The sequence below is a fragment of the Cupriavidus sp. 96C5-1 genome, assembly GCF_057798855.1.
This window is the reverse complement of the sequence record NZ_JBYOJU010000003.1, coordinates 1-55,514: the sequence shown is the minus strand read 5'-3', so window position 1 is coordinate 55,514 and position 55,514 is coordinate 1. Positions and strand designations below refer to the sequence as shown.

General features: G+C 67.0%; 56 protein-coding genes. 17 read left to right on the top strand and 39 right to left on the bottom strand.

Annotated features, from left to right (window positions below; genetic code table 11):
• Positions 1-52 precede the first annotated feature (52 nt).
• From AC3FOF_RS04905 to AC3FOF_RS04880, 6 genes are all read right to left on the bottom strand, one after another.
• A complete protein-coding gene (locus tag AC3FOF_RS04905) occupies positions 53-877 on the bottom strand; it encodes an IclR family transcriptional regulator (protein ID WP_488725946.1) in 825 nt (274 codons plus the stop codon).
• Positions 878-1,124: 247 nt separating this feature from the next.
• Positions 1,125-1,931: an SRPBCC family protein gene (locus tag AC3FOF_RS04900; RefSeq protein ID WP_488725945.1), complete on the bottom strand. Its 807-nt coding sequence runs from the start codon at positions 1,929-1,931 to the stop codon at positions 1,125-1,127.
• On the bottom strand, positions 1,921-2,397 hold the full coding sequence (locus AC3FOF_RS04895; protein WP_017229244.1) for a (2Fe-2S)-binding protein: 477 nt from the start codon (positions 2,395-2,397) through the stop codon (positions 1,921-1,923). The genes AC3FOF_RS04900 and AC3FOF_RS04895 overlap by 11 nt, the downstream gene beginning before the upstream one ends.
• A 10-nt stretch (positions 2,398-2,407) precedes the next feature.
• Complete coding sequence (locus tag AC3FOF_RS04890; protein ID WP_276269009.1) at positions 2,408-3,274, bottom strand: FAD binding domain-containing protein; 867 nt, start codon at positions 3,272-3,274, stop codon at positions 2,408-2,410.
• The gene (locus tag AC3FOF_RS04885) at positions 3,267-5,561 is read right to left on the bottom strand and encodes a xanthine dehydrogenase family protein molybdopterin-binding subunit (protein WP_488725944.1); all 2,295 of its coding nucleotides are present in this window, start codon (positions 5,559-5,561) and stop codon (positions 3,267-3,269) included. Before AC3FOF_RS04885 ends, AC3FOF_RS04890 begins: the two co-directional genes overlap by 8 nt.
• Before the next feature lie 61 nt (positions 5,562-5,622).
• Complete coding sequence (locus tag AC3FOF_RS04880) at positions 5,623-6,603, bottom strand: Bug family tripartite tricarboxylate transporter substrate binding protein (protein ID WP_276269007.1); 981 nt, start codon at positions 6,601-6,603, stop codon at positions 5,623-5,625.
• 321 nt (positions 6,604-6,924) lie between these two features.
• Here AC3FOF_RS04880 and AC3FOF_RS04875 point away from each other — a divergent pair, with 321 nt between their 5' ends.
• On the top strand, positions 6,925-7,473 hold the full coding sequence (locus AC3FOF_RS04875) for a MarR family winged helix-turn-helix transcriptional regulator (protein ID WP_488726115.1): 549 nt from the start codon (positions 6,925-6,927) through the stop codon (positions 7,471-7,473).
• Positions 7,474-7,722: 249 nt separating this feature from the next.
• Here the strand turns inward: AC3FOF_RS04875 and AC3FOF_RS04870 are convergent, their stop codons facing one another.
• From AC3FOF_RS04870 to AC3FOF_RS04810, 13 genes are all read right to left on the bottom strand, one after another.
• On the bottom strand, positions 7,723-9,018 hold the full coding sequence (locus tag AC3FOF_RS04870; protein ID WP_276269011.1) for an MFS transporter: 1,296 nt from the start codon (positions 9,016-9,018) through the stop codon (positions 7,723-7,725).
• Positions 9,019-9,322: 304 nt separating this feature from the next.
• On the bottom strand, positions 9,323-10,279 hold the full coding sequence (locus tag AC3FOF_RS04865) for a PDR/VanB family oxidoreductase (RefSeq protein ID WP_488725943.1): 957 nt from the start codon (positions 10,277-10,279) through the stop codon (positions 9,323-9,325).
• Between the two features lie 63 nt (positions 10,280-10,342).
• Complete coding sequence (locus AC3FOF_RS04860) at positions 10,343-11,332, bottom strand: VOC family protein (RefSeq protein WP_488725942.1); 990 nt, start codon at positions 11,330-11,332, stop codon at positions 10,343-10,345.
• 45 nt (positions 11,333-11,377) lie between these two features.
• The gene (locus AC3FOF_RS04855) at positions 11,378-12,850 is read right to left on the bottom strand and encodes an aldehyde dehydrogenase (protein WP_488725941.1); all 1,473 of its coding nucleotides are present in this window, start codon (positions 12,848-12,850) and stop codon (positions 11,378-11,380) included.
• Between the two features lie 24 nt (positions 12,851-12,874).
• Positions 12,875-13,681 carry an aspartate dehydrogenase gene (locus AC3FOF_RS04850; RefSeq protein WP_276266814.1) on the bottom strand — a complete coding sequence of 269 codons (807 nt, stop codon included), beginning with the start codon at positions 13,679-13,681 and terminating at the stop codon, positions 12,875-12,877.
• 12 nt (positions 13,682-13,693) lie between these two features.
• Positions 13,694-15,409 (bottom strand): thiamine pyrophosphate-binding protein, encoded by a 1,716-nt coding sequence (locus AC3FOF_RS04845; protein WP_488725940.1) that lies wholly within the window; start codon positions 15,407-15,409, stop codon positions 13,694-13,696.
• Positions 15,402-16,205, bottom strand: coding sequence for an SDR family oxidoreductase (locus AC3FOF_RS04840; protein ID WP_017229224.1), 804 nt, complete (start codon positions 16,203-16,205; stop codon positions 15,402-15,404). Before AC3FOF_RS04840 ends, AC3FOF_RS04845 begins: the two co-directional genes overlap by 8 nt.
• A 5-nt stretch (positions 16,206-16,210) precedes the next feature.
• Positions 16,211-17,041 carry an IclR family transcriptional regulator gene (locus AC3FOF_RS04835; protein WP_276266817.1) on the bottom strand — a complete coding sequence of 277 codons (831 nt, stop codon included), beginning with the start codon at positions 17,039-17,041 and terminating at the stop codon, positions 16,211-16,213.
• 60 nt (positions 17,042-17,101) lie between these two features.
• Positions 17,102-17,638, bottom strand: coding sequence for a cupin domain-containing protein (locus tag AC3FOF_RS04830; RefSeq protein ID WP_017229226.1), 537 nt, complete (start codon positions 17,636-17,638; stop codon positions 17,102-17,104).
• A 17-nt stretch (positions 17,639-17,655) separates the two neighbouring features.
• The gene (locus AC3FOF_RS04825; RefSeq protein WP_276266818.1) at positions 17,656-18,426 is read right to left on the bottom strand and encodes an SDR family oxidoreductase; all 771 of its coding nucleotides are present in this window, start codon (positions 18,424-18,426) and stop codon (positions 17,656-17,658) included.
• Entirely contained in the window at positions 18,419-19,486 is a 1,068-nt protein-coding gene (locus AC3FOF_RS04820) for an aromatic ring-hydroxylating oxygenase subunit alpha (protein ID WP_276266819.1), read from the bottom strand. Before AC3FOF_RS04820 ends, AC3FOF_RS04825 begins: the two co-directional genes overlap by 8 nt.
• A gap of 104 nt (positions 19,487-19,590) precedes the next feature.
• Positions 19,591-19,896, bottom strand: a complete 306-nt coding sequence (locus tag AC3FOF_RS04815; protein WP_276266820.1) for a recombinase-like helix-turn-helix domain-containing protein — start codon at positions 19,894-19,896, stop codon at positions 19,591-19,593.
• Between the two features lie 297 nt (positions 19,897-20,193).
• The gene (locus tag AC3FOF_RS04810) at positions 20,194-21,087 is read right to left on the bottom strand and encodes an alpha/beta fold hydrolase (RefSeq protein WP_276266821.1); all 894 of its coding nucleotides are present in this window, start codon (positions 21,085-21,087) and stop codon (positions 20,194-20,196) included.
• A gap of 480 nt (positions 21,088-21,567) precedes the next feature.
• Between AC3FOF_RS04810 and AC3FOF_RS04805 the strand changes: the two genes are divergently transcribed.
• Positions 21,568-22,659, top strand: coding sequence for a porin (locus tag AC3FOF_RS04805; protein ID WP_488725939.1), 1,092 nt, complete (start codon positions 21,568-21,570; stop codon positions 22,657-22,659).
• Positions 22,660-22,758: 99 nt separating this feature from the next.
• On the top strand, positions 22,759-23,742 hold the full coding sequence (locus AC3FOF_RS04800; RefSeq protein WP_488725938.1) for a Bug family tripartite tricarboxylate transporter substrate binding protein: 984 nt from the start codon (positions 22,759-22,761) through the stop codon (positions 23,740-23,742).
• A gap of 115 nt (positions 23,743-23,857) precedes the next feature.
• On the opposite strand, the gene AC3FOF_RS04795 is transcribed toward AC3FOF_RS04800, so the two are convergent.
• Positions 23,858-24,979, bottom strand: a complete 1,122-nt coding sequence (locus tag AC3FOF_RS04795) for an NADH:flavin oxidoreductase/NADH oxidase (protein ID WP_035807567.1) — start codon at positions 24,977-24,979, stop codon at positions 23,858-23,860.
• Positions 24,980-25,203: 224 nt separating this feature from the next.
• The gene (locus tag AC3FOF_RS04790; protein ID WP_051078412.1) at positions 25,204-26,064 is read right to left on the bottom strand and encodes a LysR family transcriptional regulator; all 861 of its coding nucleotides are present in this window, start codon (positions 26,062-26,064) and stop codon (positions 25,204-25,206) included.
• 108 nt (positions 26,065-26,172) lie between these two features.
• On the opposite strand from AC3FOF_RS04790, the gene AC3FOF_RS04785 reads away from it, so the two are divergent.
• A complete protein-coding gene (locus AC3FOF_RS04785; RefSeq protein ID WP_488725937.1) occupies positions 26,173-26,769 on the top strand; it encodes a LysE family translocator in 597 nt (198 codons plus the stop codon).
• Positions 26,770-26,835: 66 nt separating this feature from the next.
• On the opposite strand, the gene waaC is transcribed toward AC3FOF_RS04785, so the two are convergent.
• Together waaC and AC3FOF_RS04775 are read right to left on the bottom strand one after the other, a co-directional pair.
• Positions 26,836-27,834 (bottom strand): lipopolysaccharide heptosyltransferase I, encoded by a 999-nt coding sequence (gene waaC, locus AC3FOF_RS04780; protein ID WP_276266826.1) that lies wholly within the window; start codon positions 27,832-27,834, stop codon positions 26,836-26,838.
• Between the two features lie 116 nt (positions 27,835-27,950).
• Positions 27,951-28,550, bottom strand: coding sequence for a cysteine hydrolase family protein (locus tag AC3FOF_RS04775; RefSeq protein WP_488725936.1), 600 nt, complete (start codon positions 28,548-28,550; stop codon positions 27,951-27,953).
• A gap of 169 nt (positions 28,551-28,719) precedes the next feature.
• On the opposite strand from AC3FOF_RS04775, the gene AC3FOF_RS04770 reads away from it, so the two are divergent.
• From AC3FOF_RS04770 to AC3FOF_RS04740, 7 genes are all read left to right on the top strand, one after another.
• Entirely contained in the window at positions 28,720-29,592 is an 873-nt protein-coding gene (locus AC3FOF_RS04770) for a LysR family transcriptional regulator (RefSeq protein ID WP_276266828.1), read from the top strand.
• A gap of 218 nt (positions 29,593-29,810) precedes the next feature.
• Entirely contained in the window at positions 29,811-30,581 is a 771-nt protein-coding gene (locus tag AC3FOF_RS04765) for a Phenylacetic acid catabolic protein (protein WP_488725935.1), read from the top strand.
• A gap of 10 nt (positions 30,582-30,591) precedes the next feature.
• Positions 30,592-31,749 (top strand): radical SAM protein, encoded by a 1,158-nt coding sequence (locus AC3FOF_RS04760; RefSeq protein ID WP_488725934.1) that lies wholly within the window; start codon positions 30,592-30,594, stop codon positions 31,747-31,749.
• Positions 31,746-32,297 (top strand): PaaI family thioesterase, encoded by a 552-nt coding sequence (locus tag AC3FOF_RS04755; RefSeq protein ID WP_488725933.1) that lies wholly within the window; start codon positions 31,746-31,748, stop codon positions 32,295-32,297. The genes AC3FOF_RS04760 and AC3FOF_RS04755 overlap by 4 nt, the downstream gene beginning before the upstream one ends.
• Positions 32,298-32,403: 106 nt before the next feature.
• Positions 32,404-33,651, top strand: coding sequence for an aminotransferase-like domain-containing protein (locus AC3FOF_RS04750; RefSeq protein WP_488725932.1), 1,248 nt, complete (start codon positions 32,404-32,406; stop codon positions 33,649-33,651).
• Positions 33,652-33,835: 184 nt separating this feature from the next.
• The gene (locus AC3FOF_RS04745; protein WP_017226817.1) at positions 33,836-34,759 is read left to right on the top strand and encodes a helix-turn-helix domain-containing protein; all 924 of its coding nucleotides are present in this window, start codon (positions 33,836-33,838) and stop codon (positions 34,757-34,759) included.
• A gap of 157 nt (positions 34,760-34,916) precedes the next feature.
• Complete coding sequence (locus AC3FOF_RS04740; RefSeq protein WP_276266833.1) at positions 34,917-36,308, top strand: APC family permease; 1,392 nt, start codon at positions 34,917-34,919, stop codon at positions 36,306-36,308.
• A gap of 2 nt (positions 36,309-36,310) precedes the next feature.
• Here the strand turns inward: AC3FOF_RS04740 and AC3FOF_RS04735 are convergent, their stop codons facing one another.
• The 8 genes from AC3FOF_RS04735 to AC3FOF_RS04700 all read right to left on the bottom strand — a co-directional run bounded on the left by AC3FOF_RS04735 (position 36,311) and on the right by AC3FOF_RS04700 (position 44,078).
• Complete coding sequence (locus AC3FOF_RS04735; RefSeq protein WP_276266834.1) at positions 36,311-36,907, bottom strand: TetR/AcrR family transcriptional regulator; 597 nt, start codon at positions 36,905-36,907, stop codon at positions 36,311-36,313.
• A gap of 160 nt (positions 36,908-37,067) precedes the next feature.
• Positions 37,068-37,544, bottom strand: a complete 477-nt coding sequence (locus AC3FOF_RS04730; protein ID WP_488725931.1) for a copper resistance protein CopQ — start codon at positions 37,542-37,544, stop codon at positions 37,068-37,070.
• Positions 37,545-37,960: 416 nt separating this feature from the next.
• Positions 37,961-39,691: an ABC transporter substrate-binding protein gene (locus tag AC3FOF_RS04725; protein ID WP_035818778.1), complete on the bottom strand. Its 1,731-nt coding sequence runs from the start codon at positions 39,689-39,691 to the stop codon at positions 37,961-37,963.
• A 140-nt stretch (positions 39,692-39,831) separates the two neighbouring features.
• Entirely contained in the window at positions 39,832-40,140 is a 309-nt protein-coding gene (locus tag AC3FOF_RS04720; RefSeq protein WP_017231117.1) for a DUF2160 domain-containing protein, read from the bottom strand.
• 13 nt (positions 40,141-40,153) lie between these two features.
• A complete protein-coding gene (locus AC3FOF_RS04715; RefSeq protein WP_017231118.1) occupies positions 40,154-40,975 on the bottom strand; it encodes a carbohydrate ABC transporter permease in 822 nt (273 codons plus the stop codon).
• Positions 40,968-41,852 carry a carbohydrate ABC transporter permease gene (locus AC3FOF_RS04710; protein WP_276266843.1) on the bottom strand — a complete coding sequence of 295 codons (885 nt, stop codon included), beginning with the start codon at positions 41,850-41,852 and terminating at the stop codon, positions 40,968-40,970. The genes AC3FOF_RS04715 and AC3FOF_RS04710 overlap by 8 nt, the downstream gene beginning before the upstream one ends.
• 5 nt (positions 41,853-41,857) lie before the next feature.
• Positions 41,858-42,976 (bottom strand): ABC transporter ATP-binding protein, encoded by a 1,119-nt coding sequence (locus AC3FOF_RS04705; RefSeq protein WP_017231120.1) that lies wholly within the window; start codon positions 42,974-42,976, stop codon positions 41,858-41,860.
• Between the two features lies 1 nt (position 42,977).
• Positions 42,978-44,078 (bottom strand): ABC transporter ATP-binding protein, encoded by a 1,101-nt coding sequence (locus AC3FOF_RS04700; RefSeq protein ID WP_017231121.1) that lies wholly within the window; start codon positions 44,076-44,078, stop codon positions 42,978-42,980.
• Positions 44,079-44,235: 157 nt separating this feature from the next.
• Between AC3FOF_RS04700 and AC3FOF_RS04695 the strand changes: the two genes are divergently transcribed.
• The gene (locus tag AC3FOF_RS04695; RefSeq protein ID WP_488725930.1) at positions 44,236-45,003 is read left to right on the top strand and encodes a DeoR/GlpR family DNA-binding transcription regulator; all 768 of its coding nucleotides are present in this window, start codon (positions 44,236-44,238) and stop codon (positions 45,001-45,003) included.
• A 79-nt stretch (positions 45,004-45,082) separates the two neighbouring features.
• Here the strand turns inward: AC3FOF_RS04695 and purU are convergent, their stop codons facing one another.
• Positions 45,083-45,949: a formyltetrahydrofolate deformylase gene (gene purU, locus AC3FOF_RS04690; RefSeq protein ID WP_017231122.1), complete on the bottom strand. Its 867-nt coding sequence runs from the start codon at positions 45,947-45,949 to the stop codon at positions 45,083-45,085.
• A gap of 26 nt (positions 45,950-45,975) precedes the next feature.
• Complete coding sequence (locus tag AC3FOF_RS04685) at positions 45,976-46,845, bottom strand: NUDIX hydrolase (protein ID WP_488725929.1); 870 nt, start codon at positions 46,843-46,845, stop codon at positions 45,976-45,978.
• A 71-nt stretch (positions 46,846-46,916) separates the two neighbouring features.
• Here AC3FOF_RS04685 and glpK point away from each other — a divergent pair, with 71 nt between their 5' ends.
• The 3 genes from glpK to AC3FOF_RS04670 all read left to right on the top strand — a co-directional run bounded on the left by glpK (position 46,917) and on the right by AC3FOF_RS04670 (position 50,856).
• A complete protein-coding gene (glpK, locus tag AC3FOF_RS04680) occupies positions 46,917-48,509 on the top strand; it encodes a glycerol kinase GlpK (protein ID WP_488725928.1) in 1,593 nt (530 codons plus the stop codon).
• 78 nt (positions 48,510-48,587) lie between these two features.
• A complete protein-coding gene (locus AC3FOF_RS04675) occupies positions 48,588-50,192 on the top strand; it encodes a glycerol-3-phosphate dehydrogenase/oxidase (protein ID WP_276266840.1) in 1,605 nt (534 codons plus the stop codon).
• 277 nt (positions 50,193-50,469) lie between these two features.
• Positions 50,470-50,856: a hypothetical protein gene (locus AC3FOF_RS04670; RefSeq protein WP_017226229.1), complete on the top strand. Its 387-nt coding sequence runs from the start codon at positions 50,470-50,472 to the stop codon at positions 50,854-50,856.
• Positions 50,857-51,054: 198 nt separating this feature from the next.
• On the opposite strand, the gene AC3FOF_RS04665 is transcribed toward AC3FOF_RS04670, so the two are convergent.
• Positions 51,055-51,339, bottom strand: coding sequence for a hypothetical protein (locus AC3FOF_RS04665; RefSeq protein ID WP_017226228.1), 285 nt, complete (start codon positions 51,337-51,339; stop codon positions 51,055-51,057).
• Positions 51,340-51,456: 117 nt separating this feature from the next.
• Entirely contained in the window at positions 51,457-51,684 is a 228-nt protein-coding gene (locus AC3FOF_RS04660; protein WP_017226227.1) for a hypothetical protein, read from the bottom strand.
• A gap of 237 nt (positions 51,685-51,921) precedes the next feature.
• Between AC3FOF_RS04660 and AC3FOF_RS04655 the strand changes: the two genes are divergently transcribed.
• Positions 51,922-52,386 carry a ubiquitin family protein gene (locus AC3FOF_RS04655; RefSeq protein WP_488725927.1) on the top strand — a complete coding sequence of 155 codons (465 nt, stop codon included), beginning with the start codon at positions 51,922-51,924 and terminating at the stop codon, positions 52,384-52,386.
• Between the two features lie 30 nt (positions 52,387-52,416).
• On the opposite strand, the gene AC3FOF_RS04650 is transcribed toward AC3FOF_RS04655, so the two are convergent.
• The 4 genes from AC3FOF_RS04650 to AC3FOF_RS04635 form a co-directional block, all read right to left on the bottom strand.
• Positions 52,417-52,701 carry a hypothetical protein gene (locus AC3FOF_RS04650; RefSeq protein ID WP_017226225.1) on the bottom strand — a complete coding sequence of 95 codons (285 nt, stop codon included), beginning with the start codon at positions 52,699-52,701 and terminating at the stop codon, positions 52,417-52,419.
• A 106-nt stretch (positions 52,702-52,807) separates the two neighbouring features.
• Positions 52,808-53,026 carry a hypothetical protein gene (locus AC3FOF_RS04645; protein WP_035810373.1) on the bottom strand — a complete coding sequence of 73 codons (219 nt, stop codon included), beginning with the start codon at positions 53,024-53,026 and terminating at the stop codon, positions 52,808-52,810.
• A gap of 31 nt (positions 53,027-53,057) precedes the next feature.
• The gene (locus tag AC3FOF_RS04640) at positions 53,058-53,261 is read right to left on the bottom strand and encodes a hypothetical protein (RefSeq protein ID WP_017226223.1); all 204 of its coding nucleotides are present in this window, start codon (positions 53,259-53,261) and stop codon (positions 53,058-53,060) included.
• A 138-nt stretch (positions 53,262-53,399) separates the two neighbouring features.
• Positions 53,400-53,780, bottom strand: coding sequence for a DUF5594 family protein (locus tag AC3FOF_RS04635; RefSeq protein WP_276266841.1), 381 nt, complete (start codon positions 53,778-53,780; stop codon positions 53,400-53,402).
• A gap of 447 nt (positions 53,781-54,227) precedes the next feature.
• Here AC3FOF_RS04635 and AC3FOF_RS04630 point away from each other — a divergent pair.
• A protein-coding gene (locus AC3FOF_RS04630) for an IS3 family transposase (RefSeq protein ID WP_488725926.1) occupies positions 54,228-55,465 on the top strand; the annotation gives its coding sequence in 2 pieces (ribosomal slippage) (positions 54,228-54,579 and positions 54,579-55,465; 1,239 coding nt in all).
• The last annotated feature ends 49 nt before the right edge of the window (positions 55,466-55,514 follow it).

Here is a 55,514-nt window from a genome sequence, read left to right as displayed (position 1 = left end):
ACCATGACTATCCGGAGCGTCTTGCCGATGTCGTTGCGGCCGGCCAGTCCGCCTAGAAATTGACCACCGCCCCGCCTTCGGACGGCCGGTAGTCCAGCAGCCGGGACAATTCCCCCGCAGCACGCCTCACCTGCTCCACCATGCCGTCCAGCCGTTCCGGATCGATCCGCGAGGCCGGGATGGTGGCGCCGAGCGCGGCCACCACCTTGCCGCTGCGGTCCCGCACCGGCGCGGCGATGGTCGAGATACTGGTTTCGAAGAAGCCTTCCTGCAGCACATAGCCACGCTGACGGTCGCGCTGCACCATGTCGAACAGGGCTTCGACGGTCTTGGGCGTGCTTTCCGAGAAGACTTCGAGCTGCGCTTCGGGATAGAGCGCGCGCAGTTCTTCCAATGTCAGGTCCTCCAGCAGCACGCGGCCCAGCACGGTGGCGTGCGCGGGGAGGCGGGTGCCGACGTTGACCGAACTGGCGAACGGCGTGGGGGCCACGGACTTGGCCGCCACGTAGACGATCGAGCGGCCGTCGCGTACCACAAGGTTGCACGGGTAGTTGATCTCGTCGCGCAGGCGGTCCAGCAGCGGGCGGCCGAGTTCGGTCAGCTCCAGCGAGGCGAGGTAGTCGAAGCCAAGGCGCAGCACCGCCATGCCGAGCCGGAACTCGCGTCCGCCGTCGGTGCGCTCGACAAAGCCCATCATCTCCAGCGTGGTCAGCAGGCGGAACACCGTGGAGCGCGGGACCTGGAGGCGGCGCGCCAGTTCGGCCGCCGACAGGGTTCTCTCGTTACGGCTGAACTCGCCCAGCAGGCGCAGACCGCGCTCCAGTCCCGGCACGATGTACTTGTCCTGGAGATCGGTGGGCTCGACGGCGTCTGTCATGGTGATATATCTCTGCGAATGGAGTGCTTGGAGTGCGCTGGCTTTGCTATATGGTAACGGCTTTGGGTTCAGCCCCGCCCTGCCGCCGTTGCGGGCTGCGCACCTTGCTCCCGATGCACCCGTCCGCGACTGTCCGATATAACACGCTCCGCGCCTATCCTCCAGCACTTCAGCCACCAATCCGTCCGGGACACGGTCATTGCCCCCCCCTGTCGAGCACGGGTCGAGCCCCCACCCGCCATCTCGATCACTTCAAGTAATCGCGCAGCCAGGCGGCGCACTCGCCGGCGTGCTGTGCCGGCCAGCGCACGATGATGGTCGCGTTGGGCTGCCGCACTTCGATGCAGATATCCGTCAGCGGGCCCCGCTCCATGCAAGCGCCGCTCGCGGCCTGGGGCCGGGCAAACAGCCGCGACCACCAGCCTGCGCCAGCCCGGCCGTTTTGAGCGCTGTGGGCCGGGCAGGCAGCCAGCCGCGCGGGCACCGCTCCCGCATCGGGGGCTGGCAGCTCAGTCACGGCTGGTCTTGCCGGCGCATCGGTGTCCACCTCCGCTTGCGCTACGGCCGAACCATCCGGCGCCGGCACTGCCTCTTCGGCGATCGCAGCGGGCACCACCAGCCGCGCCGCCAGGTTGGCGCCGAACTCATCCCACATCCGGTCCGCCTTGGTCTTCATCACGCTCAGGCCGAAGGTGCCCAGGCGGCCCAGCACGTCCACGCTGATCTTCATGCGCAGCTCGGTCTGGCCGTCCGCCAGCCCGGTCAGGAAAATCTCGCTCGACTGCCTGAGCGAACTGGCCACCGAGGCGTCCTCGCCCGTGCCTTCGCTACGCAGGTAGTTGGGTGCGCGCATCTCGACAATATGGGTCTTGATCCTGAAGCGCGCGCTGACAAAGGCGATCTTCACCTGGATGTGCGAGATGTACTCCACATCGCTGACCACTTCGATCGACTGCATGCCCGGCACGCAGCCGCCCATCACGTTGGGATCGAGCAAGAGGGCCCACACGCGCGCCGGTGCGGCGCCGGCGACCAGGGTTTTTTCAATTTCCACGCATTTTCTCCGCAGCGCACAGAATGGATTCGACGATGCCGACGTAACCGGTGCAGCGGCACAGGTTTCCATTCAGGCCAGCGCGGACTTCCTCTTCCGTGGGGTTGGGGTTGTGCGCCAGCATGGCGCAGGAGGTCATCAGGAAGCCGGGGGTGCAGTAGCCGCACTGCAAGCCGCCGCATTCCATGAAGCTTTGCTGCAACGGGTGCAGTTCGCCGCCGGCGCTCAGGCCCTCGACAGTGGTGATGTCGCGGCCGCGCGCCTGCACGGCCAGCATCAGGCACGACTTCACGACTTCGCCGTCCACCAGCACCGAGCAGGCGCCGCAGATGCCGGTCTCGCAGCCACGCTTGGTGCCGGTCAGGTTCAGGTCGTCGCGCAGCAGGTCCGACAGCAGGCGGCGCGCGGGGACGTCCACGCTGTGCGCCTCGCCGTTGACGGTCAGTTCGATATGAATCTTTTGCATGGGGGAATCCTTATTCCGCTGCCAGCCCGAACAGCGTGGCGATGCTTCTGCGCGCCACGGCCCGGACCATTTCGCGGCGATAGTCGGCATTGCCGCGCATATCGGAGATGGGCTCGATGTCGGCGGCGACGATGTCCGCCGCCTCGGCCGCCACCGCCAGCGTGACTGCCTTGCCGGCAAGGAACGCCTCGGCGCGCCGCAGGCGCACGGGGATCGGCGTGGATGCACCAACCGCCAGGCGTGCCTCGATGCAGGCTGTGCCCGCGCGGCGCGCCAGCAGCGCCACGCTGGCCAGCGGACGATGCTCGGCCGCCGTACGCAGGAAGCGCGCATAGTGGCCAACCGCATCGGGAGCCATCGCCGGAATGCGTATCCCGGTAACCAGCTCGTCGGGCGCTAGCGCCGTGGTGTAGTAATCGACCAGGAACGCCTCCATTTCCAGCACGCGCTCGCCATTCCTGCCCGCGACCAAGACTTGCGCCTGCAAGGCCATCAGGCATCCCGGCGGGTCGGTGGACGGATCGGCATAGCAAAGGTTGCCGCCGATGGTGCCCTGGTTGCGCACCTGCGGATTGGCCACGCGCCCCGCCATGCTGGCGAGCATCGGGCAATGCGCCTGGACCAGCGGCGAGCGCGCGATCTGCGCGTGCAGTACCAGCGCGCCAATGCGCAGGCCGCCGCGCGGGTCGTACTCGATGTTGCGCAGCGCATCGAGCCGTCCGAGCGAAACGAGCTGGCTCGGCGCCAGCATGCGCTGGCGCATGCCGAGCATCAGCGCGGTGCCGCCGGCAATCACCCGGCACGCGTCGCCGAGATCGGTCAGCATGCGCACCGCCTCCTGCACCGAGGCGGGCTCCAGAAACTCGAAATCACGCATGGTGCGCCTCCTTGTCCATGCGCTCGCGCAGCGCGGCCAATACCTTCTCCGGTGTGATGGGCAACGATGTGATACGCACGCCAATGGCGTCGTAGACAGCATTTGCGATGGCGGCGGCGCCCGGCAGGATGGCGGTCTCGCTAGCGCCCTTGGCGCCATAGGGCCCGTTGGGATCGTTCGATTCCACCACCTCCGTGCGCAATGCGGGCACGGCATCGGCGGTGGGCATGGTGTAGTCGGCGAAATTGCCGTTCAGGATGCGGCCATCCTCGACCTGCAGGTGCTCGTACAGCGTCCACCCGATCGCCTGCACGGTGGCGCCGTGCGTCTGCCCGTGCACCGCCAGCGGATTGATGGCCTTGCCGCAGTCGTCCGAGACGAAGCTGTCGATCACCGTGACCTGTCCCGTTACCGTATCCACCTCGACCTCAACGGCCTGCGCCGCAAACGAGTAGGCCGGGGCGATGTTGCCGTAGTAGCTGGCGTCGTGCATCACGGTTGGCGCATCGTAGGTGGCGCGTACCATCAGCCCCTCGCCACCGTGGCGAAAGATATGCAGGCGCGCGATCTCGGCGAGCGTGGCCTGCCTGCCGGCGTCGTTGCGGGCGCGGATCACGCCGTCCGCGATCTCCAGTTCGTCGCGCGGCACGCCGAGCTTCTCCGCCGCAACGGTCAGCAGTTTCAGCCGGGCCTCGCGCGCGGCGCGCATCGCGGCGTTGCCTGAAATGATGGTCACCCGCGAAGCGAGCGAACCAAGGCAGAACGGCGCCGCATCGGTGTCCGGCGTGGAGACGGTGACGTGCGATAGGGGAATGCCCAGCTCCTGCGCGCAGATCTGGCTGAGCATGGTGTTGGCGCCCTGCCCCATATCGCACTCGCTGGTGAGCAGCATGGCGCGGCCGTCCTCGTTGACCTTGAGGACGATGGTCGAGCCGTCCCAGTTGCCCAGCGTGCGGTTGCCGCTGACGTGCATGGCGGCCGCGATGCCAAACCCGCGCCGGCGCGTGCCGGCCTGCATGGCAGCGGCGGCGCGGCGGGCATCCCACCGGATCGCCGCGCGGGCCTGCTCGAGGCATTCCACCAGGCCGCTGCTGCCGATCTTCCAGCCGTGCACGCTGACATCGCCGGTGCGGATGGCATTGCGCTTGTGGACTTCGATGGGATCCATGCCGAGCATGTCCGCCAGCATGGTGAGATGGCTATTCAGCGGGAACTGCATCTGCTGGCCGCCAAAGCCGCGGAACGCCCCGCGCGGCTGCGTGTTGGTATAGGCGAGTACCGCGTTGGAACGCACGTTCTCCACGCGATGCATGTTGTCGCTGCGCATGGCGGTCACGTGCATCACGTCGCCGGCCAGGCCGGCATAGGCGCCGCACTCGGCCACGATCCGGACGTCCTTGGCGACGATGAGCCCTTCGGCGTCGAGGCCGATCTTCAGCCAGACCTGCGCCGGCACACTGGACCGCGCACCGAGAAAATCTTCCAGGCGGTTGTTGACGAAGCGCACCGGACGCGCCAGCCGGCTCGCCAGCAAAGCCGCGATCAGGCTGTTGTTCTCCTCCACGATCTTGGCACCGAAGCCGCCACCGGTGACCGCCTGGATCACGCGGATGGTGGACACCGGACGATCGAGCGCTTCGGCCATGCGGGCGCGCGCCAGGAAGACCGATTGCGTCGACACCCATACCGTCAGCCGGCCATTGCCATCCTGCGCGGCCACCGTGGCCATCGGCTCGAGGTAGCCCGGATATTGCGACTGCATGTCATACGTCGCCTCGTGGACCACCGCCGCGCGGGCGAAGCCGGCTGCGATATCGCCGCGCTCGATATGCATCTCGTGCGCGATATTGCGCGTGCCCGGATGAAGCTCCGCCGCGCCTTCGGCAAGCGCCGCTTCGGGACTGAGGATGGCGGGCAGCTCCTGGTACTCCACGCGGATCAGGTCCAGCGCATCGCGCGCGGTTTCCTCATCGACAGCGGCGACCGCCACCACCTCCTCACCCACGTAGCGGACCACGCCGGCGGCGAGGATGCGCTGCTCCTTGCGATGCGGGCCCCACAGCCGCGACGGCGTGTCATCGCCGCTCAGCACCAGTTTGACGCCGGGCAGCGCGCGCGCCGCCGCGGTGTCGATGCGCACGATGCGGGCATGCGGATACGGACTGCGCAACACCTTGGCGTGCAGCATGCCGGGCAATTTGATGTCACCCGCATACTGGGCGCGCCCCAGCACCTTTTCACGCGCGGTGACTTGCGGCGTGGATGTTCCCACTGTCGACGTGCTCAAGCCGACCTCCTGCTTGTCTGAAAACGATGAATGAACCGGCGCCAGCTGCGCCGCCGGCACGTCACTCGGCGCTGATGCCGAACTCCCTGATGACCTTGCCCAGCCGCTCGTAATCGGAGGCGTTGACCCTTTCCAGCACGCCAGGGGCGCCGCCCACCGGTACCGCGCCGAAGGTGGCCATCTTCTCTGCGACGTCAGGCATCCTGACGATGTCGTTGAACTGCGCGTTGAGCAGCTTCACCACCTCGGCCGGCGTGCCCCTGGGCGCCATCACGCCGTGCCACGCGCCCACGATGACGTCCTTGTAGCCAAGCTCGGACAGCGTCGGCACATTGGGCAGCAGCGGCGAGCGCTTCGGATCGGTCACCGCCAGCGCCAGCAGCTTGCCGGTGTTGATGTACTGCGCCACCGGCCCCAGCGTGACGTAAGCAAAGGTCACGTGGCCCGCGACGACGTCGTTGACGGCGGGCGCCACGCCCCGGTAGGGCACGTGCTGGATCCGCACGCCCGCGGCGCGGTTCAGCCATTCACCGGCGATGTGCATGGGCGAACCCGCGCCTGGGCTCGCGTACGTCAGCGGCTTGCCGGCTTTCGCCGCGGCGACCATCTCCTGCACGGACTTGATGCCGGCGCCCGGATAGGCCACCAGCAGCACGGTCTGCGTGCCGGTCTGGATCACCGGGGTGAAACCATGCAGCGCGTCATAGCTGGAACTGGCCGGAAGCTTCAATACCATCGGCGCCGTGGTGAACGGGTTGGGCGTGAACAGCAACGTGTAGCCGTCCGCCGGCGCGCGCGCGACCAGGGTATTGCCCAACACGCCGCCGGCGCCCGGCTTGTTCTCTACGATGACTGGCTGCTTCAGCCGTATCGACAGCTTCTCCGCATACATCCGCGCCATGGAATCGGTATCGCCGCCAGGTGGGTATGCCACCACGAGGGTGACCGGCTTGGCGGGATAGGCATGGGCAAGCGCGCTGCCGGCGCCCAGCACAACCGCGGCGGTCATCGAAACAAGGATCTGTCGTCGGGCAAGGTTCATCTTCGGCTCCTGTGGGGGCGCATCGCGGTTGCGGAGAAGGGCATCGCGAATGCAGTGTTCAGCACGATGAAAAGGACGGAAACGCATTCGATGTGCGTTTTATTGGTAAAACACTGACCCAGGAGAGAAACGTGATTACTATCGTAGATTGTGATTGTTGACTACTCAACTTACGTTAAACACCAATTGACATATCGGTTTGAAAGTAGATTTCTTCCAGGCCAGATACGCGGAGAGCCGCGTAGCCAGGCGATCGCCCCGTGAGACAATCGAGCCCCGATTACCCGCCGCCAGGCGTGCAGATCAAGAGACATGGATCAGATGAAGCGCGAAGCGAGCCCCGCGCAGGGCACCGCTGTGCAGCACGAAGCCGATAGCCCCTGGGAGGCGCTCGATGAGGAAGGAAGCGGGCTGGTCGTCGACGATTTCCTGACGACCATGCTGAGCCAGCTGGTGAACGCCTTGCGGCGCAGCGTCACCCTGCCCTATGCCGAACAGTTCGAACTCACCGTGCCCGAATGGCGCCTGCTGGCGCTGCTGGCGCCTGCGCGCCGCTTGCCGTTTGCCGAACTGGTGGTGCAATCGACCTCGGACAAGGCGCTGGTCAGCCGCACCCTGCGCCTGCTGGAAACCCGCGGGCTGGTGACGATCGACGCCGAGGGCAATACGCCGCGCAAGAAACTGCTCTGCAGCATCACGCAGCAAGGCCTGGCGCTGCATGAGCAGGTGATGCCGCTGGCAAGGAAGAGCCAGGCAGCGGTGATCCGCCTGCTGGAGCCGGAAGAGCGCCGGGCGATGTACCTGGCGTTAAGGAAGCTGCATGGCTTGTGCGTGACGCCCGGGCGCAAGGACGCCACTCCGGGCGAGTGATGAGCGCTTGGCGGGCGACAGATGCGCCAAAACCGCCGGCCATGACGACGGCTTTGACTCCCTCTCGCCTCAAGGGGAGAGGGTTGGGGAGAGGGGTAGCTTAGCTAGGAGCCACGGGAAGCGAAGCCAATGGTGTAACCCAGCGCGGCGGCATTTGATACGCCCGCCCTCTCCCCCGGCCCCTCTCCCACAAGTGGGAGAGGGGGAGCAAACCACCGCAAGCGCTTGCCACCAGGCGCTTCGCGCGCCTCAGGCCTCGAGCTGCTCGAGCACCTTGCCCTTGGTCTCGATGCCGAGGAAGTGGATGGTCAGCGCGGCCACGAACGGCACCAGCGCGAGTGCATAGAAGGCGCTGCTGAGGTTGCCGGAGCCGATGGTGTTGGCAACCAGCGTCGGCGCGAAGATCGCCGCCAGCTTCAGCCACGCGCCGCCGAGCCCGCATCCCATTGCCCGGACGCTGGTGGGATACAGCTCCGGCGTGTACACATAAGCCGTGATAAAGCCGCTTGCCAGGAAACCCAGGGACAGCGCGCACAGGGTGGCCACGACATAAACCGATTCCGCATGGAACACCCCGGCCAGCGCGAGCGACAGCGCGCACAGGATGAACGAGACGTTGATCACCGGCTTGCGGCCCACCTTGTCGACCACCATCGCGCACACCAGCGAGCCGATCACGCCGAGCACGGAGGCGCCGGCGGCAAGGTTCAGCGCCAGTTGCAGCGGCGCGTGGTACACCGTCTTGTAGATGGTCGGCAGCCAGGTCGACAGGCCGTACTGGATAAAGCCGCAGGTGGCCCACAGCATCCAGACCGCCAGCGTGCGCCCGATATAGGCCTTGCCCAGCAGGTCCTTGACGCTCCGGCGCGGGTGTTTGTGGGTCATCGCGTCATAGGCGGACACATCGCCCAGCGGTGCCAGCGGCCCCTTGGCGCGGGCCTCGAATACGGCCAGCGCGCGATCCGCCTCGGCCAGCCGGCCCTTCTCCGCCAGCCAGCGCGGCGACTCGGGAATGGCCCGGCGCAGGATAAAGAACAGGATCACAGGGGCACCGCCGATGAAGTACATCACGGTCCAGCCGAAGCGCGGCACCAGCCATGCACCGGCCGCGTTGGAAATCAGCAGCCCGATCGGGAACACTACCTCGTACAGCAGCACGAAGCGGCCGCGCCCGTGCGCCCGCGTGACCTCGTTGATATAGGTGGCGGCCACCGGCAGTTCGCCACCCAGGCCGAGACCCTGCACGATGCGCAGCAAGGCGAAGATCTCGAACGAGGGCGCGAAGCCGCAGGCGATGCTCATCAAGCCGATGATGCCCGCGCTCCAGCCGATCGAGTGCAGGCGGCCGAAGCGTTCGGCCAAGGCGGGAAACAGCAACGCGCCGATCAGTTGCCCTACCGAAGGCGCCGCGATCAGGAAGCCGATCTGCGCTGGCGTCAGCGACCACATCGAGATCAGCAGCGGCAGCGTGGCGGCGATGGCGATCACGTCGAAGCCGTCGAAGAACGTTGCCAGGCCGATCAGCAGCCGCGCCCTGACATGCATGCCATTGCTGGGCAGGCGCTCGATGCGCGCGATGATCTCGCCGCGGGTGGGCCCCGCGGATGGACTTGCTCCGCCGGTCTCCGCGGCAGCAAGGGTGCCGCCGTCCGTCGTCATTCTGCTGGATAGGGTCGGCATGCCCTGCGCGTTCGCCTCGGCGGACGCGGCCTCTTGTCTCTGGATCAACACGGTGTTTCTCTTCTAAAGGGTCTGAGGCAGGCAGCCGCCTCGCGCTGGCGCATGGCGGGCTGTGCCGCGCAATCGCCGCCACCGTCCGCGCCGCGTTGTGCGGCGCGCGGTGGTCCGCTTACAGGTCCAGGACCAGGCGCTTGCCTTTACAGCCTGATACGCAAACCATCATGGTCTGGTTCGACTCGCGCTCGCTCTTGCTGAGCACGCCGTCGCGGTGTTCGGGAATGCCTTCCAGCACGCGCGTCTCGCACGAGCCGCATACGCCTTCCTTGCAGCTGTGCTCCACGGCAATGCCCGCTTCGAGCAAGGCATCCAGCAAGGACTTGCCTGCCGGCACCTTCAGCTCGCTGCCGGTGCTGGCGAGTGCCACGGTGTACTCGCCGTCCTGCACTGCCGCCACCGACGGGTCGGCCGCGAAACGCTCGATATGGACTTCGGGGTAGCCGTGCGCGGCGCAGGCGGCCTCGAAGGCATTCAGCATCGGGCCGGGGCCGCAGCAGTAAAAGTGCGTGGTGGCCGCCTGTCCCGCCAGCAGCGCCGGCAAGTCCGGCGGGCTGCCTGCTTCGTCGTCGAAGTGCATGCGCACCGCGTCGCCGTAGGCGGCCAGCTCGTCGGCAAAGGCCGCTTCCGCACGCGAACGCGCGCAGTAGAGCAAGGTGAACGAGCGCCCGAGTTCATGCAGCCGGCGCGCCATGCAGACGATGGGCGTCACGCCGATGCCGCCGGCCACCAGCACCGTGTGGGCCGCGCCCTCTTCCAGCGCGAAGTGGTTGCGCGGCGCCGCCACGGTGAGCGTGCTGCCCACCCGCAGCTGCTCGTGCACGTAGCGCGAGCCGCCGCGGCTGGCGCGGTCCAGCAGCACGCCCACCACGTAGCGATCGCGCACTTCCGGCGCGCCGCACAGCGAGTAGCTGCGCACCAGGCCGTTGCCCAGGTGCAGGTCGATATGCGCGCCGGGCGCGTAGGCCGGCAACTCGCGCCCGTCCGGGTCGCGCAACTCCACGCTGACGATGCCACGCGCTTCGAAACGCATGGCCTGTACGCGCAGGGTCAGGGATTGGCTGGTACTCATGGCACTTCCTTGTGTTGCTACGGTGCTTTGTCTTGCCTTGTTGCCTATACTGCCGCGCTGCGCTCAGCGCTTCTCGGTCAGGAACTTGCCCTGCGGGCCGCCCGCGTTCTTCTGCCTGCGCGTGTTGCCATCCAGCCCGCCTTCCACCGCCCACTCGGCGAACATGGTCGGTCCCGGCTCGAAATCGCGCGGCTCCCAGTGCGCATCGAGCTGGTCCTCGTCCGCGTAGTACTCGATCAGGCCACCGGCCGGATTCTTGAAGTACCAGAAATAAGCCGAGGAAATCGGATGCCGGCCCGGGCCGAGCTGCGTTTCCCAGCCGCCGCGCGACACATGCAGGCCGCCGCCGAATACTTCATGGATGTCGCGCACGGTGAACGCCACATGGTTCAGGCCGCTCTTGGCCTGCGGCAGCTGCAGCAGGAACAGGTCGTGGTGGCCGCCTTCCGGCGCGCAGCGCAGGAAGGCGCCACGGCCCGGATAGTGGTCCGACGGCACGAAGCCCAGCTTCTCGGTGTAGAAGCGCTCGGTGGCCGCCACGTCCTTGACGAAGAACACCACATGCCCCACTTCGATCGGCGTGGCGCGCTCGTAGATCGGGCTGCGCTGGTTCAGGCGCGGCTTGTCGTTCCACGTGTTCATCGCGGCGCACTCCACTGCGATCTCGCGCTTGCGGGTCAGCTGGAAGCGCACGGCGAGGCCGTTGGGATCGGTGCAGCCCACCCGTTCGCCCTGCCCGCCCTGCACGCCGTGCTCGCCCGTGCTGACGAAGCCAGCCTCGGCGCGAATCGCATCAGCGATCTTGTCCAGCGCGGCCTGCGTGTCCACGCCCCACACCACTTCGCGCAGCGTCGGGCCGTCTTCCATCGCCGCCGGCAATGCCGGGTCATCGGTGCGGCGCACCAGCACACGGCAGCCGTTGAGCGTTTCGAAATCCAGCCCGGCCGCGTCCTCGCGCACCAGCGTGAGGCCCCAGTCGGCGAAGAAGCGCCGGCAGGCGTCCAGGTCGTCGGCACCGTAGACGATCTCGTCGATGCCCAGAATCGTGTTCATTGTTCCCATCTCCTGCTGTGTCGTGTCCAACGTCGGCATGCTCGCTTAGTTAGCCCACGGCAGCGGTTGCTCATGCATGCCCCAGTACACGCTCTTCTGCTCCATGTACTGCAGGATGCCCAGTCGTCCTTTCTCGCGGCCCAGGCCGCTGTCGCGCCAGCCGCCGAACGGCGTCGAGATCGAGAACTGCTTGTATGTATTGATCCACACATTGCCGGCCTGCACCGCGCGCGCGAAGCGCCAGGCGCGCTTGTAGTCGCGCGTCCACACGCCGGCCGCCAGCGCGTACACGCTGTCGTTGGCCTGCGCGATCAGGTCGTCCTCGTCGTCGAAGGCCATCGCCACCAGCACCGGCCCGAAAATTTCCTCCTGGCACACGCGGGCGCTGTTATCCAGTCCTTCGATGATGGTCGGCGTGTAGAAGTAGCCGTTCTCGCATCCCGCCACCGTGGGACGCAAGCCGCCGGTGCGCAGCTGGCCGCCTTCGGACACGCCGAGCGCCACATACGATTCGATCGAGTCGCGATGGCGGTCGCTGATCAGCGGCCCCATCTGGGTGCGTTTGTCGGCCGGGTCGCCCACGCGCAGGCGCGCAGCGCTCTCGGCCAGGCGGTCCATGAAGGGCTCATACAAGGAACGTGCCACGAACAGCCGCGAGCCGGCGATGCAGGATTCGCCCGAGGAGCTGAAGATGCCGTAGAGCACGCCGTTGACGGCGTGGTCCAGGTCCGCGTCCTCGAACACCATGGTGGGCGACTTGCCGCCCAGCTCCAGCGACACCGGCATCATCTTGTCGGCGGCGATGTGGGCGATATGGCGTCCCGTGGCGGTGCCGCCGGTAAAGGACACGCGGCGCACCAGCGGATGCTTGGTGATGGCGTCGCCGATCACCGAGCCCTTGCCGGGCAGCACGCTGATGAGGCCCTTGGGCACACCGGCTTCCTCGCAGATCGAAGCGAGCTCCAGCGCCATCAGCGGCGTGATCTCGGCGGGCTTGATCACCACCGCGTTGCCGGCGGCCAGCGCGGGCGCCAGCTTCTGCGCCTCGCTGGCGATGGGCGAGTTCCACGGCGTGATCGCCGCCACCACGCCCATGGCTTCATGCACGCTCATGGTGAGGAAATCACCGCGGGCGGGCGTGAGCGTCTCCTCCAGCGTCTCGCAGGCGGCGGCGAAGAACTGGAAGGTGCCGGCGGCGCTGGCCACCAGCGCGCGCGTCTCGCTGATGGGCTTGCCGTTGTCCAGGCGCTGGCGCTGCGCGAGAGGCTCGGCGCGCGCGCGGATCAGGCCGGCCACGCGATGCAGCACGGCTGCGCGCTCGTGCGGCTTGCGCTGGGCCCAGCCGCTGGTGAGGAAGGCGCGATGCGCGCCCTGCACCGCCTCTTCCACGTCGTCCAGGCTGGCCGCGTTCAGTTCCGCGACGACCTCACCGGTGGCCGGATAGCGCGTGGCGTAGCGTTCGCCGCCGCCCAGGCGCCACTGGCCTGCGATGCAGATGGGTAGAATCTCTTGCTTCATGATGATTGCCTTGCTGGGCCCTGCTTAGATCGACATGGCGTGGGCACGGTTGCCCAGCGCACGCACCACGCTGAACACCGTCAGCGCTGAAGTCTTTGGGTTCGCCGCCAGCGGCTTGCCGCGCATGGTCAGCTCGAAACCGCCGAAGGCGCCGCGCGCGTCGACGTGGTGCACGTTTTCAATCACGCCCGGATCGGCCAGCAGCTTGACCTGCGTTTGATCCAGCCCGAGCCCGGCCACCGACAGCGTGGCCGCCACATTGGCGTTCTTCGGGTAGAGCCGCGCCGCTTCGCGGGCGGTCCCTTCGAAGATCACCGTGGCCTCGGTCAGCGCGTCGAGGTCGAACAGCGCCTCGGCCGGCGTATCCTTCCATGCGCCGGGCGGCTTGCGCCCGGTGTAGACCACCGAGTCCAGACCGCCAACGCGCGCCGCGGCCAGCGCGTCGATGGCGCCGATCGCGCCGGAGAGCAGCTGCACCTGGGTGCCGCCACGCCGCGCCGCCGCTTCCAGCCGCTCGGCCAGACCCGGCTCGGAGAGCGCGCCCACCGACACCACCATGCAGGCGATGCCGCGCTCCAGCGCCGGCACGATGTGCTCCTCCAGCGCCTGGTGGCCGGCGCACTCCACCAGCAGGTCGGGCCGTCCGTCGGCCTGGCTCAGGCAGGTGGCGACGCGAGCGTGCGGCGCCAGCGCGGAGACGGCGTGGCGGGCCTGATCCATCTGGGCTTCGGGCACCACCACCACGTCGAACACCACGTCGGGATCGTTCTTGAGCAGCTCGAGCACACCGAGCCCGATCGCCCCGCATCCCACCATCGACACGTGCAGCATGTTGCGTCCCCCTCAGGCGGTCACGGTGCTGCGTTCGGCCGCGCGAGCGGTGTTTTCAGCATCGGCTTCCTTGTTGACCGGCGGGCCGGCGAAAGCGGTCTTGAAGGTGCCGATGGACAGCATGTCGATCTCCAGCAGGAACGGGCCGGGTTCGACGGTGGCTTCTTCCAGCGCGGCGCCGACCTCCGCCAGGTTGCTGACGCGGCGATGGCGCAAGGCCAGCGCTTGCGACAGCTGTGCATAGTCCGGCGTGTGCAGGTCCACGTAGTGGCGCCGTCCGCCGTACTGCGCGTCCTGGATGTTCTTGATCACGCCGTAGCCCTTGTCGTTCATCAGCACGAAGACCACGTCGGCACGCTCCTGCACCGCGGTGGCGAGTTCGCCCAGGTTCAGGATGAAGCCGCCGTCGCCGGCCAGGCAGAAGGTCTTCTTGCCGGAAGACGTGACCGCCGCGCCGACTGCCGCACCGATGCCCATCGCCAGGCCCTGGCCGATGCCACCGCCCAGCGCATGCACGCCGGCACGGGAATCGAAGATACGCAACTGGCGATTGCCCCAGGTGCTGTTGGAAACGGTGACGTCGCGCACCCAGTTGAAATTGCGGCCTACCGCGCCCTGCAGCGCGTCCACCAGCGCCGAATACGGACCCAGGCCATCGATCAGGCCGCCCATGGCGGTCTCATGCGCGCGGCGCAGGTCGGCGGCGAATGCCGGGTCCACCTTGAGCTTGCCCTCCAGGCGGTCGGCCAGGCCCTCGAGCGCCAGCGCCGCATCGCCGCTGGCGAAGTAGTCGCTCTGGTAGCAGCGGCCTTCGGCGGAGGCATCGGCATCCACGCGGAACAGCGGGCGCGGCAGCTTCAGTTCGTACTTGAGCGTTTCATTGCCGCGCAGGCGCGAGCCCACCACCAGCATGGCGTCGCAGGTCTGATAGAACTGTTCCACCGGCTTGTGCAGGTTGAATGCGCCCAGCGAACGGGGATCGTCTTCCGCCACGATGCCCCGGCCTTGCGTGCTGGTGACCACGCCAAAGCCCAGCGCCAGCAGGCGCTTGACCTGCGCGCCGGCGTGGCGCGCGCCGCCGCCCAGCCACAGCAGCGGGCGTTTTGCCTTGGCCAGGCGCTCGGCCAGTTCGTCCAGCGCATGTGCCGCGGGCACGTGGGTAGGAATCGCCAGCGGACGCAGGTCGGTCGGCATCGGGATCAGCGCGGCCTGGATGTCGATGGGAATCTCCACGCTGACGGGGCCGCTCGGCGCGGTCAGCGCGGTCTGCACGGCCAGCTTGATCGTGCTCAGCGCGGTGTCCGCGCTGCGGATGCGAAAGGCGGCCTTGGAGATGGCCTTCAGCATGGTCAACTGGTCGGGTGCTTCGTGGATGTAGGCGAGGCTCTGGTCCAGGTAAGGCGTTTCGATCTGGCCGGTCAGGTGCAGCAGCGGCGTGCCGGCGGTGAGCGCTTCCACCATGGCGCCGGCGGCATTGCCGGCGGCGGTGCCGGTGCTGGTCAGGCAGACGCCGAGGCCGCCCGTGGTGCGGGCGCAAGCGTCGGCCATGTTGGTGCCGCCCGCTTCGCCGCGCGCGGGAACGAAGCGGATCTTGCCGCGCTCGCCCATCGCATCGAGGATGGGCATGTTGTGGATCGAGATCACGCCGAACGCTGCCTTGACGCCGCATTGTTCGAGGAAGGCGGCGATGGCGTAGCCCACCGTGACTTGTTGCTGTTCGTTACGCATGACGGGAAAGTCCTCCGGAAATATCGATATGGCTGCCCGTGGTGTACGAAGACAACGGCGAGGCAAGGAACAGGATCGCGCGCGCGGCTTCCTGCGGCTGGCCAAGACGGCCAAGTTGAATATGTTTTTGCTGCGCCAGGCGCGCGGTCCACGCGGCCCAGTCGAGCTCGCGCTCGGCCTCCGGGCGTGCTTCGAAACGCCGGCGCCACTGGCCCGACTCGACCAGGCCGAGCAGGATGCCGTTGACGCGGATGCCCTTGGGGGCGAATTCGGTGGCCAGCGAGCGCACCAGGTTATGCACGCCGGCACGCGCTGCCGACGTTGCCACCATATGCGGCTCGGGTTGCACGGCCAGCAGCGAGTTCACGCAGACGATGGCACCGCAGCCGGAACGCTCCAGCTGCGCAAGGAAGGCGCGCGTGGCATGAATCACCGAGAAGAACTTGAGCTGCAACTCTTCGAGCCATGCCGCGTCCTCGGTGCTGGCGAAGGTGGAGACACGGCCCTGTCCGGCATTGTTGACCAGCATGTCGGCCGGGCCGAGCGCGGCTTCGCTCGCAGCGGCGAAGGCTGCCACCTGCGCAGGCTCCAGCACGTCGCAGGCGGCGGCATACAGGCGGGCATCCGGGAAGCGTGCGCGCAGGCCGGCTTGCGCTTCGCGCAGCCGCGTTTCGTTGCGGCCGCACAGCGCCACCGCGGCGCCGGCCTCCAGCAGCAGTTCGACGGTGGCCAGGCCGATGCCCGAGGACCCACCCGTGACGACGGCGACCTTGCCGTCGAGTTCAATCATGGACATCGTCCTCACTCCCGATACAGGTTGACCACCTTGCCGTGCTCGCGCGGCCGGTAGTCCAGCAGGCGAGACAACTCGCCCGCGGTGTCTCTGACTTTCTCTTCCATCATGTCCAGCTGCTCCGGATCGATGCGCGAGGCCGGGATGGTGACGCCGAGCGCCGCGACCACCTTGCAGCTGCGGTCCCGCACCGGCGCCGCGATGGTCGAGATACTGGCTTCGAAGAAGGCTTCCTGCAGGACCACCCCGCGCTCGCGGTCGCGCTGCACCATCTCGAACAATTCTTCGACCGTACCCGGCGTGCTGGGCGAGAACGCTTCCAGCCGCGGCTCGGGATAGAGCTGGCGCAACTCGGCCAGCGTCAGATCCTCGAGCAGCACGCGCCCGAGCACGGTGGCATGCGCCGGCAGGCGCGTCCCCACCGTGACCGAGCTGCTGAACGGCGTGGGCGCCACCGACTTGGCCACATAGACGATCGAGCGGCCGTCGCGCACCACCAGGTTGCACGGGTAGCGGATGTCGTCGCGCAGGCGGTCCAGCAGCGGGCGTCCCAGCTCGGTGAGTTCCAGCGAAGCCAGGTACTCGAAGCCCAGGCGCAGCACCGCCATGCCGAGACGGTAGTCGCGGCCGCCGTCGGTGCGCTCGACAAAGCCCATCATTTCCAGCGTGGCCAGCAGGCGGAACACCGTGGAGCGCGGCACCTTGAGCCGGCGCGCCAGGTCGGCCGCCGACAGGCTGCGGTCGCGGCGGCTGAACTCGGCCAGCAGGCGCAGGCCGCGCTCCAGTCCCGGCACGATGTACTTGTCCTGGCTGTCTTCCGGAAGGCGTTCTTGGGTCATGGGATGGCTTCTGTTTCAATTGGGCCGGCGCCCCGGGACGGGGTACCGGCCATGCGCCGCTTAGCGCTTGACCTTGGTGAGCGGATGCTCGGGCGGGTAGGTCGGCGTGATCGGCTTCCTGGCGCCGAGCATCACGCACATCAGCGCATCTTCCTCGCCGATATTGATTTCCTCGCGGTACACGCCCGGCGGCACCGAGACCAGGTCGCGGTCGGTCAGGATGGTCTCGAAACGCTCGCCGTCCTTTTCCAGGATCAGCTTGATCTTGCCGCGCAGGACGAAGAAGACTTCTTCCACGTCCGTGTGCAGGTGCGACGGGCCTTCATGCCCGGCCGGGATGATCATGGTCGAGAAGGTGAAGTTCTCGGACGGCACGGTATTGGTATCCGCTGCCACGCCGGTGCCGCCGGTACCGAGATAGCGCATCTGCGCGCGGCGGTACTTGGGATCGTAGTCAGCCTGGAACTTCAGCGCGTCCCAGTCGTAGCGGCGGGTGGAGAAACGCGCCACGCGGCTCTCCATCCACTGGTCGAAGGAAGCGCCGGACGGCTGCTCCCAGGAACGCTTGATGTTGTCTTGTTGGGAAAGATCGCTCATTTGGATTCCTTCTAGGCTCAGTGCATGACGAAGCCGCCGTTGACGGCCAGCGTCTGGCCTGTCACGAAGCGGGACAGGTCGGAGAGAGCAAACAGCACGGCCCCGGATACGTCCTCGGGTAGCTGTTCGCGGGAAATCGCGCGCTGCTCGCGATACAGGTCGCGCCGCTTCTGGGGCACGTATTCGGTGGCTTCCACCAGGGTCAGCCCCGGCGCGATGGCGTTAACCGTGACCTGGTCGTCGCCCAGCTCGCGCGCCAGCGACCGGGTCATGCCGATGATGGCGCTCTTGCTGGCCACGTAGGCCAGCAGGTTGGGCGCGCCCCACAGCGGCGTGTCCGACGCGAGGTTGACGATGGCGCCGCGGCCGCAAGCGCGCAGCGCCGGCAGGCAGGCGGTGGTCATCAGCCAGGTGCCGCGCACGTTGATATTCATCACGCGGTCCCAGGTGGCGATGTCGATGGCGCTGGCGTCGCGTCCGCCGGAGTCGGTGACGGCGGCATTGTTGACGAGGCCGTCCAGGCCGCCGAGACCGGCCGCTGCGGCGGCCGCGCAGGCCGTCACCGATTCCGGGTTGCCAAGGTCGAGCGCGAGCGGCAGCACCTTCAGGCCACGGGCCTGCATGGCGGCGGCTTCCTCCTGCAAGCGGTCGGCGAGGATGTCTGCCATCGCTACGGCCGCGCCGGCTTCGGCGATCGCCGTGGCAAAGGCCAGGCCGAGCCCGCGCGCCGCGCCGGTCACCAGCACGCGGCGGCCTGCCAGCAGCTTGTTGCGATCGATCTCAGGCATGGCTTGCCACCCCACCCACCGGCTTGAGCATGGCGACCGGTTCGTCGGCGACTTCCTGGTCGGCGCGGCGGCGCAGCAGGCGACGCACACGCGTGATGCCCACATCGTGCTGGTATAGCGTTTCATGATCGCGTGCGTTCGGCGCCATCATTTCCAGCACCACGCGGTCCTGCTCCAGCACGTCCCAGTGCAGGCCTTCCAGGCGGTTGCGGTACAGGAAACGCCACACATCGCGCTCCCAGCCCTGCACGTGGCGGGTGCGCCAGAAGAACACCATGCAGTGCGCCTCATCCACCGGCGTGGCAATGCCGACGATGCCGAAGGGGCCGCCGGGACCGACCTTGGCGCGGTAGGGAATCGCCAGGCGCAGCCACGGGGTGCCGGTCTCGCCGAATTCCACCCAGTCGAAGTTCACGCCGCGCTGGCCGGTCTTCTCGAACACCAGCCCGGTGTCGGTCTCGCGCACGGCCATCACGGCCTGCTTCTCGCCAGCGGCCATCGAGTGCGAGACCGCATGCAGGTAAGCGCCGTGCATCGGGTCCATCACGTTGTCGATGGCGTAGCGGTAGTTGCAGTCCCAATGCGCCACGCACAGGAAGTTGCTGTGCTCGTCGCTCTCCAGTTCTTCCGGCAGGCGCAGCGCATCGGCACCGCCCTCGCCTTGCACCGGGGGGCGCTCGCCGAACCACAGGAAGATGGCGCCGGCTTTTTCCTGCACGGGATAGCTGCGCACGCAGGTCTTGCCTTCGAGCGGGCAGCTGTCCACGGCCGGCACGCTCTTGACCTGGCCGTCGCCGCCGACCTCCACGCCGTGGTACCAGCAGGCCACGCGGTCGCCGAGGTTCCAACCCATCGACAGGCGCGCGCCGCGGTGCGGGCAGCGGTCTTCAAGCGCGTGCACCTGGCCGTCGCCATCGCGCCATAGCACGATGTTCTGGCCCAGGCGCGTAATGCCGATCGGCGCATGCGTGACTGCCCACGCCGCCGATACCGGATACCAGTAGTTATGCAGACCGGTGTTCAGGCGCGCCTCAGCACGCGCTTGCTTGTTCGATTCCATTGTTTGCTCTCTTGCGGGTACCGGATCGGGTCGCTGTTTCCGCTGGGCGCGCCTTGTTGCGCCGCCCGCCGTGACCCATCGCGTTGATGTTCTTGAACTGCCTCTCAGGCGCCCAGGCGGCGCATTTCGGCGAGGAAACGTGCTTCGGTCCAGGCCTGGCCATCGGCGCCCAGCAGGCCGGCCTGGTTGAACGCACGCACGATCTCTTCCGGATTCCTGGCGCCGGCTTCGAAGGCGGCTTCCAGGGCATCGCCGAGCGCGTCTTCGTAAGCGGTGGGGGCGGCGGCGCGGGTCTGCCACACGATGTTGCGCACCTTGCCCGGCTGCTCGATATGGCCCTTGCCGGCGACATTGTTCGGAGCCGGGCGCTCCCAGGGCGCCAGATTCGGGTTGTATGCGAGGTTCTCCATTGCGCTGCTCCTTTGACCTTGTTGCCAGTCTGCCTATCGAGCGTTTTGTTTTACCTGTAAAACGCTGATTTAAATATTGAACACAGACACCACTATAGGCAACGAAACTTCAAAAATAGATTGGGGTTTACCCCGGAGATATGCCGATGCGATGCGAAGTCGACTCGGGGCCGGGGCGGCGGAGGAAAGCCGGCCGGCCGATTCGCCGCTCAAGGTGCCGCTCAAGGTGCCGCTTAAGGTGCCAGTCAAGGCGCCGATCAAGGCGCTGCAGGGCTGCGGACCCGCCGCAGCCAGCCTTCAGATAGCGTATCCGGCGAGCCCGCTGCGAATCCAGCGCGCCACCGATCGGGCCTGCTCGACGTAGCAGGCATGGCCCGCGTCCGGGATCAGTTCGAAGGGCAAGCCGAAGCGCTCGGCCAGCGCTGCGCAGCCAGGCGGCGGCGTTACGACGTCCAGCGCACCGCAGCCGGCCCAGACGCTGACGCCCGGCGCCCGGCGCCCGAGGTAATCGTCAATGGCATCGCCGCACAGCATGGCCACCGCTTGCCGGTAACCGTCGGGATCCAGCCGCCGCATATTCCAGCGCACCCACGCCTGCGCGTCGGCGCTGGCCGCCGCACTCAGCAGGCGGCCCGGACCGCGCTCCGCCAGGCCTTCCACGCCCAGGGCCGCCAGCGCATCGAGCCGCTGGCGCGCCACTTCCTGCGCCTTGCCTTCCTTGCCGGGGCCGCCGTAGCCCTGGGCCGGGCTGAGCAGCAGCAAGCGCGCGGGGAGCTGCGCCGGCCCGGCCTGCGCAATGTAGGCCGCGGCCATCAGCGCGCCCAGCGAATGCCCGACGATCACATCGGGCCGCAGGTCCAGCGCGTGCAGCAGTGCCTGCAGACGCTGCGCGTAATCGGCCGCGGTGGGCGCCGCGCCGGGCAAGGCTTGCGAATTGCCATAGCCGGGCGCGTCCCAGGCGATCACGCGGGCATCGGCCGCCAGCAGGCTCGCGCATGGCAGCCAGGAGGCCGCCCCCGAACTGATGCCGTGCAGCAGCACCACCAAGGGGCCACGGCCGCCGCCGCACCGGTAGGCCATCTGCGCGCCGTCGGCACCGACGGCCACGCGCCGCTCGGTAAAGCCGCTATCCAGGGCACGGAGCAGTTCGGCGGTCGGCTGGGGCGGCATCGTCTGATTGTTTTGTTTCATATATGAAACTATGGTTTGCAAATAAAACCTAGGAAATATAGACCGGCTGCTCGCGGAAATTGATCCGGGTTAACCCCTTGCGAAAAAATTCGCCGATAACCCGTGCGCGACGGACCGCCGGCCGCGCGCGGCCCTGGCTTTTCAGCCGCCCTTCCCTGGCGGCCAGCGCACGGGCGGCTCTCGGGGAACCGGCGCCGCCTCGCTGGCTCCACGCGCGGTGCAGGTCTGGGCACCCAGGATCACCGCTGGCCCTCCGCCTGCCGTCGCGTACCCACATCACTAGGGATTTCCCGCCCCTGTTTTTCACGAAACGAACAGCTATATTTTGCTCGTTGTTTCTTATGCAATCTGTTGTTTTATATATAAAACACAAGAGGCCGGCAAGTGCATGAACAACCATGCGCCCTCCCGGCCCGAAACGGCCCCGCGAAGCCATGCGGCGCCCACTACACGAATGGCGGAAAAGAGAGGAATCGATAAATGAAACCTGGACGGATCGCACTGGCCGCGCTGGCAGCGATGCCCATGCTTGCCTCGGCCCAGTCGGTGACGCTGTATGGCGTCGTCGATACCGGCATCGAATATGTGAACAACGTCGGCGCGGCCAAGGACAACCTGGTCCGCATGCCGAACCTGACGGGCACGGTGCCGTCGCGCTGGGGCATTCGCGGGACCGAAGACCTTGGCGGCGGGCTCAAGAGCCTGTTCGTGCTCGAATCCGGGTTCGGGCCGGATACCGGCGCGGCCAACCAGGGCGGCCGGCTGTTCGGCAGGCAGGCGCTGGTGGGCCTGTCCGGGCCTTGGGGCCAGATCGCCCTGGGCCGCCAGTACACCATGCTGTTCTGGGCAACGCTGGACCCGGACATCCTCGGGCCCAATGTGTACGGCTCAGGCTCGCTCGACAGCTATCTGCCGAACACCCGCGCCGACAACGCGATTTCGTACAAGGGCACCTTTGGCGGCGTGACGGTGGGCGCCACCTATAGTTTCGGCCGCGACACGGTGAATGCAGGCCCGAGCCCGTCCGGCACCAACTGCGCCGGCGAGAATGCCGCCAACAGCACGCAATGCCGCGAATGGTCCGCACTGCTCCAGTACGACAACAAATGGTGGGGCGTGGGCGCGGCCTACGACTCGCTGCGCGGCGGCCCCGGTGCGTTCGGCGGCCTGACCAGCAGCAGCCTGTCCGACAACCGGCTTTCGCTCAACGGCTACATGCTGCTGTCCCGGACCAAGATCGGCGCGGGCGTGATCCGCCGCGACAACCAGGGCAGCACCACGCCGCGCAGCGAACTCTGGTACACCGGCCTGGCGTACGACATCACGCCGGCGTTCACGCTGGCCGGCCAGGTCTACTACCTCAAGTACCACAACAGCGACAACAAGGCATTGCTGTACGCGCTGCGCGGCACCTACGCCTTCTCCAAGCGCACCTCCGTGTATGCCACGGCAGGCTTCATCGACAACGGCGGCCAGCTCGCCATGTCGGTGAGCGGCGGCTCGCCGGGCTCCAACCCGCGGCCGGGCGGGTCGCAGCTGGGCGCGATGCTCGGCATCAAGCACACGTTCTGAGCACCGGCGCACCGGCGCGTCACCGCGCGGCGCAAGCCGGGATGCCAGGCGCGCCGTGCGCCGCCTCCCGGCACGAAGTCAATCCGGAGGCATTTCTTCATGAAGCTCGCAACCCGCAAACTGTTTGCCGCCTGCGCGGCCCTCGCCGCCATGGCGGCGGCAGGCGCCGCCTGCGCGCAGGCCTATCCCAACAAACCCGTGACGCTGGTGGTTGCCTATCCGGCCGGCGGCGACACCGACGTGCTCGCCCGCCTGCTTGCCGAAAAACTTGCCGCCCGGCTGCGCCAGTCCGTGCTGGTCGAAAACCGTACCGGCGCGGCAGGAACGATCGGCAGCGCCTACGTCGCCAAGGCGGCGCCCGATGGCTATACCCTGCTGGTTGCGCCCAACACCGTCGCCATCGCGCCGCTGGTGCTAAGGAGCGGCACCGGCGCGAGCTACGACGTGCGCAACGACTTCACACCGGTTGCCCAGCTGGGCACCCAGTCGCTCTTCGTGGTGGTCAACAAGGGCACCGGCATCACGAAGCTGCCCGAGCTGGTCGCGCGCGCCAAGGCCGGCGGCGTGCAGGCCTATGCCAGCCCGGGCAATGGCTCGCCCATGCATATCCTTGGCGAGCTGTTCAACCGGGCCGCGGGCGTGAAGATCGCGCAGGTGCCCTATCGCGGCACCGCGCCGGCGGTGGTCGACGTGCTTGGCGGCCAGGTGCCGATGACCTACTCCACGCTCGGAGCGGTGGCGCAGTACATCGCGACCGGCGGCATCGTGCCGCTGGCCGTGGCGGACGGCAAGCGTTCGCCGTTCGCGCCGAACGTACCAACGCTTGCCGAACTCGGCCACAAGGATGTGGAAGTGGGTGCCTGGCAGGCGCTGCTGGCGCCGAAGGGCCTTTCGCCCGAACTGGTGAAGACGCTCAACGGCCACGTCAACGACATCCTGAAGATGCCTGACGTGGTCGCGCGCATGGCCACCATCGCGGTCACGCCGGTGGGCGGCGAGCCTGCTGCGCTGGGCAGGCTGATCGCATCGGATTCGACGCGATACGCGAAAATCGTCAAGGAGTTTGGCATCCAGGCGGACTAAGCGAGCTGGCACGTGCATTGGGCGGGAGCCGGCCGCCTTGCCACGTTCTGGGCGCCCCCGCCCGCCGCCTGGTGCGGCGGGCGGAAAGAGCGCCGTGATCAGCAGCCGAAGCCGCCTATCGCTGCCCGAAGCTCGCGTCGATAAACAGATCCTTGTACTCGCGCGGCTGCGAGCGCCAGTATTGCTTCGGCGCATGCACCTGCGCGCCGAGCCTGGCCGCGGCATGCCAGGGCCAGCGCGGATCGTAGAGCATCGCGCGCGCCAGCGAGACCGCATCGGCTTCGCCGTTGGCAATGATGGCCTCCGCCTGCTCCGGCTCGGTGATCAGCCCCACCGCGAGGGTCGGCAAGCCGACCTCGGCCTTGACCCGCTGCGCATAAGGCACCTGGTAGCCCGGCCCCAGCTTGATGGCCTGGGCCGGCGAGACGCCGCCGGTGGTGACATGGATCGCCGCGCAGCCGCGTGCCTCCAGCGCCTTCGACAGCGCCACCGTGCCCTCGATGTCCCATCCGCCGGGCACCCAGTCGGTGGCGGAGATCCGCACCCACACAGGCTTGTCGGCGGGAAATGCCGAGCGCACCGCGTCGAACACTTCGAGCGGAAAGCGCATCCGGTTCTCCAGGCTGCCGCCATAGGCGTCATCGCGCTGGTTTGCCAGCGGCGACAGGAACTGATGCAGCAGGTAGCCATGGGCGGCATGGATCTCGATGCCGTCGAGCCCGAGACGCGCGGCGCGCCTGGCGGTGGCGACGAAGTCTTCCCTGATCCGCTCCATGCCCGCGCGATCCAGCGCCACCGGTACATCCTCGCCCTGCGCGTGCGGCAGCGCGGATGGCGCCACCGTCTTCCAGCCGTCCGGCTCGCCGGGACGGATCTGGCGGCCGCCTTCCCATGGCACGTGGCTTGAAGCCTTGCGCCCGGCATGCGAGACCTGTATCGCCAGCGCAATCGGCGAATGCGCCCTGGCGGCGGCAATCACCTTCGCCAGCGCGGCCTCGCTCGCATCCGAATAAAGGCCGAGGTCTCCCGGCGTGATGCGCCCTTCCGGCGAGACCGCCGACGCCTCGATGATCAGCAGCCCTGCGCCGGAAATCGCAAGCTGGCCGAGGTGGATCATGTGCCAGTCGCCGGCGCAGCCCTCTACGGCCGAATACTGGCACATCGGCGCGATGACGATGCGGTTCTCCAGCCGCAGCCGGCCGATCGAAAACGGTTGGAACAATTGGCTTTGACTCATGGAGCGGCTCCGTGCTGTGCATGGCATGCGATGCCATGCGGGAAGAATGCGGTGCGGGGCACTTGCGCCGGCCCCCGGATCCCGTTCATTCTAGAAGGCAGGCCTTCAATACGTGGCAACCGTCCGCGGCCTGCGCACGCTGGCAAGGACAAAGAACCGGATGACACAGGGGTGCCGCGGGCGCTGCATCGAATGCTCGGCAGCGAGGCGAAGCGGCAGGCCCGCTATCGCCCTCGCAGCAGGCCCTCGCGAATGAAGTCCCCGAATTCCCGTGCCGCCGGCTGTGCGCCATGCCGGGGCAGGTGCAGGTTGATGGCGAAGCTGGGCAGTTCCGGCAGGCCGGAATCCGCGCCGAATATATCGAGGTCGGCCGGCACGGTGGACGCCAGCCATGCCGTGACCGCCAGGTCCATGCGCACCGTGGCCGTGGTTGCATCGATGTTGCCGTTCTCGAACACGGTGCGCCACGGCGTGCCGTGCTCGCTCAGGGCGGACAGCACCGCCGGGCGGAAAGCGCAGGTGTCGGCAACCATGGAGATGGGCAGCGGGCGTTTCAGGCGGGCCTTGCCCCCCTTGGCGCCAACCCAGACCAGCCGTTCCACGCGCAGGCATTCGCCGTCGGAAGGGCCCACCGGCTCCTCGATCACCGCCAGGTCGACCTGGCCGTCGGCGAGCGCGCGGGCAAGATCCGGCGAAGCGGCGCAAGACAACGATATCTCCACCTGGGGATGGGCTTCCGAGTAGGCCTTAAGCACGGGGGCGAGACTGGTTCCGACCAGGTCATAGGGCACCCCCAGGCGCACCTGGCCCGGCGCCGTGCCGGCAATCATCCCGGCCCAGATTTCGTCATTCAGGTGCAGCAGTTGCCTGGCTTTGCCCAGCAGGCGCTCACCGGCGGGAGTCAGGCGCAGGCCGCCTCGCCCGCGCTCGAACAAGGCCGCGCCAAAATCGTCCTCCAGCCGCTTGATCTGCTGGCTGACGGCACCCTGGGTCAGATGTAGGGCATTCGCCGCCGCGGTCATGCTGGCATGTTCCGCGACCGCCACGAAGGTACGCACGATGCGGGTATCGAGATGACGGGTCATGCCTGGCATTATATTTACTAATGCCAGGCATTATGAGAATTGCCTTTCCTAATGCAAGACGGCCCCCTACAGTTGGGCTCTCCCTGCACTCGCCCGCCCACGCCCGCCATGCCTGACCCGGTTGCCCCGCTTGCCTTGTTCGCCATCGTGTCCACCATCACCCCTGGCGGCGCCACCACGCTGGCGACCGCTTCCGGGGCGCGTTTCGGCTTCCGCCGCTCGGTGCCGCTGATGGCCGGCATCGCCGCGGGCCTGGCCTCGCTCGCTGCCGCTGCGGCGATCGGACTGGCCGGTCTGCTACTTGCGGTACCTTCGCTGCGCACGGCGATGAATCTGGCCGGCTCCGCCTACCTGTTGTGGCTGGCGTGGAGGATCGCCTGGAGCGGATCGCCAAACCTGCAGGCTGAGCTGGCGGCGCCGACGCGCTTCTGGAGCGGCATGTGCCTGCTATGGCTGAACCCGAAGGGCTGGGCCATGGCGCTGGGGGCAGCCGCGTCCTTCGCGGCGCTGGCGAGCGGGCCACTGCAGCTTGCCATCCTGCTTGGCTCGGCCCTCGGTTTCGCCGCCGCCGCATCGATGTCGCTCTGGTGCCTGGCCGGGCTGATGCTTTCCCGGCTGCTGCGCACGGAGCGCCAGTGGCGCTGCCTGAATGCCTTGCTTGGACTGCTGCTGGCCGCCTCGATCATTCCCATGTGGATAACATGACGAACCTGCCGGAAACCGCGGCCTTCGCGGAAACCGTGGACCTGCTGGCCGCGCTCGGCGACTGGCTCAGGCCTGCCGCACCGCCGTTTCCCGCGATCCGGCCTGCCCGCCCGTGACCCGGTCGATGGCGGCCAGCACCTCGTCGACTTCCGGCACCACGCCGCGGGCGCCCAGCGAGACCGACTGTCCCGGGGTGTCGATGCCGAAGTGCTGGCTGTCGGTCACCGTGAACAGCATCACCGACGGCTTGCCCAGGGCATCGGAAAGATGCACGAAACCGGTGTCGGTCCCCACCACCAGCGCGGCGGCGTCCACCCGCTGCGCGCATTCGGTGATGGTCATGCGCGGCAGCACCTCGGCGCCGGGAATCTCGGCTGCCAGCGCCTCCGATTGCTCGCGTTCGGCGGGCGAACCCCAGGGCAGCTGGATCTTGTAGCCCCGTTCGGCCAGGGTCCTGCCAACCGCGATCCAGCGCTGCGCCGGCCATTTCTTGGCCTCTACCGAGGTCGCATGGAACAGCATCGCGCGCGGCACGCCGTCGGCGTTGAGCGGCACGGCGGGCGCAGGAACGCGCAGTGCGTAATGCTCGACGGGATCGAGCGGGTATCCGAGCGCATTGGCGACCACCATGCGCATCTTGTGGCGCGCGGTGGCGTCGCCGTGCGGGCCGAAGATCTGCGTGTAGGCGAACACGGCACGCGCCTCGCCGAGATACTCGGCGGCATAGCCAAGACGGCGGCCCGAGCGTGCCAGCCAGGCCACGATGGCGCTTTTGTACACGCCATGCACATCCACCACCACGTCATATTTCTCGCGGCGCAATTGCCACAGCGCACCGAAGATGGCGCGCAGGTCGGACCAGCTGCGCGATTTCTTGAAGCCGCGCAGCGGCGGGGCGATCACGCGGTCCACGCCGATCGCCCAGCGCGGAATATCGGCGCAGGATGCATCCGCCACCCAGTCGATCTTGGCCTCGGGATAGGCGCGGCGCAGGTCGGACACCAGCGGCAGCGTGTGCACCATGTCGCCCAGCGAGGTGATCTTGATGAGGAGAATGCGTTTCATTTGGATGGCAAATCGGATTGCAGGGAAAGCGCCGGGGTCCGGCGAGGCCGTAGTATGCACCAGCCCCCTGGCCTGCGCATCTTTTGCGCCGGCGCGCCAGCCTCCCTGCTCGCCGCTCAGCCCCAGGCGGCGGGACTGGCCACCACCGTGGCAAAGCGGTCGTGCAGCGCCGCCAGCGAAATGCGGTGGAGCTCGGCCGCCGTGACCGGCACCCCGCCCAGCGGGTCGGGCAGGTCGCGCGTGGCGCAGGCCGATGCCACCACCGTGCTGCGGTAGCCGTGATCCAGCGCGGAACGCACCGTGGCGCTGACGCACATATGGGTCTGGAAGCCGGCCACGATCAGTTCCTTGCGGCCGAGCCGCTCCAGCAGCGCCGCCAGCGTGGTGCCGGCGAAGCTATTGGGCAGGCCCTTGACCACGGTATGTTCGCCCGCCAGTGGCTCCAGCCCTCCGATCATGGCCGCGCCGTGGCTTTCGGGATCAAAGGCGCCGCCAGCCCTGCCGTGATGCACCACGTGCACCACCGGACTGCCGTGGCGGCGCGCCAGCGCCAGCAACTCGCCGCAGGCTGCGGTGGCGGCCGCGATGCCGGTCAGCGGCAGTTTGCCGTCCACGTACTCGCGCTGGTGATCGATCAGCACCAACGCGGCGGCCTCCCAGGCCGAAGGCATGCGGCTGGCGCCGGCAAGGTCGAGCAAGGTGAAGGGTGCGGCCATGACGTTTCCTTTCCAAGTGAGTGAGAGTCTGGCACGCCGGCGCAACCAGGGGCAAGGGCGCCGGCGTGCATCGGAAGCCTCCGGCAGACACCGCCGCGGCGGCCACCGTGCAAACGCATGATAGGCCGCGTTATGCTGTACGCCAATTCTCAACTCACTCACACCAACCGTGCAAAAACGTTCACTCCACTGGGACGACCTGCTGACCCTGTCCACCCTGATCCGCGCCGGCAATTACTCCGCCTGCGCGCGCGAGCTGGGCGTGACGCATGCCACCGCGATCCGCCGCATCCGGCGGCTGGAAAGTGCGCTCGGCCAGCCGGTGGCGACGCGCACCGAAGGCGCCTTCGCGCTGTCGGCGGCCGGCCGCTGCGCGCTGGCCGCGGCGCAGCAGATGGAGAGTTCGGCCGGGCGCCTGTTGCGCGAGGTCGAAGAGGCCGACAGCGGCATGTCGGGCGTGGTCGGCATCGCGTGCACCGCGGCATTCGGCAGCCACTTCCTCACGCCGCGGCTGTTCGGGCTCTGCCAGGCCCACCCGCAACTGGAGGTCCGGCTGGAAACGGACAACCGCATCGCCAGCCTGGCCCGGCGCCGCGCCCATATCGCCGTGCGGCTGGCCAGGCCGCAGGAAAGCGATGTGATCGCGCAGCGCGCGGGCAGCATGGGCTTCGGCCTGTATGCGCCCGCACGGCCTGCGGGCGCCGGGCCCTGGCGCGAACAGGATCTTGGCGCCGCGCCGCTGTGCGGCCTGCTGGACGAAGGGCTGGCACTGCCGGAGTCGGAGTGGACCCGCACGCTGGCCGCGCGCACGGGCTTCCAGTCGAACAACCTGCTGGCGGTGCATGAGGCGATCCGCAACGGGCTGGGCATCGGCCTGCTGCCGCACTACCTGGCCCGGCAGGACGAGCGGCTGGCGCTGATACGGGAAGTACCCGAGGTGGTGCGGGAAATCTGGCTGGCCTATCCGCGCGAGTTTCGCGGCGCCTCGCGCTTCCGCCCGGTGATCGACTGGCTGGCGCGGACCCTTCATACCTGCCCGTGACCCGGACCGTGGCGCACGCATGCCGCCGCGATCGCACCGGGCGGCGCCACATGGGAGCGCAAGCGGCGAGCCCCGGCAGCGGCCATCAATATCCGGTGAATTCTGCAGTAAATTAATTTCACGGCAAGAAAGCACAGATATGGCAGTTTTGCACAGCTGTGCCGCCGGCGCCTCTCCATACACTTTCTCCCGCATATCAAAGACAAGAGGGAGACACCATGGATACCACGCTAATAGAAAACACGCCGCAAGCCGGGCCGATCGCCGGCCCGGGTTCCGTCAGGGATGCGTCCGATTTCCGGAGCATGCCGGAGGAATACCAGCAACTGGCCACCCGGCTCATGCTCGTGCACACGGAAGGCGAACTTACCGGCGCCGACGATTACACCCAGATCTTCTATAACATCGCACCCAATGCGTTCGAGAAGCAGGTCTGCTGCGAGCGCGCGGCCGAGGAGGTCCTGCACTACCGCCTCAGCGCCGAAGTGCTGGGCGAGATCGGCGTGGACACCTCCAGCATGCTGGGCCAGCATTTCCTGGAGCGCCCGTACTACCCGAACGAGCTGGTGCGCGGCGTGAAGAACTGGATGGAGCGCGGTATTTTCTCCTTCATCGGCGAAGCCGTGGTGCTCGAGCATCTGCTCGAGTTCGCCGAGAGCAGCTACAAGCCGTTCGCCGACATCTTCGTCAAGCAGATCATCAGCGACGAACACACCCATGTGGCCCACGGCTACCGCATCATCAAGGAGGCATGCGAGACCGAGGAAGGCCGCGCCGGCGCGCAGCAGGCGCTCGACCGTCTCTGGCCGCATCTGCTCGACCTGTTCGGGCGCTCCGATTCCCAGCGTTCGCGGCTCTACCTGAAGTGGGGCCTGCGCAAGACCGGCAACGAAGCCTTGCGCGCCCAGTTCGTCAGGAAGACGGTCCCTCGCCTGGCGGCCATGGGACTGCACGTGCCGGACGGCGCCGCCAATCGCGCCTTCGTCTGAGGGAGCGGCCATGAGCGATGTCTCCAGCCTGCACCAGCAGCGCAAACTGGCAATCACCGAGCGGCTTCCCCAGTTGCTCGACGGCGACCCTGAACTGGCCGCGCGCTTCCAGGCCGTGAGGGGCTTCTCAGCCCGGGTCCGCGCTGCCGAATACCACCTGACCAATGCCTGCAACATCCGCTGCAAGGGTTGCTGGTTCTTCGAGTTCGGTCATGACAAGAGCGCGCCGGAAGCGAAGGCGCTGGACGACTGGACGGCTTTCATCGAGGCCCAGCGCAAGAAGAAGGTCAATGCCGCGCTGCTGATCGGCGGCGAGCCGACCCTGTTCATCGACCGCATCGCCGCCTTCGTCGAACGCATGCGCTATGTGTCGATCTCCACCAATGGGCTCAAGGCGTTTCCCAACGTCGCGCCTTTTGAGAACGTCACTGTCTTCATCACCCTGTTCGGCGGCGGCCCCCTCGATGACGAACTGCGCGCGATCAAGCCGGGCGGCACGCGTTTCACCGGCCTGTTCGACACGGCGCTGGCCAACTACGCCGACGACCCGCGCGCCTGCTTCGTCTACGCGGTGACGGAGGGTGGGCTGTCGTATATCGAACCGACGGTGCGCCGTATCTGCGACAACGGCAATACGGTCACCTTCAATTTCTACAGCCAGTACAACACCGGCCATCCGCTACGGATGCAGAACGAGCAGCGCCTGTTGCGCGAGATGCTGCGCGTGCGCGAACGCTATCCGGATACGGTGCTGAACCACCCCGCCCACATCGAAGCCATGGTGACGGGACAGGCCTGGTGCGGCAGCTTTGGCTACGACACCTGCCCCAGCATCAGCCAGGATCACCCGGACAACCAGGCACGCCTCGCCAACGGCAACCCCGGACTGACCTTCTTCAACACCTGGAAAGCCGATCTGCAAACGCTGGAACGCTGCTGCACCTCGGGCCATTGCGAAGGTTGCCGCGACAGCCAGGCGGTCTATAGCTGGCTGATCGTGAGCCTGGCCAGGTCGCTGGCATCGCGCGAGACGCTGCGGACCTGGGTCGAGGTGGCGGAGTCGTACTGGCGGCAGTTCATCTGGTCGCCCTACTGGAGCGGGCCACGGGAGCGCGTGGCGCAGTCCGGGCGCGCGGCCGACCCGCAACCGCTGGAGATGCTGGCATGAGCCCGGGCGACAGCACCCACGACCGGCACGAGCGCGCCCTCAGGCTGCCGCTGCCCGCCGAGGAACGCGCGCAATGGCAGGCGCGGCTCAATGCCCTGCCGGTGCTCACGCATATGGGTGCCGAACTCGATCTCTCCCATCCTGCCATCGTGCGGCTCAAGCTGGTACGCCAGATGGACGCGCATATGGGCGGGCTGGGCACCACGGCGCTCAACGGCGCGGTGATCGCAGGCATGATCGACTGCGGCATTTCCACCGCGGGCATCCTGCAGTTCCGCGGCCGCACTTGCGGCACCGTCCATCTTTCGATCGACCTGATGAAGCCGGTACGGGCCGCGCACCCCACTCTCGAGTGCCGCGTGGTGCGGCGCACCGATTCGCTCGCCTTCGTCGAGGCACGGCTGCTTGGGCCGGACGGCGGCATTCACGCGCAGGCCAGCGGCATCGTCTCGCTGGCCCGCCTGGCCGGCCGGCACGCCGGTGCCGGGCACCACGACAACTGGAGCGCACTGCACCGCGCGGCGGAGCCAGCCTCCGCCGCGGCCTGAAGACGCAGCCCGCAAGGTATTGCCGCCCGTCTTGCGGGTGCGTCCGGCCCGTGCGCTCCCATTCGCCTATCCCCCGCTACCAGATGGCATCGCCTGCCGTACAGCCATGAAACCCCTCCCCCCTTTCGACACCATGACCGCAAACCGCCCCACCGCATTTGCCGAACGCATGCGCCGCGTGCAGAGTTCGGCCGTGCGCGACCTGCTCAAGTACAGCAAGATCCCAGGCATCATCTCCCTTGCCGGCGGCATTCCCGCGCCGGACCTGTTCGACATCCCAGGCCTGCTGGCGGCGCTGGCCGCGGTCACCGAGGGCGGTGACCCGGAAGCGTTCCAGTACGGCATGACCGAAGGCGAAGCCAGCCTGCGCGCGCAGATCGCGGCGCTGCTGAAGCATCGCGGCATCTCCGCCACCCCCGCGGACATCCTGGTGACATCCGGCTCCCAGCAGGGGCTGGACCTGGCCGCGCGGGTATTGCTGAACCCCGGCGACACGATACTGGTCGAGCGCCCGTCCTATCTCGCCGCGCTGCAGACCTTCGAACTCGCAGAAGCCAGTATCGTCTCGGTGCCTTCGGATGAGGAAGGCATCGATGTGGCATGGATCGAAGCCTACCTGTCGAGCTGCGAGGTCAAGGCCATCTACGTCGTGCCAAACTTCGGCAACCCCAGCGGCCGGACCCTCTCGCTGGAACGCAGGAAACGGCTCGCCGAGCTTGCGGCGCGTTTCGGCACCTACCTCATCGAGGACGACCCCTACGGCGAACTGCGCCTGTCGGGTGCGCCGGTGGCAAGCATCCGCGAGATCGCGGAACGTTCGCCGGCACGGGACCGCGTCATCTACCTGTCCTCGTTCTCGAAGATCCTCTCTCCCGGGTTGCGGGCCGGATGGATGGTGATGCCGGAAGCCGTCCTGCAACAGGCCGCCCTCGCCAAGCAGGCCATCGACCTGCATACCTGCAGCCTCTCGCAGCGGCTGATCGCCAGCTATCTCGCCGACGGCCGCCTGTGGCCCCGCCTCGCGGTGCTGACCGCCGCCTATCGGGAACGGCGCGACGCACTGATGCAGGCATTGCAGCGGCACCTGGGCGACGCGATCTGCTTCAACGAACCCGAAGGCGGCATGTTCCTGTGGGCCAGGTTCGCACCGCAGGTGGATGCTGCCCGCGTGCTGCGCGCCGCGATCGAGGCCGGCGTGATCTTTGTTCCCGGCGCTGCGTTTTTTGCCGACCATCCCGAGCACAACACGCTGCGGCTGTCCTACTCGACCATCGACACCGAGTCGGCCGAGACCGGCGCCATGCGCCTGGCCAGTGCGCTGCGCACGGCGTATCCGGAGGCCATCGCGCGCTGAACCCGCCGCGCGGCGGCGCCCCGCGTCAAACCCGCCGGGCCTGTCCGGCCAACTTCCGCCAACTTCAGCCAACGATTGAAGTACGGACAACAAAACATGAAATCTGGAGAAGAAGCCCCACTTAGTGCGTATTGAGCGGCAGCGCGATTTGGGTAGAATTTCCCGACCCTCAAGGACGGTCGCCATGACAGCCCTCAAACTCGATTTCCGTAATCCGGACGACCGTGCATCGCTGTTTTCCGTCGCGCCGGTGCGCAGCAGCGCGGTGTTTGGCTGGAAGGACCTGTATTTCGAGCGGCGCGACGACGACATGTTCGAGACGCGCGAACATGCCATCGACGGGCATTACCTGATGGTCAAGCTCAACCCGCTCTCTGTCGCCGAACGCCGCATCGACGGCCGTGCCCGCACCGAGGTGCAGCGGCGCGGCGCCACCGCCTATGTGCCCAGCGGCTGCGGCCACAGCGTGCGCTACATACGGCCCCTGGGCAGCTTGTGCCTGATGACCCTGCACGATGCCACCTTGCGCGATATCGCCGATGAGCTCGGCCTGCCCGGCTTTGCCGGCACGCCCGCCTTCGCGCATGAGACCGACAGCTTCGTACTGAACGCGTTCGAGGCGCTGGACCGTGAACTGCGCGACGGCAATCCGCACGGCGCGCTGTTCGGCCAGGCCTATGCGCGCCTGGTCGCAGCGCATATCGTCACGCGCTACGGCAGCGCCGGGCGCCGCAAATCGAGAATGCCGGCCTTGTCCGTCAGCAGGATCAAGTGGCTGGACGACTATATCGAGTCCAAGCTCACCCACCCCATCTCACTGGACGACCTGGCCCGCCAGGCGGGCCTGAGTCCCTACTACTTCACGCGCATCTTCAAGGAAGCGACAGGGCTGCCGCCCTACCAGTACGTGCTGCACAAGCGTATCGAGTTCGCGCGCATGTGCCTCAGGCAGGACCAGCTATCGATCGAGGACGTGGCCATGGCCTGCGGCTTCGGCGACCCGATCCAGTTCTCCAAGCAGTTCAAGAAAATATGCGGCACTACGCCCTCGGCGTTTCGCGCCGAGTGCCGCCACCTGTCCGTGCAGGACTGCAGGCGTTCGGCCTGAAGCCGCCGCAGTCTGCGCGGCGCGTCGCGCAGACTGCGATATGGCGAGCCGGCGGGACGGCAGGCGATGTAGGCCAGCCATCTCATCGCGAGAATCCGCTGGAAAGCGCGCGGGCACGCAGTATAGTTGCCCTAGATTCCCCGCTGGGAGAACCGCCATGGACCGGAACACGCCGGAACGGCTGGAGGCAGGCGCGCTCGGGCTGGGCGAGTCCGTGGTGATGGGCGTGGCGGGCACGGCACCCGCCTTCAGCCTGGCAGCCACCACGGCCACCCTGGTCGCCGCGGTAGGCACGCTGGCGCCAGCCAGCCTGCTGTATTGCGGACTGATCATGTTCGGCGTGGCACTGGCCTACCAGCGGCTGAACCGGCTGCAACCCAGCGCCGGCGCCTGCTACGCCTGGGTGACCGGGATCTTCCATCCCGCGCTTGGCTTTTTCGCCGGCTGGGCGCTGCTGGTGGCTTCCGCGGTCTTCATGGTGTCCGGCACCATTCCCGCCGCGACGGCAACCCTGCTGCTGATCGATCCCGCGCTGGCCGGGCGCCCGCCCGTGGTAACGCTGGTGGCCGCCGGCTGGCTGATTGCGGTAAGCGCCGTGGTGATCAAGGGCATCAAGCTGACCAGCTACACACAGGTGGCGATGACGCTGATCGAGGTCGGGGTGCTGGCCGCGATCGCGCTCGCGGCCGTGTTGCGGGCGCCGCTCCCGCTGGCCCACCCGCTATCCCTGGGATGGCTGTCGCCGGCTGGCTTTACGCCGCAGCTGTTCGCCAACGGCGCGCTGGTGGCGCTGTTCTTCTTCTGGGGCTGGGACGTGACCGCCAACCTGACGGAGGAAACCCGCGATCCCACGAGGGCGCCGGGACGCGGCGCGCTGCTGGCCATGGTCGTCGTGCTCGCGCTGTTCATGGTGTTCGTCGCAGCCTGCCTGGCCGTACTGAGCGACCAGGAGATCCGCCAGGCCGGCACCAACGTAGTATTCGCGCTGGCGGCGCGGCTGCTGCCGCGGCCATGGGACTACCTGGCGGTGCTCGCCGTCATGCTCAGCACGGTGGGAACGCTGGAGACCTCGATCCTGCAGTTCACCCGCACGCTCTATGCCAAGGGCCGCGATGGCCTGCTGCACCCGCGCTATGCCGAACTGCACCGGACCTGGCGCACGCCCTGGGTGGCCACCGTGGTGATCGCCGCTCTCGGCCTGCTGCTGCTCGCCCTGTCCGCCCGTTTCGCCAGCGTGGGCCAGATCATCCAGGACTCGGTCAACAGCATCGGCTTCCAGGTGGCGTTTTATTATGGGCTGGCCGGCTTCGCCTGCGCCTGGCACTCCCGGCACGGCGCCGCCCGCGCGCCCGCCAGGCTGCTGCTGCTGGTGCTCTGGCCCGCCTGCAGCGCGGCCTTCCTGTGGTTCATCGCGCTATACAGCATCCCCAGCTTCGACCTGCCCACGCGCGTGATAGGTCTGGGTGGCATCGCCGCGGGCGTGGTGCCGTTCCTGCTCAACCGGCGCCGGCAGCTTGCCGCCAGCGCCGAGGGCCCGGCCCCGGGCTGAGCTCAAGCCGGCTCGCCCGGTGCACGGCTGCGGCTGGGGGTTACCGAGGCGATCAGCAAGGTCGCCGTGGCCTCGATGCGTTCCGGCGCGCCGAACAGGCGTGCCACCACCAGGCCGCTCTGCAGCGCGCCGAACACCGCTTGGGCCAGCGCTTGCGGCGGTATCGGCAAGAGCGTTCGCCTGGCGGCCTGCGCGGACGCCAGCAAGCGTGTGAGCCAGGCTTCATTCAGCCGGTAGAAATCCTTGAGGATGCGATGCACCCCCTCGGGCAGGAATGCGGTCTCGGCTGACAGCATGCCGACCAGGCAGATGGCATCGCCGCCCGCCGTGGCGAGCCAGGGCTCCAGGTAAGCGCGCGCCTGCGCCTCGGCCGGCAGGCCGGTATCGATGCCGCGCACGTGCCCGCAGATACGCGCGCTGTATTCCGTCACGGCCGCCTGCAGCAGGTCCTCCTTGGAGGGGAAGTGGTAGTGGATGCTGGACGTCTTGACCCCGACTCGTTCGGCGAGGTCCCGGTAGCTGAAGCCATTGAATCCCCGCTGCCTGACCAGCAACAGGGTGTGCTCTAGCAGTTGCTCTCGTACGGACTGGGTTGTCATATGGCCTTTATCCGCCTATCGGCGGACCCTCGGAACGGCGGTAGCTGGACGGATAGCGGCTCCGCCCAATGGCAAAGAGCCGGGGTGGCCGGCTCCTGGCATCCATCACGGCGCACTTCGTCCTGACGGACTGACGCAGGGGCTCGCCCCTTGCTCAAGCTCAAGCGTTGGCGCCTTCGGTGAAGACATCGAACCTGCCGGTACGGGCGCCGTCCGTGTAGGGGTCGGCGCTGCGGGCCGGGGAAGCCGAAACACTGCTGCGGTCCAGGCCGGCGACGATACGGGCGCCATCCGTGTACGGGTCGGCCTTGCCGACGCGGGCGCCGTCCGTGTAGGCGTCGACGCTGCGGGCAGGGCTGGCCGACACGCCGGTGCGGTCCAGGCCGGCCACGATACGGGCGCCGTCGGTGTACGGATCGGCCTTGCCGGCGCGGGCACCTTCGCTGAAGGTGTCGAACTTGCCGCTGCGCGCGCCGTCGGTAAAGGCGTCAGGCGTGCTGGTGCGGAAGACGTAGCCGTACTTGTCGCCGTAGAAGCTGCTGTCCTTCGGGCCCGAGGCCTGAGCATGGCCTGCTACGAAGGCGGCGGCGAGCGTGGCGGCGGTGATCAGGCTCTTGGCAAGGAAACGGGTGTTCATGATGCTCTCCATCGAAAGTGAGGATCCGCGCTGGGGCAGGATCAGGATCAATTAGTCGCTACGCTCTGGAATCCCTTACAGCCAGTTATCTACTAGTAGATAGATTAACGGGCCAAAAAAAACGGGAATTACCCAAGTGTTGCGCTGGATCCCTCTTTCCTGCCTCGGCCTTCTGTTTCTAGGCGGGGCGGAGCAGCGGTGTCCATGGCTCGAATATTATCTACTAGTAGATAGATAGTCAAGATATTTTCAGGACTTTCGTTGAAGTACATCATGCATCACCCGGATTCCGGCTCCGCCCGCGCTGTGACCGATCTGCCCGCAATATCAAAAAACGGACGGCAGCCCAGGCTGCCGTCCGTTTCAGTGCCACGCCGCGCCCGGTCCGGCGCGCGGCAATGGATCGCCCTTTCAACTCACCGCACGCGCCCCTCCTTCCAGGCTTGCAACAGCTTTTCGTAGGCGATGGTCTCGCCCTTGGGCTTCTCGTTGTCCAGCTTCTTCCATGGCGCGTGGTCCGCCGACAGCCACTTGGCGGAATCGCCTTTCGGGTTCAGCTTGGGCGCGCAGTTGCTCATGCCGGCGCGCTGCAGCCGTCCCATCACCTGGTCCATTTCTTCGGCCAGGTTGTCCATCGCGGCCTGCGGCGTCTTCTCGCCGGTCACCGCGGTCGCCACGTTCTTCCACCACAGCTGGGCCAGCTTGGGGTAGTCCGGCACATTGGTCCCGGTCGGCGTCCAGGCCACCCGCGCCGGGCTGCGGTAGAACTCGATCAGGCCACCGTACTGCGCCGCGTGCTTGGTGAGGTACTCGTGATGGATGTCGCTGTCGCGGATAAAGGTCAGGCCGGTGAGCGACTTCTTCAGCGACACCGTCTTCGAGGTCACGAACTGCGCGTAGAGCCAGGCCGCGGCAAGGCGGTTGGGATCGGTGTTCTTGAAGAAGGTCCAGGAACCCACGTCCTGATAGCCATTCTGCATGCCCTGCTTCCAGTACGGGCCATAAGGCGACGGCGCCATGCGCCACTTGGGGCTGCCGTCGGCGTTGACCACCGGCAGGCCCTTCTTGGTCATGTCGGCAGTGAAGGCGGTGTACCAGAACACCTGCTGCGCCACCTGCCCCTGCGCCGGCACCGGGCCGGCTTCGGAGAAGGTCATGCCCATGGCCTGCGGCGGCGCGTACTTCTTCATCCAGTCGATGTACTTGGTGAGCGCATAGACCGCGGCCGGGCTGTTGGCGGCGCCGCCGCGCGACATCGAGGCGCCCACCGGGGTGCACTTGTCCTCGGCCACGCGAATGCCCCACTCGTCGACCGGCATGCCGTTGGGCAAGCCCTTGTCGGCGGCGCCGGCCATCGACAGCCAGGCATCGGTGAAGCGCCAGCCCAGCGAGGGATCCTTCTTGCCGTAGTCCATATGGCCGTAGACCTTCTTGCCGTCGAGTTCCTTGACATCGTTGGAGAAGAAGTTGGCGATGTCCTCGTAGGCCGACCAGTTGGTGGGCACGCCCAGGTCGTAGCCGTACTTGGCCTTGAACTTGTCCTGCAGGTCCTTGCGCGCGAACCAGTCGGCGCGGAACCAGTACAGGTTGGCGAACTGCTGGTCGGGCAGCTGGTAGAGCTTGCCGTCCGGCGCGGTGGTGAACTTGGTGCCGATGAAGTCCTTGACGTCCAGCCCGGGATTGGTCCACTCCTTGCCGGTGCCGGACATGTAGTCGGACAAGGGCAGGATGGCGCCATAGCGGTAGTGGGTACCGATCAGGTCGGAGTCGGAGATCCAGCCGTCGTAGATGGACTTGCCGGACTGCATCGAGGTCTGCAGTTTCTCCACCACATCGCCTTCCTGGATGATGTCGTGATTGACCTTGATGCCGGTGATTTCCTCGAACGCCTTGGCCAGCGTCTTGGACTCGTATTCGTGGGTGGTGAGGGTCTCGGAGACCACGCTGATCTGCGTCACGCCCTTGGCCTTGAGCTTGGCGGCGGCGTCCATGAACCACTTCATTTCGGCAAGCTGCTTGTCCTTCGAGAGCGACGACGGCTGGAACTCGCTGTCGACCCACTTCTTGGCCTCCGCCTCGCCTGCCCACGCCGCGTGGCCGCAGGCGAGCGCGGCCGCGCAGGCCAGCGCCGTCATGCCCAATTTCACGTGCACCTTCATTGACGTCTCCTCGAGAATCCCCCTCCCTGCTCTTTGTCTGGGTCGCGGTCCGGGGAAGGTGCAGGCCGCTGTGCCCATTGACGAAAAATCCGTCGCTTCATGCTTGCCGGCTGTCTTGCCGGCTTTCTTCAGCCCTTGCGCATCACCAGCGCCAGCGCCAGCATCGAGACCACGAAGCTGATCCAGATCGAAGGCTCCTCGGCCAGCGAGAACCACGCCACCATCTGCTCGCCCAGGCCCACCCAGGCCAGGTTGATCCAGGCGGCGCACATCAGGCCGATGAACAGCCGGTCGCCGCGCGTGGTGGCGATGGGCAGGAAGCCCTTGCGCTCCGTCGTCGGCGCCCGGCTCTCCCACACCGTCATGCCGATCAGCATCGCCACCACGCTGATAAAGAACACGGCCACCGGCGTGGTCCAAACCATCCAGTTGAGCATGGCTCTCCTCTCCTTACACGCGGCCCATCGCGAAACCCTTCGCGATGTAGTGCCGTACAAACCAGATCACGATGCCGCCCGGGACGATGGTCAGCACGCCGGCCGCGGCCAGCACGCCCCAGTCCATGCCGGAGGCGGACACGGTGCGCGTCATGGTGGCGACGATGGGCTTGGCGTTGACCGACGTCAGCGTACGCGCCAGCAGCAGCTCCACCCAGCTGAACATGAAGCAGAAGAACGCGGCCACCCCCACGCCTGCCTTGATGAGCGGCAGGAAGATGGTGAGGAAGAAACGCGGGAACGAGTAGCCGTCCACATAGGCGGTCTCGTCGATCTCGCGCGGCACGCCCGACATGAAGCCCTCCAGGATCCACACCGCCAGCGGCACGTTGAACACCAGGTGCGCCAGCGCCACGCCAAGGTGGGTATCCATCAGCCCGACGGTGGTGTAGAGCTGGAAGAACGGCAGCAGGAACACCGCCGGCGGCGTCATGCGGTTGGTCAGCAGCCAGAAGAAGACATGCTTGTCGCCGATGAACCGGTAGCGTGAAAACGCATAGGCCGCGGGCAGCGCCACCGTGATCGAGATCACGGTGTTCATCGCCACATAGATCATCGAGTTGATATAGCCCGAGTACCAGGATGGGTCGGTGAAGATGGTCCTGTAGTGCTCCAGCGTGAAATCGTTTGGCAGCAGCGACAGCGTCGAGACGATCTCCTCGTTGGACTTGAACGACATGTTCAGCATCCAGTAGATCGGCAGGATGGCAAAGACCAGGTACGCCACCAGGAAGAGTGCGCGCCAGTATGTCGCGCTCTGTTTGGCTTCACGCATGGGGCATGTCCTCGCTGCCGGCGGTGCCCGCGCGCTGCATCCAGTTATAGAGAATGAAGCACATGAGCAGGATGATCAGGAAATAGACGATGGAGAATGCAGCGGCCGGCCCGAGGTCGAATTGCCCCACCGCCTTCTGCGTCAGGTATTGCGACAGGAACGTGGTGGCATTGCCGGGCCCGCCGCCGGTCAGCACGAAGGGCTCGGTATAGATCATGAAGCTGTCCATGAAGCGCAGCAGCACCGCGATCATCAGCACGCCGCGCAGCTTGGGCAGCTGGATGTAGCGGAACACCGCCAGGCGCGAGGCGCCATCGATCTGGGCCGCCTGGTAGTAGGCATCGGGAATCGCGCGCAGGCCGGCATAGCACAGCAGCGCCACCAGCGGCGTCCAGTGCCACACGTCCATCACCAGCACCGTGACCCAGGCGTCCACCGCGCTGCCGGTGTAGTTGTAGTCGAAGCCCATGCCGGACAGCGCGGCGCCGAGCAGCCCGATATCGGTACGGCCAAAAATCTGCCAGATGGTGCCGACCACGTTCCACGGGATCAGCAGCGACAGCGCGATCACCACCAGCACCGCCGACGCCTTCCATCCCTTGGCCGGCATCGACAGCGCCAGCAGGATGCCCATTGGAATCTCCACCGCCAGCACCGACAGCGAAAAACCGAGCTGGCGCAGCAGCGCATCGTGCAGTTCGCCGTCGCGCAGTACGGTGCGGAACCACTCGGTGCCGACGAACACGCGCCGCTCCGGCGAGATGATGTCCTGCACCGAGTAATTGACAATGGTCATCAGCGGCAGGATGGCGGAGAACGCCACGCACAGGACCACCGGGATCACCAGCAGCCAGGCCTTCTGGTTGACGGGCTTCAGCGTGCTCATGCCACCAGCTCCTCGTTGACGTAGTAACAGGTATGACGGTTGAAAGCGGACAGCCAGACGGTCTCGCCCGCCCGCAGCGCCGCCGCTTCGGCGCCGAGCCGGCCGCGCACGATAGAGGCCTCGCCGGCGCCGCTGTCCCCGCCATCCCGCAAGGTGGCGGTGACCAGCCAGTAGGTGCCGATATCCTGCGCGCGCTCGACGCGCACCGGCACGGCCTGGGGATCGGTGCTGGCGGCCAGCCGCAGGTACTCGGGACGCACCCCCACCTTGAACGTGCCGGCGGCCTGCAGGGCCTGCGCGGTGGCCGGCGCCAGTTCGGGCATGTAGCGCCGCCCGGCAATCTCGATGGCACCGTCGCGCCAATGTCCCGCCAGGAAATTCATGCCCGGCGAGCCGATGAAGTTGCCGACGAAGGTATGCTCGGGCCGCTCGAACAGGGCATCCGCCGAGCCTACCTGCACCGCCTTGCCGCGCGACATCACCAGCACCTGTTCGGCGAACGTGAGCGCCTCGGTCTGGTCATGGGTGACGTAGATCAGGGTCAGCCGGAATTCGTGATGGATTTCCTTGAGCTTGCGGCGCAACTGCCATTTCAGGTGGGGGTCGATCACCGTCAGCGGCTCGTCGAACAGGATCGCCGACACGTCCTGGCGCACCAGCCCGCGGCCGAGCGAGATCTTCTGCTTGGCGTCGGCCGCCAGCCCGCTGGCACGGCGGTCCAGCGCGGAGGACAGGTCCAGCATCTCGGCCACGCGGCCGACGCGCTCCTTGACCTGGGCGGCGGACACGCCGCGGTTGCGCAGCGGAAAGGCGAGATTCTCGCCCACGGTCATGGTGTCGTAGATCACCGGAAACTGGAACACCTGGGCAATATTGCGCGCCTGCGGCGTGGCCGCGGTCACGTCGCGGCCATCGAAGGAGATGGTGCCGTGCGAAGGCCGCAGCAGGCCGGAAATGCAGTTGAGCAAGGTCGTCTTGCCGCAGCCGGAGGGGCCGAGCAAGGCATAGGCGCCGCCGTCGTCAAAGGTGAACTTCAACGGCATCAGCGCATAGTCTTCGTCCGACTGCGGGTCGGGCCGGTAGGAATGGGCGAGATCGAGGTCGATGCGTGCCATCTCAGACTCCCATCTCGGCAAGGGCGGGCGCCACCCGGCCCGGCCGCCTGGGCGCGTGGATGCGCATGCCGGTGGCGTCGAACAGATAAAGCTGGGCGGGATCGAGATGCAGCGTGAGGGGCGCGCCGAGTTCCAGGTCGACCACGCCGGGGAACTGCGCCACCAGGTTGCCGACCGGCGAATCCATATGCACGAAGGTATCCGAGCCGGACAGCTCCGCCAGCGCCACCCGGCCCGCCACCGGCACCGAGCCCGGCACCGCTTCCAGCCGCAACGCGCCGGCCCGCACGCCGACCGTGACCGTGCCCGCATGCCGGGCCGCGTCCGGCAACGGGATGGCAATGCCGCCCGCCAGCGTGACCGCACCGCCCAGCAGGGTGCCGGACATCAGGTTCATCGGCGGATCGCTGAAGGCGCGCGCCACGCGCAGCGAGGCGGGATAGTGAAAGACCTCGGGCGTGGGGCCGTACTGCAGCAGCTCGCCGGCATCCAGCACTGCGGTATGGCCGCCCAGCAGCAGCGCCTCCGCGGGCTCGGTGGTGGCGTAGATCACGGTGGCGTTGCCATGCGCGAACAACTGCGTGAGTTCCTCGCGCAACTCCTCGCGCAGCTTGTAGTCCAGGTTGACCAGGGGCTCGTCCAGCAGCATCAGGGGCGCGCCCTTGGCCAGCGCGCGGGCCAGTGCCACGCGTTGCTGCTGGCCGCCGGACAGCTCGGCGGGAAAGCGGTCGAGCAGGTGTTCGATATGCAACCGGCCCGCCAGCGCACGCACCTGGGCACCGATATCCTTCGCGCGGCGCAGCTTGAGCGGCGAGGCGATATTGTCGAAGACGGTGAGGGAGGGATAGTTGATGAACTGCTGGTAGACCATCGAGACGTTGCGCTCTCGCACCGGCATGCCGGTCACATTCACGCCGTCCACCTCTACGCGGCCGGCGCTGGGCCGGTCCAGCCCCGCCATGACCCGCATCAGCGAAGTCTTGCCGGCCTGGGTGGCACCGAGCAGGATGGTCACGGCGCCCGGTACGGGCGACAGCGACATGGGATACAGATACGCCTGCGAACCTGCATGCTGGGCGATGCCTTCCAATCTGAGCTGCATCGGGTCTCCGAATTCGTTATGCTTTTTACATCACACCAACAGTCATGATGCAGACGCACAAAACTTTGCTTTCCGCTCGTTTTAGCAAAGAAACGAACATAAAACAATCGTGCAGTGCATCATTTGTTTTCGTTTCTGTTTGAACTAGAATGCCGACATGACCCTAAATCCCCGCCAGACCGCCCTGCTCGAAGAGGTACGCACCCAGGGCTTCGCTTCCATCGACGAACTCGCGCGCAAGTTCGGCGTGACCCTGCAGACCGTGCGGCGCGACGTCAACCTGCTGGCCGAAAACGGCATGCTGGCGCGCTTTCACGGCGGCGTGCGGGTGGAGGGCTCGACGGTGGAGAACATCGCCTACCGCCAGCGCCAGGTGCTCAATGCCGAGGGCAAGGCGCGCATTGCGCGCGCGGTGGCCAACGCCGTGCCGGAGGGGTGTTCACTGATCCTGAATATCGGCACCACGGTCGAGGAAATCGCCCGTGCGCTGATGCATCACCGTGGCCTGCGCGTGATCACCAACAACCTGAACGTGGCCAGCATCCTGGCCGACAACCCCGATTGCGAGGTCATCGTGGCCGGCGGCGTGCTGCGCTCGCGCGACCGCGGCATCGTGGGCGAGGCCACGGTGGAGTTCATCAGCCAGTTCAAGGTGGATATCGGCCTGATCGGCATCTCGGGCATCGAGGCCGACGGCACGCTGCGCGACTACGACTTCCGCGAAGTCAAGGTGGCGCGGACCATCATCGAGCATTCGCGCGAGGTCTGGCTGGCGGCCGATGCCAGCAAGTTCAACCGGCAGGCCATGGTGGAACTGGCACGTTTTTCGGAAATCGACCGGCTGTTCACCGACGAGCCGCCCAAGCCGCCGTTCGAACGCATGCTGGAAGAAAGCGGAGTGAGCTGTGTGGTCGCCGAGGCGTGAGCAAGGCAGGCGGGCGGGCCCGCTGCCCCGCGGGCGAGGCGGTGCCGGCGCGGCTGGCGCCCGGCACCCGGTGAAGGCCTTACTTGAAGACGACGGTCTTGTGGCCGTTGAGCAGGATGCGGTGCTCGGCATGCCATTTGACGGCACGCGCCAGCGCCACGCATTCCACGTCGCGCCCCACCGCGGTGAGCTGTTCGGGATCCATGCTGTGATCCACGCGCTCGATTTCCTGCTCGATGATCGGACCTTCGTCGAGCGCCGCGGTCACGTAGTGCGCAGTGGCGCCGATCAGCTTCACGCCGCGGTCATGCGCCTGGTAGTACGGCTTGGCGCCCTTGAAGCTGGGCAGGAAGGAGTGATGGATGTTGATGGCGCGGCCAGCCAGCTTGCGGCACAGGTCGTCGGACAGCACCTGCATATAGCGCGCCAGCACCACCAGGTCGATGTTCTGCTCGCGCACGATCTCGAACACCTTGTTCTCCTGCGCGGCCTTCTGCTCGGCAGAGGCGTTCATCATCGGCAGGTGGAAGAACGGAATATCGTACGAGGCCGCCAGCTGGTAGAAATCGCGGTGGTTCGACACGATCGCGGCGATCTCCACCGGCAGGCCGCTGGCCTTGGCGCGAAACAGCAGGTCGTTCAGGCAATGGCCGATCTTCGACACCATGATCATCACGCGCGGCTTGACGCTGGCGTCGAACAGGTCCCACTGCATGGCGAACTGCTCGCCGACCGGCGCAAATGCCGCCTTCAGCGTAGCCAGGTCGGGACCGCCGGCGGCCGGCGTGAAATGCACCCGCATGAAGAAGCGGCCGGTGAACTCATCGCCGTACTGGTCGGAATCGACGATATTGCAGCCGTGCTGGAACAGCAGGCCCGAGACGGCGTGGACGATGCCAGGCTGGTCCGGGCAGGAGATGGTGAGAATGAATCCGGTATTGCTCATCGTATGTTGTTGTGTGGAGTGCGCGATCACGCGCGGGGTGCGCCGGGCGCGCTCCAGCCGCGGCGGTTGAGCGCATCCAGCGTCACCAGGGTCGCGTCGACCGTCATGGCGCCATCCGCCATGATAGCAAGCAATGCGTCCGGCTCGATACGGCGGTGCTCCGCCACCTCGCCGTCGCGGTTATGCGGCACGAAATCCGGCGGCAGCAACAGGTCGTACGCATACACGGCTTCCCATTGCACGCCTTCAGGAATTTCGCGCAGCACTTCGATCACGCCGTGCGCTTCGGCGCACTGCGCCAGCGCCGGGGGAATGCCGGACTCTTCGTCGCATTCGCGCACCAGCGTGGCGAGCGGATCGCTCCCGTGCGGCATCCCGCCCGCGACCAGGTTGTCCCACATGCCGGGATCGACCGCCTTGGCCGCGCTGCGCCGCGAAATCCACAATGCGCGCTCCCAGGCAATGATGCCGTTCATGTGCGAGGCAAAGGTCAATAGCCCGAGAAAACGCGCTGCCGCGCGCTCGATCGTGGCGAAGGCCGGCGCGTCCAGCGCCGGCGTCACCGCGAACAGCTCGTCGCGCCAGCCGCGCACGTGGCCGGCGCCGGCCAGCCAGCGCGCCAGCCCCGCCAGCGCTTCGCTGCGCGTGGCGAAATCCGCGCAACGCGGCAGCAGCGCCACGCTGCCGTCATGCGGCTCGCCCAGCATGGCCGGCACGGCATCCTGCGTGCGCAGGATCTGCGCATGCGCACGCGGCAGCCAGCCCACCTGGCGCCCCGCCACCGTCAGCCGCAGGTGGGCGGCGCCATCGAACGGGCTGCGTGCCGCGACCGACGCGGCGATGCGGGACAGGGCAGAGGCATCGTGGCCATGGCTAACGGGCAAGGTATCGGACATGAATGACCGCGGCGGCCGGCAAGGCACGCCCGCGAGAGTGGCAAGAGTAAAGTGAATCCAGGACAAAACGCATGACGCAAAATCAGCCGCAGTCGCAGTCGCAGTCGCAGGGACCATCGCAAGGCCAGCCCCAGTTCGTGCTCGCGCTCGACCAGGGCACCAGCAGCTCGCGCGCCATCCTGTTCGACCACGCCGGCAACGTGGTGCGGGTCGCCCAGCGCGAATTCCGGCAATATTACCCGCACCCCGGCCATGTCGAGCACGATCCCTACGAAATCTGGCAATCGCAGCTGGCGGTGGCGCACGAGGTGCTGAACGATGCCGGCGTCTCGGCCAGCCAGGTGCGCGCCATCGGTATCACCAACCAGCGCGAGACCACCGTGCTGTGGGACCGGCAGACCGGCGAGCCGATCGGGCGCGCGCTGGTCTGGCAGGACCGCCGCACCGCGCCGATGTGCGAGGCGCTGCAGGCCGAGGGCCACGGCGACCTGTTCCGCGACAGGACCGGCCTGATCATCGACGCCTATTTCTCCGGCACCAAGCTGCGCTGGATGCTGGACAACACCGAGGGCGCGCGCGAGCGCGCCGCGCGCGGCGAGCTGGCCTTCGGCACGGTCGACAGCTGGCTGATCTGGCAACTCACCGATGGCCAGCGCCACGTCACCGATGTGTCGAACGCCTCGCGGACCATGCTGTTCAACATCCACACCTTCCAGTGGGACGACGCCCTGCTCGGCCTGCTCGACATCCCCCGCAGCCTGCTGCCCGAGGTGGTGCCCTCCAGCGGCGAGGTGGCGCGCACGGCGCTGCGGCTGTTCGGCGCGGAAATCCCGATTGCCGGTATCGCGGGCGACCAGCAGGCCGCCACCTATGGCCAGGCCTGCCTTGCGCCCGGCATGGCCAAGAATACCTACGGCACCGGCTGCTTCCTGCTGATGAATACCGGCTCGCAGCCGGTGAGTTCGCATAACCGCCTGCTGACCACCATCGGCTGGCAGCTGGGCGGCACGGCGCCGGCCGCCAGCCGCACCCAGTACTGCCTGGAAGGCGGCGTGTTCATGGGCGGCGCCACCATCCAGTGGCTGCGCGACGGCCTGCAGATCATCAACAGCGCGCCCGAGGTAGAGCCGCTGGCACGCCAGTGCGACGATACCGACGGCGTGGTGCTGGTGCCGGCTTTCGCCGGCCTGGGCGCCCCGCACTGGGACCCGTTCGCGCGCGGCACGCTAGTGGGCCTCACGCGCGGCACCGGCCGCCCGCATATTGCCCGCGCCGCGCTGGAATCGATCGCGCTGCAGAGCGTGGACGTGCTGGACGCCATGCAGAAAGACGCCGGCATCTCGCTGGCCGAACTGCGCGTCGACGGCGGCGCCTCGCGCAGCGACCTGCTGATGCAGATGCAGGCCGACCTGCTCGGCACCGTCGTGGTGCGCCCGCGCGTGACCGAAACCACCGCGCTCGGCGCCGCCTACCTGGCGGGGCTCGCCACCGGCTTCTGGAGCGGCGAGGACGAAATCGCCAGCCAGTGGCAGGTGGAGCATCGCTTCGAACCCAATCTCTCGGCCGATGCGCGCGCGTATCGGCTATGGCGCTGGCATCGCGCGGTCGACCGCGCCCGCGACTGGGCGCGCGAAGACGGCGCGCCGCCGCATCCGGTGCCTTGAGCGCGGCCTGACCGTCACCGCGCGACCGGCGCCACGCAATCAGCGCCCGCCCCGGGCACTCGCATCAGACAAGGAATCATGCAGACACAGTCAATCCCCACCCTGCCGCCGCAGCGCGCCGCCCTGCTCGCTACCCTCGAGCGCGAGACGAAGTGGGACGTGATCGTCATCGGCGGCGGCGCCACCGGTCTCGGCACCGCGGTGGACGCCGCTTCGCGCGGCTACCGCACGCTGCTGGTGGAAGCCGCGGACTTCGCCAAGGGCACCTCCAGCAAGGCCACCAAGCTGGTCCACGGCGGCGTGCGCTACCTGGCCCAGGGCAATATCAGCCTGGTGCGCGAGGCGCTGCACGAGCGCGGCCTGCTGGCGCGCAATGCGCCCCACCTGGTATGGCCGCTCGGTTTCGTGGTGCCGGCCTACCAGCTGTTCGACCAGCCCTTCTACGGCATCGGCCTGAAACTCTACGACATGCTGGCCGGCGGGCTCAACCTGTCCGGCAGCCGCTGGCTCAACCACCGCGAAACGCTGGCGGCGGCACCGACCCTGGCCGAGCATGTGGGCGGACGGCCCCTGCGCGGCGGCAACCTGTATTTCGACGGGCAGTTCGATGACGCCCGCCTGGCCATCGCGCTGATGCGCACGCTGTTCGATGTGGGCGGCACGGCCATCAATTACCTGCGCGTGAGCGGCTTATCGCAGCGCAACGGCGTGATCGACGGCGTGACGGTGAAGGACGTGCTGGGCGACGCCAGCTTCGAGCTGAAGGCATCCTGCGTGATCAACGCCACCGGCGTGTGGGTCGACGCCATCCGCCAGATGGAAGACGGCCACGCGCGCAGCATGGTGGCGCCCAGCCAGGGCGTGCACCTGACCCTGCCGCGCAGCTTCCTGCCCGGCGACCGCGCCATCCTGATTCCCAAGACCGACGACGGCCGCGTGCTCTTCGTCGTGCCCTGGAACGGCCACACCATCGTCGGCACCACCGACACGCCGCGCCAGGACCTGCCGCTGGAGCCGCGCGCCGGTGCCGACGACGTCGATTTCATCCTGGAGACCGCCGCCCGCTACCTGTCGCGCACGCCCACCCGCGCCGATGTGACCAGCGTCTGGGCCGGCCTGCGCCCGCTGGTCAAGGCCACCGGCGAAGCCTCCACCGCCTCGCTCTCGCGCGAACACACCATCCTGGTCTCCAAGGCCGGCCTGATCACCGTCACCGGCGGCAAATGGACCACCTATCGCAAGATGGCCGAGGATGTGGTGGGGACCGCCATCGAGCGCCAGATGCTGCGGGCCGCGCCGTGCGTGACCGCCGAACTGCCGCTCCATGGCGCGCAGGGGCTGCCGGTCGACCTGCCGCCAGCCGGCAGCGGCTCGCCCGACCGCTACTACGGCAACGAACTCGGCATGCTGCGCGCCCTGCCCGGCAACGACGAGTTGCTGGTGCCGGGCTCCGGGCTGACTGCCGCCCATGTCCGCTTTGCCGCGCGCTATGAACTGGCGCGGCGGGTGGAGGACGTGCTGGCGCGGCGCAATCGAGCGCTGTTCCTGGAGGCCGGCGCCGCCAGCGCCGCCGCGCCCCGGGTGGCGGCAATCCTGGCCGAGGAACACGGCCACGATGCGGCCTGGCAGGCCGCCGAGGTGGAAAGCTTCCGGACCCTGGCAAACGGCTATCTGCTGGCCTGAGGCACCGGGGCCCGGGCCGGGACGGGTCGCTGCCGGTCACCGCGGGGAACGAAGGCTGCGCGCCCGGCGCCCACTTGTGGGTCCCCAGGGGCAGCGAGGCCAAGCTCGAAGACCTGACGCAGGGCGAGAACGCACCGCCGGTCTACCGCCAACTGCCGCGCCGCCAGGTAGGCCGGCCACGGCCCGCGGGGCCGCCCCTGACCGCCCGCATCAGAACAATTTGGGTGCTGGCGCCCGGCCGAGCGATAATGCGGGTTATCGAATCAGGGAGAACACCATGGACGAGATTGATGATCTGTCCGATCTGCCGATGCCCCGCTTTATCTGGGGCTTCGCCATCTTCACGCCCAAGGGCGGGGAGGTGATGCATGACGAGTTTGAATATCTGACCCACACCCGCAGCCCGCGCTTCACATGCCGGGTCGTGGAGCTGGAGGATATGCCGGCCGACAGCGAGGAAAGCGGCATCGACGGGCGCATCGTGCATTACGATGAGCCGGGCCGCCTTTTCTACATCACCGACGCCGGCCTGGCGCTGGTGAACTTTGAATTGTTCGACAACCTGCCGGACAAGAACAAGCTCAAGAAAGTCTGCGACGAGGCCATCGAGAACTGGCTGCTGCGCCGGGACTTCCTCGACTCGGAAGAAGGCGAAGAGGACTGAGCGGCATTTGGCCGAGCCTCGTTTGCCCTGCATCCCCCGGTGGCGGCGCCCTTGCGGGCCGTCGCTATCATGCAAAACGCCCGCTGAGATCCAGCGGGCGTTTTGTGTTCAGCTCCCCGGGTCCCGCCGTCCGCAGATGCATGAGATCGAAAAATCACATACCCCCACGTCCACGGCCCGGGCTCAGGCCGACCGGTATCAGCCTGCCGCGTCTTCCGCCGGCAGGCCGCGTTCCAGCGCTTCCTTGAGCAGGCCGCTCATGCCGCCGGCATGCGCCGGCGCCAGGGCCTGCAGGCGCTTGACCAGTTCGCCGTCGAGCTTGCAGGCGAACGGCACCAGGCCCTGTTCCTGATCGAGGCGACGCTGTTCGCGGCGATCGACCTTGGCCGGGCCGGTATCGCGCCCGGCACGGACGGCCGCTGACAGCTTCAGGCTGTTGGCGAGTTTCAGCGCTTTGTTCTTTTCGAGGTCGGTCTTTTTCACGGCATGTTCCGCTAGAGTCAGTCTGGGGCGGTATTGTACGCAGGTCGGCGGCGGGGCTGTCCCTGTATCTCGCACTGCGGACGCGAGCGCGCCATCCCGGCGCCGGGTGCCGCTGCCCTACTCCGGGTCCCGCACCTCGATCAGGTCCGCCGCCACGCGCTCTATTTCCGCGTAGACGAAAAGCGCGTCATCAGGACCGGTGCATCCCACCCCGGTCGCGCCGGCTTCGTCAGCACCAGGGGGATGGAAAACAAAGGCCATGCCAGGCTGCCACCTCGGATCGTTCTTCAGGCTTTCATTGAGGATGGCCAGATACTGGCTCCGAGTGAATACGTGCTTTGACATCACCACCTCCAATAATTTGTCGCGATCGTAGCATGACGCGGCCTCCAGTCCGGGTGAGCCTTGATTCACGCGCGGACATCGCGCATGCGATGATCGCGACGCCTTGCCGGAATCGGGCCCGGCCGGCCCGGATCGATGCCGGATCGCGGCCGCGTCGATAAGACATGGCCAAGACAACGATAAGGCAAAGGAAGAGACAAACGATAAGAAGCGCCTTCTTGGCCCGCGCAGCGCGAAATGACCGTGCAGGACCTGCTGCGCCACACCTCGGGACTGACCTACGGCGTGTTCGGCAGATCGCTGGTCAAGGATGAGTACAAGCGCCTGGACGTGGACGCTGCCGAGCAAAGCAATGTTGAATTCATCGCCCGTCTCGTGCGCCTGCTCTCGCCGAAGACCGTGGCCTATACGACCGCCGACCATCTCGGCCCCATCCGCGCCGAATCGCAACAGCGCGGGCCTGCCTATCTGCCGGGACCGGGCTACGGTTTCGGGCTGGGATTCGGTACACGCACCAGCGCCTGCGGATCGGCCACGCCGGGCTCCGTCGGCGACTACTACTGGGGCGGAGTCGGCGGCACCTACTTCTGGGTCGGCCCGCGCGAGAAGACCGTGGCGATCTGGATGATGCAGGCCCCCGGCCAGCGCGAGCACTACCGCGCCTGGTTCAGGAACGCGGTGTACGCCGCCATGACGCCGTGATACGCCCGGTGGTCACTGGCCGCACGAAAACTAGAGCGCAGTAACCGATTCCCCCGGCACCAGCCCGTTGATGATGTCCTCGCCGAACTTCACCGCGCCGCGACGGGCGGTGCCGATATTGTCCCAGGGCGCCGCGGTGAGGCGAAACACGCGCGAGCGCTCGGTACCCGGCTCATGGCCCTCGCGGCAGATCACAACGGAGGCATTGAAGCTGCGGTCCGGCCTGCGCTCCGGCCAGGTGCGTTCAGCCTGGTGGCGATAGATCAGCGGGTAGAGATCGAAACCCTTGTAGCGGGTGAAAGGTCCAGTGTCCAACGTGCGCTCCCGAGATGATGGTTGGTTTGCAGGTACAGCCGTTCGTGGCGCCGCACCTCCGCGGGTTTCGCCTTGCCCTGTTGCCGGGCAATAACGGGAATTGCGTTCAGCCTTCAGCCTGCACGGACCAGCCGGGGCCCTTGCCGTTCTTGTCGCTCTCGTGCCGCCAGCGGCATCCGCAGTCGGCGCAGGTGTACGTGGCAAAGGTGATCGCGGGCTCGCCGCGCCGCTTGATGCGCTGCGTATCCGTCAATAGCAGCCGGGGATGTCCTGTACCGCCAGTCGAGCCCGGACGGATCTGCGCGCAGGCCTCGCACATGCTCATCGTTGCTCCCGCGCCTGGCGCCACGGGGCGGCTACCTGTCAGCCGCCATCGCCTTGAGCTGGGCGTCGCCAGCCACGCGCGCGGCATCCGATGTCGTGAATGTATCGTCGGAGACGATCGTGCGCCTGACCTGCCGTGCGGCGAAATCGACCAGGGTGATCACCCACACATAGCGCCCCGCCTGGGGCGCCGTCTGGACAATGGCCTGCAGATGCTGTGTGGAATCGTTTGCCATGATGCTCCTCCGGAGGATCGCATCAGGGCACTTTAGCACGAGTTGCGGATGAGGCCGGACTGCCAACGCTCGCCATCGCCATCGGGCGCCTGGCGATGCAAGGCGCCCGCGGAATAGCCCGATGGCATACTCACCCGCTCAATGCTCGAAATCGAGCCCGCCGATCAGTACCGTAGGATCCGCTTGCGAGCGCGACCCGAAATCGATCTGGCGCGGTATCTGCCACGCGTGAATCTTGCCGGCAAGCGCCGCCAGATAGTGCTCGAACTTCGCATCGCCGCCGGTGGCGAACAGCGCCTCGACTTCCAGGCCGTCCCACGACAGGTAGACGTTCAACGGATGCGAAAATCGCCGCGACTCGTCGAAGGGTTCGCCGGAAATGCGCAGCCTGGCTGGCCGGCCAGGCTTGTCGTCCGCGATGACCTCGACGCGAATCCGGTGCTTGAACAGGCTGGCGATCGCCTCGGCGATGCGCGGGGCAAATTCCGCGTCGAAGCGCGCTGCAATATCATGGCTCACTGGTTTGTCTCATCCTGATCTTTTAGGAATCGTAGCACGGCGGGTTCGCCGCGCCGGGCCGCGAACCCGCGCGCAGCATATTCGTGCCGGGGACAGCCGGGCACGCCGGCGCCGAACGGAAACGATGGAAACTCTTGTTGACCCGCCCTGCTGCCGACCTATACTAAAAGCCTGTCGACCGAGACACGCCGTAGCAAGGCGAAGGTAAGCCGGCAGGAGATCCTCTGGCCAGCATGCCAGTGAGATCGAGCATGCCGTAATGGCATGCAAGTCCGAACCGGATCCCAGTGCGTTTGCCGACCCGGTTCGGACCCCTTGCCGTGTTTGCCGGTTGGCCGGCCTGGCGGCAGATGGAAAGAAAAGCACCTCTCCGAGGTGCTTTTTTATTGCCCGTGACCCGTCCTGACTAAGGTTGACACTTTCCCCCCAGACAGGAAGGAGAGTCAATTGGAAGCGGTCGAAAAGCGAACTCAGCGGGACTACAGCCTGGCTTTTAAACTAGCGGTGGTGGAGCAGGTCGAAAAAGGCGAATTGACCTACAAGCAGGCCCAACAGCGGTACGGGATCCAGGGGCGCTCGACAGTGCTGGTATGGTTACGCAAGCACGGACTACAGGACTGGAGCGGCTCGTCGTCGCGTAGAGCTGCCAGCACCGCCATGGGAAACGAAACCGACAAGCCACTGACGCCGGAGCAGCGGATCAAGGAATTGGAAGTACAGCTGAAGGAGGCGAACGAGAAGGCTCGCTTGTTTGAGGCCGTGATCGACGTGATCCAGAAGGAGCACGGGGTTCGCATCGTAAAAAAGCCCTCGGGCAGGTCCTCGCGCAAAAGCTCGTCCAAGGGCTGAGCGTCAGCAGGGCCTGCCGCTATGTCGGCATCAGCCGACAGGCATACTACAAACGCCAGCACAGTGAGCGCCTGCGGCTTGAGCGAGACGCCAAGGTTTGCGCCATGGTGACCTACACTCGCCTGCGCCAGCCGCGCTTGGGCACGCGCAAGCTTCAGCACATCTTGCGCTCACCCTTGGCTCAGGCCGGTATCCAGATCGGCCGTGACCGCTTGTTCGACATACTGCGTGCGGCTCGCTTGCTGGTGGCGCCGCAGCGGGCTTATCACAAGACCACGCATAGCCATCATCGCTTCCGGCGACATCCCAACCTGCTCAAGGATGGGCCCCAGAAGGTTGTTCCAACGGGTCCGGAACAGGTCTGGGTGGCTGACATCACGTACTTGCCGACCGCCCAGCGCTTCGTCTACCTAAGCCTGGTGACCGACGCCTACTCTCGCAAGATCGTCGGCTACCACGTGCATGACAGCCTGCAGACCGAGCAGGTGAGCCAGGCGCTGAGGATGGCGCTGCGGGGCCGCAGCACGCGCCAGCCGCTGGTTCACCACTCGGATCGCGGGATCCAGTACTGCTTGACCTACTACCAGGAGATCCATCAGCGCCATGGGCTGATTTGCTCCATGACCGATGGCTACGATTGTTACCAGAATGCCATGGCAGAACGCGTCAACGGCATTCTCAAAAGCGAGTTCTTGCTGCAGCGGCCTGCCGACCTGAAGCAGGCCGCTCGCATGGTCGAACAGTCCATCCGTATCTACAACCGCGAGCGACCGCATCAGTCGCTGAAATACAAAACGCCCAATGAGGTTCATCGGGCGTCTCTTGCTACAACTTGAACGAGCAAACCGCGTGCAGCGGGGTGTCAACCTATGTCAGGACTTGACA

Excerpts from the sequence above, each read along its gene's own strand:
- purU (WP_017231122.1), bottom strand. The coding sequence starts at position 45,949 with ATGAGCAATACCGGATTCATTCTCACCATCTCCTGCCCGGACCAGCCT.
- AC3FOF_RS04790 (WP_051078412.1), bottom strand. The coding sequence starts at position 26,064 with ATGACCCGTCATCTCGATACCCGCATCGTGCGTACCTTCGTGGCGGTC.
- AC3FOF_RS04655 (WP_488725927.1), top strand. The coding sequence starts at position 51,922 with ATGACCGTGCAGGACCTGCTGCGCCACACCTCGGGACTGACCTACGGC.
- AC3FOF_RS04645 (WP_035810373.1), bottom strand. The coding sequence starts at position 53,026 with ATGAGCATGTGCGAGGCCTGCGCGCAGATCCGTCCGGGCTCGACTGGC.
- AC3FOF_RS04750 (WP_488725932.1), top strand. The coding sequence starts at position 32,404 with ATGAAACCCCTCCCCCCTTTCGACACCATGACCGCAAACCGCCCCACC.
- AC3FOF_RS04875 (WP_488726115.1), top strand. The coding sequence starts at position 6,925 with ATGAAGCGCGAAGCGAGCCCCGCGCAGGGCACCGCTGTGCAGCACGAA.
- waaC (WP_276266826.1), bottom strand. The coding sequence starts at position 27,834 with ATGAAACGCATTCTCCTCATCAAGATCACCTCGCTGGGCGACATGGTG.
- AC3FOF_RS04685 (WP_488725929.1), bottom strand. The coding sequence starts at position 46,845 with ATGTCCGATACCTTGCCCGTTAGCCATGGCCACGATGCCTCTGCCCTG.
- AC3FOF_RS04740 (WP_276266833.1), top strand. The coding sequence starts at position 34,917 with ATGGACCGGAACACGCCGGAACGGCTGGAGGCAGGCGCGCTCGGGCTG.
- AC3FOF_RS04905 (WP_488725946.1), bottom strand. The coding sequence starts at position 877 with ATGACAGACGCCGTCGAGCCCACCGATCTCCAGGACAAGTACATCGTG.
- AC3FOF_RS04845 (WP_488725940.1), bottom strand. The coding sequence starts at position 15,409 with ATGCGTAACGAACAGCAACAAGTCACGGTGGGCTACGCCATCGCCGCC.
- AC3FOF_RS04830 (WP_017229226.1), bottom strand. The coding sequence starts at position 17,638 with ATGAGCGATCTTTCCCAACAAGACAACATCAAGCGTTCCTGGGAGCAG.
- AC3FOF_RS04850 (WP_276266814.1), bottom strand. The coding sequence starts at position 13,681 with ATGCTGCACGTGTCGATGGTGGGATGCGGGGCGATCGGGCTCGGTGTG.
- AC3FOF_RS04785 (WP_488725937.1), top strand. The coding sequence starts at position 26,173 with ATGCCTGACCCGGTTGCCCCGCTTGCCTTGTTCGCCATCGTGTCCACC.
- AC3FOF_RS04695 (WP_488725930.1), top strand. The coding sequence starts at position 44,236 with ATGACCCTAAATCCCCGCCAGACCGCCCTGCTCGAAGAGGTACGCACC.
- AC3FOF_RS04755 (WP_488725933.1), top strand. The coding sequence starts at position 31,746 with ATGAGCCCGGGCGACAGCACCCACGACCGGCACGAGCGCGCCCTCAGG.
- AC3FOF_RS04760 (WP_488725934.1), top strand. The coding sequence starts at position 30,592 with ATGAGCGATGTCTCCAGCCTGCACCAGCAGCGCAAACTGGCAATCACC.
- AC3FOF_RS04675 (WP_276266840.1), top strand. The coding sequence starts at position 48,588 with ATGCAGACACAGTCAATCCCCACCCTGCCGCCGCAGCGCGCCGCCCTG.
- AC3FOF_RS04840 (WP_017229224.1), bottom strand. The coding sequence starts at position 16,205 with ATGTCCATGATTGAACTCGACGGCAAGGTCGCCGTCGTCACGGGTGGG.
- AC3FOF_RS04660 (WP_017226227.1), bottom strand. The coding sequence starts at position 51,684 with ATGTCAAAGCACGTATTCACTCGGAGCCAGTATCTGGCCATCCTCAAT.
- AC3FOF_RS04880 (WP_276269007.1), bottom strand. The coding sequence starts at position 6,603 with ATGAACCTTGCCCGACGACAGATCCTTGTTTCGATGACCGCCGCGGTT.
- AC3FOF_RS04825 (WP_276266818.1), bottom strand. The coding sequence starts at position 18,426 with ATGCCTGAGATCGATCGCAACAAGCTGCTGGCAGGCCGCCGCGTGCTG.
- AC3FOF_RS04800 (WP_488725938.1), top strand. The coding sequence starts at position 22,759 with ATGAAGCTCGCAACCCGCAAACTGTTTGCCGCCTGCGCGGCCCTCGCC.
- AC3FOF_RS04805 (WP_488725939.1), top strand. The coding sequence starts at position 21,568 with ATGAAACCTGGACGGATCGCACTGGCCGCGCTGGCAGCGATGCCCATG.
- AC3FOF_RS04745 (WP_017226817.1), top strand. The coding sequence starts at position 33,836 with ATGACAGCCCTCAAACTCGATTTCCGTAATCCGGACGACCGTGCATCG.
- AC3FOF_RS04715 (WP_017231118.1), bottom strand. The coding sequence starts at position 40,975 with ATGCGTGAAGCCAAACAGAGCGCGACATACTGGCGCGCACTCTTCCTG.
- AC3FOF_RS04870 (WP_276269011.1), bottom strand. The coding sequence starts at position 9,018 with ATGCATGTCAGGGCGCGGCTGCTGATCGGCCTGGCAACGTTCTTCGAC.
- AC3FOF_RS04730 (WP_488725931.1), bottom strand. The coding sequence starts at position 37,544 with ATGAACACCCGTTTCCTTGCCAAGAGCCTGATCACCGCCGCCACGCTC.
- AC3FOF_RS04865 (WP_488725943.1), bottom strand. The coding sequence starts at position 10,279 with ATGAGTACCAGCCAATCCCTGACCCTGCGCGTACAGGCCATGCGTTTC.
- AC3FOF_RS04720 (WP_017231117.1), bottom strand. The coding sequence starts at position 40,140 with ATGCTCAACTGGATGGTTTGGACCACGCCGGTGGCCGTGTTCTTTATC.
- AC3FOF_RS04860 (WP_488725942.1), bottom strand. The coding sequence starts at position 11,332 with ATGAACACGATTCTGGGCATCGACGAGATCGTCTACGGTGCCGACGAC.
- AC3FOF_RS04640 (WP_017226223.1), bottom strand. The coding sequence starts at position 53,261 with ATGGCAAACGATTCCACACAGCATCTGCAGGCCATTGTCCAGACGGCG.
- AC3FOF_RS04795 (WP_035807567.1), bottom strand. The coding sequence starts at position 24,979 with ATGAGTCAAAGCCAATTGTTCCAACCGTTTTCGATCGGCCGGCTGCGG.
- AC3FOF_RS04735 (WP_276266834.1), bottom strand. The coding sequence starts at position 36,907 with ATGACAACCCAGTCCGTACGAGAGCAACTGCTAGAGCACACCCTGTTG.
- AC3FOF_RS04815 (WP_276266820.1), bottom strand. The coding sequence starts at position 19,896 with ATGGAGAACCTCGCATACAACCCGAATCTGGCGCCCTGGGAGCGCCCG.
- AC3FOF_RS04700 (WP_017231121.1), bottom strand. The coding sequence starts at position 44,078 with ATGCAGCTCAGATTGGAAGGCATCGCCCAGCATGCAGGTTCGCAGGCG.
- glpK (WP_488725928.1), top strand. The coding sequence starts at position 46,917 with ATGACGCAAAATCAGCCGCAGTCGCAGTCGCAGTCGCAGGGACCATCG.
- AC3FOF_RS04765 (WP_488725935.1), top strand. The coding sequence starts at position 29,811 with ATGGATACCACGCTAATAGAAAACACGCCGCAAGCCGGGCCGATCGCC.
- AC3FOF_RS04775 (WP_488725936.1), bottom strand. The coding sequence starts at position 28,550 with ATGGCCGCACCCTTCACCTTGCTCGACCTTGCCGGCGCCAGCCGCATG.
- AC3FOF_RS04820 (WP_276266819.1), bottom strand. The coding sequence starts at position 19,486 with ATGGAATCGAACAAGCAAGCGCGTGCTGAGGCGCGCCTGAACACCGGT.
- AC3FOF_RS04835 (WP_276266817.1), bottom strand. The coding sequence starts at position 17,041 with ATGACCCAAGAACGCCTTCCGGAAGACAGCCAGGACAAGTACATCGTG.
- AC3FOF_RS04895 (WP_017229244.1), bottom strand. The coding sequence starts at position 2,397 with ATGCAAAAGATTCATATCGAACTGACCGTCAACGGCGAGGCGCACAGC.
- AC3FOF_RS04670 (WP_017226229.1), top strand. The coding sequence starts at position 50,470 with ATGGACGAGATTGATGATCTGTCCGATCTGCCGATGCCCCGCTTTATC.
- AC3FOF_RS04855 (WP_488725941.1), bottom strand. The coding sequence starts at position 12,850 with ATGAAGCAAGAGATTCTACCCATCTGCATCGCAGGCCAGTGGCGCCTG.
- AC3FOF_RS04810 (WP_276266821.1), bottom strand. The coding sequence starts at position 21,087 with ATGAAACAAAACAATCAGACGATGCCGCCCCAGCCGACCGCCGAACTG.
- AC3FOF_RS04705 (WP_017231120.1), bottom strand. The coding sequence starts at position 42,976 with ATGGCACGCATCGACCTCGATCTCGCCCATTCCTACCGGCCCGACCCG.
- AC3FOF_RS04890 (WP_276269009.1), bottom strand. The coding sequence starts at position 3,274 with ATGCGTGATTTCGAGTTTCTGGAGCCCGCCTCGGTGCAGGAGGCGGTG.